The following is a 56,450-nucleotide window of genomic DNA, read 5'->3' as shown; positions in this document are numbered from 1 at the left end:
GGACCACGGCGCCGCCCGACCTGGTGCTGGGCCACGAAATCACCGGTGAAGTGGTGGAAGTGGGACCCGGCGTCGAATTCATCAAGGTGGGCGACCTGTGCTCCGTGCCTTTCAATATCTCGTGTGGCCGTTGCCGGAACTGCAAGGAGCGCAAGACCGGCATCTGCCTCAACGTGAATCCGGACAGGCCGGGCAGCGCCTACGGCTACGTGGACATGGGCGGCTGGGTGGGCGGCCAGGCCAACTATGTGCTCGTGCCGTACGCGGACTGGAACCTGCTCAAGTTCCCGGACAAGGACAAGGCCATGGAGAAGATCCTGGACCTGGCCATGCTCTCGGACATCTTCCCCACTGGCTACCACGGTGCCGTATCGGCGGGGGTCGGCGTCGGCTCTACGGTATACGTGGCGGGGGCCGGTCCCGTTGGACTGGCAGCGGCGACGAGCGCGCACCTGCTGGGTGCCGCCGTCGTAATTGTGGGCGACATGAACAGCGACCGGCTGGCGCAAGCCCGCAGCTTCGGCTGTGAAACAGTGGACCTCACCAAGGGCGGGCCCGCGGAGCAGATCGAACAGATCCTCGGTGTTCCTGAGGTGGACTGCGGCGTAGACGCTGTTGGCTTCGAGGCGAAGGGCCACGGCCAGGGCGCCCAGGAGGCGCCGGCCACGGTGCTGAATTCGCTGATGGACATCACGGCGGCCGGCGGCGCGCTGGGTATTCCCGGGCTGTATGTGACGGGGGACCCGGGCGGCATCGACGAGTCTGCCAAGAAGGGTTCCCTGAGCCTGAGCCTTGGCACGGGCTGGGCGAAGTCGCTGAGCTTCGTCACCGGCCAGTGTCCGGTGATGAAGTACAACCGGCAGCTGATGATGGCCATCCTCAACGACCGCGTCAGCATTGCCAAGAACGTCAACGCCAAGCCGATTCCGCTGGACGAAGCACCGAAGGGTTACGCCGAATTCGACGCCGGCGCCGCCACCAAGTACGTGCTGAACCCGAACGGATACCTCAGCTGACGTAGGTGTGGCGGCGGGGGACACGCGGGCGGCCCGGCCTCAGAGGATGGGCCGCACGCGGTCCCCATTGCCGTCGTCGGCGAGTAGGGCCAGACTCGTGGAAGGACGGGCCCAGCCACAGGAGGAGATCCATGAACAGCCAGCAGGACGAAACACCGCTCGAAGTGCCGGACGTTGACGCCTTTGAGCAGCGCCAGCCGGCGGGCGGGGAGTCCGGGGACGAGGAACAGCGGCCGTTGCCCGAGGGCGTTCCCGAGGCGGATGCCCTGGAGCAGCGGACCCCGCTTAGGTCCAACGGACCGGCCGCCGCCCCCGATCTCTCAGCGGAACAAGCGGCCGAGGCCGACGCCATTGAGCAGGCCACGGGCACGCCCGGCAGCGACGAGGACGACTACCCGTTCGCGCGCGAGGTGCCGGAGGAGGGCTGAGCCGGCCGTTTGGACGGGCTCCCGGCTACGGGCGGCCGGCTCGGTGCCGCCGGCTCGGTGCCGCCGGTTACTTGCCGCCGGCCACGGTGCCACCGCATTGGGCCAGGACCGAGGCCATCGCGGTGCGCTCGGCCTGGGTCACCCACAGCTTGTACTTCGCCTTGACCGAAATCTGCCGGGCGACGTAAGGGCAGCGGTAGGCCTTGCTGCTCGGCAGCCAGGTGGCGGCGTCGCCGTCGGACTTTTGCTGGTTGGCGGGGCCGGACGCGGCCAGCAGGTTGAGGGGATCGTTGGCGAAGGCGGTCCGCTGTGCCTTGCTGAGGCGCTGGGCGCCCTTCTGCCACGCGTCACTGAGGGCAACGACGTGGTCGATCTGGACCGCGCTGCTGGTTTTGTTCCCGCGCGTGAAGGCGATGGTGGTGGCCGTGTAGGGATCGGCGAGGGTGCCCGTCAGCACGATGCAGTTCTTGGTTCCGGGCTTGAACGCTGTGGATTTGAGGTCCCGGGCGAGGATGTCGTTGCGGGTGTCGCAGCCGTTGTGGTCCGTGTCCGACCAGGCCGGGCCGAACTCCTCCCGGTCGTAGCCCGTTTTCGGTGCGCGTCCCTTGACCGGCAGAGTGGCGAGGAGGTCGGCTGCTTTGACGGCGTAGCCGGGCGCGTTGCCGGCTGATACGCGGGGGACAGCGTCCGACGACGGCTGCCGCGTTGCGCTGATCGCCCCGCCGCAGGCGGTGGTGGCAAGGATGACGGCGGCAAGGGCGCCGGCTGCAAACCAGTTCCTTCTGCGGGGCGGTGCGTGGTGCAAGGCGGTGTACTCCCGTGGCGCTGGTTGTCGATTCAACGATCGATCGTACTGGCCGGCCGGGCCGAGCTGGCGGTGCCACGCGGAGGACGTCCTGAAACGCAGAGAGCCCCGCACTGCCTGATGGCGTTGCGGGGCTTCTCCTAGCGGCAGGACCACCTCGGATGGGGGATACGCGGTGGGCCTGCTCCTAGGCTAGAGAAGTTTCCTGAAAATTGGCTAGGAATGTGCGGGATTTACGCTGGGGGCCGTTTGGCTGCCCGCGTGGCCTCCAGCGAAGCTACTCGTCCTTGACTTCGTAGCCCGGCTAAACCAGTGTTGAAACCGCACTGACCAGCAGGTTTTTCCTTCAAAGGAGATGCGTCATGACTCTTCCCGCAGGCCTGACCCCCGGTATTTGGACACTCGACATGTCCCACAGCGAGATCGGCTTCAGCGTACGGCACGCCGGGATCAGCAAGGTCCGCGGGCGGTTCCGGGAAGCAACCGCCGAGGCCCATGTGCACGAGTCCCTGGCCGATTCCTCGGTGCATGCCACCGTGCGCACGGCCAGCTTCGATTCCGGTGACGCCAACCGCGACGCGCACGTGAAGGGGGAGGACTTCTTCGACGTCGGGCGTTTCCCAGAGATGACCTTCAAAGGGACTCACATTGAGGGCGACGGCGAGGACTACACCCTGACCGGGGACCTCACCATCAAGGGCATCACCAAGCCGGTCGAGCTCGAGGTCGAGTTCACCGGCGTCGCCGTCGACCCGTTCGGCGCCACGCGTGCAGGCTTCTCCGCCGAGACCGAGATCAGCCGCAAGGAGTTCGGCCTGACCTGGAACGCAGCCCTGGAAGCCGGCGGACTCCTGGTCAGCGACAAGGTGAAGATCAACCTCGAGGCCGCGCTGGTCAAGCAGGGGTAGCGCCGCCCGCCCGGAATTAGGAAAGCCGGGCGATGCTACGCCTTACGGGGCGGGAGGCTGTGCCGTCGGAGAAGAGTTCGGGTGATGACGCCTGGATGCGCTTGACGTCCTCGAAGACGCCCCGCAGGTGCACGCGCAGTGAGCTGTCCGCTTCGGTGCGGTTGTTGGCCTCGAGCGCGTCCACCACTGCGGTGTGCTGTTCGATCAGCGTGGACACGGGCCGCGTGTCGATCAGGCTGAGCCGGCGGGCACGGTCCAGGTGGGCCTTGGCCGAGTTGACAGCAGTCCAGGCCGACTCGTGCCCCGCCAGGCGAAGGAGCTCGCGGTGGAAGTCCTCGTCGAGCCGGAAGAACTCCTCGATGTCACCGGCCGCCTCTGCGGTTCGCTGTGCGGCCAGAATCTCCCGCAGTCCGGCGAGCCCGGAGGCGTCCACCACCGCTTCCTTCAGGGAGGCGCATTCAATGGCTTCGCGGACGAACTGGGCCTCCGCTACGCGGCCCAGGTCCACCAGCGAGACGAACGAACCGATCTGCGGGAAGACCTGAACCAGCCCCTCTTCCCGCAGCAGGATGAGGCTTTCGCGTACGGGTGTCCGGCTGACACCCAGTTCCTGGGCGAGCTCGTTTTCGGACAACGGCTCGCCGGGAGGGAGCTGCAGGGAGATGATGCGACGCCGGAGCGTATCCAGTGTCTGGTCCCGCACGGAAAGCCGCGGGGACTGCCCTTTTTCGGGTTTGCCGGTTGCCATGCATCCAGTGTAGCCATCGTTGACAAACTAGAATGGTAGTGCTTGTATGGTAGTTAGCAAGCGGCCAAAGGACAGCTTTCCTGCCCGCCGAACCGGCCACAATTCACAGGCATATCTCTCCACCCCTTCTTCATCGCCTGCAAAGGAGCAACAGATGACCGAGAGCATCGCACCGCCCACCGCCAAGACCGAAACAAGGACCACTCGCGACCTTGCGAAGGTTGCGGTCTCCGGCTGGCTCGGAACGGCCATGGAATTCATGGACTTCCAGCTCTACTCGCTGGCTGCGGCCATCGTCTTCAACAAGATCTTTTTTCCCGACGTGAGCCCGGTCATCGGCCTCATCGCCGCGATGGCAACTTACGGGGTGGGCTACGTGGCCCGCCTGGTCGGTGCCGTGTACTTCGGCCGCATGGGCGACAGGATCGGCCGCAAGAAGGTCCTCTTCATCACCATCGCGCTGATGGGTGCATCCACCACGCTCATCGGTGTCCTGCCCACTTACGCCATGGTGGGCATCTGGGCGCCCATTCTCCTCGTGGCCCTGCGCCTGATCCAGGGCTTCGGTGCTGGCGCGGAAATCGCCGGCGCCACCGTGATGCTGGCGGAGTACGCCCCGGCCCGCCGCCGCGGCCTCATTTCCTCCCTCGTCTGCCTCGGCACCAACTCCGGCACCCTCGCTGCGTCCGCGCTTTGGGCCATCCTGGTGGCGGTACTTTCCGAGGACCAGCTGCTGACCTGGGGCTGGCGCCTGCCGTTCCTGGCCAGCTTCCTGCTGATGATCTTCGCCGTCTGGATCCGCCGCTCGCTTAAGGAGAGCCCCGTTTTCGAGCAGCGTGAGGACGTCGTCGACGGCGTCGCACTCGCCAAGCGTGACCTAGTCGCCGAGCCCGGCACCGCAGCAAACGAAGCAGACCAGCCCAAGCACAAGACCCAGTCCACCAGCACCATCGAAGCTGCGCTGCACCAGCGCAAGGGCAAGTCCTTCCTGATCGCCCTCGGCCTCCGCTTCGGGCAGGCCGGCAACTCCGGACTCATCCAGACCTTCCTCATCGGCTACCTCGCCACGGTCCTGCTCATGAACAAGTCCGTCGGCACCACAGCCATCATGATCGGCTCGATCATCGGTTTCGCCACCGTCCCGCTGATCGGCATCCTGGGCGACCGTTTCGGCCGCCGGCCGCTGTACATCGTCCTGAGCGCCGCCACCGCGGTCTTCGCGATTCCCATGATGCTGATGGTCACCAGCGGCAACCCGACCCTCGTCACCATCGCCATCGTCGCCGGCCTGAACCTCGGCGTGCTCAGCCTGTTCTCGATGGAAAGCGTCACCATGGCCGAGTTCTTCGGAGCCCGCACCCGCTTCACGCAGCTGGCACTGGCCAAGGAAATCGGCGGCATCCTCGCCACCGCCATCGGCCCCCTGCTTGCCGCCACGCTCACCGCAGTCACCGGGCACTGGTGGCCTTTGGCCGCCATGCTGATCGGCTACTCGCTGATTACCCTGGTGTCCGCCGTTGTGGGACCCGAGGTCCGCGGCCGTGACATGGTCCGACTGGAAGACGCAGCGTGAAAGCAGTAGTCGTCCACGGCGCCAACGACCTCCGCGTCGACGAACGCCCCGAGCCCGTCGCCGGGCCGGGGGAGGTTGTCCTCGACGTCGAATGGGGCGGGATCTGCGGATCCGACCTTTCCTACTGGCGCCACGGTGCTTCGGGAACCGCGCAGCTGAAGGCCCCGCTTGTCCTGGGCCACGAGGTGGCCGGCCGGATCGCCCAGCTGGGTGATGGCGTCGAACACCTCGACGTCGGCCAGCCGGTCACGGTCCATCCCGCGGAACTCGTGGGGGACGGGATCATGCCGGAGCGGCTCAGCGGCCGGACCAACCTGTACCCAAAGATCAGGTACTTCGGATCCGCAGCCTTCGATCCGCACACCGACGGCGGCTTCAGCGAACGCAAGCTGGTCCGCGCGTCCCAGATCCGTCCGCTTCCCGACGGCGTGGACACCCTCCGCGGGGCACTTGCTGAACCGCTCGCCGTCGCCCTTCACGCGGTAGGCCGGGCGGGTTCGCTCGCCGGCCGGGACGTGCTGGTCAACGGCGCCGGGCCGATCGGATCCCTGGTGATCGCGGCCGCCAAGTACGCCGGCGCACGGACCGTCATCGCCACCGACATCAACGACGCCTCGCTGAAGATCGCAAAGGCCATGGGCGCGGACGAGGTCCGCAACCTCTCCGACGGTGCAACCCTGCCGGAGGACGTGGAGCTCGTCTTCGAGGCTACCGGCATCCCCGCCGTACTGGGCGGTATCCTCCGCGCCACCGCCCGCGGCGGCACCATAGTCCAGGCGGGCAACCTGCCCGGCGCCCTGGCCCCGGCCGCACTCGGGGACCTTGTGACGCGGGAAATCACCTGGATCGGTTCCTACCGGTTCGCGGACGAGATCACCGACGCGCTCAAGGCCATGTCCGACGGCCTGGACGTTTCGCCCGTCATCACCCACAAGTTCGGCATCGACCAGGCCGCGGAAGCCATGCGGGTCTCCGCGGACCCGGCCGCCGGCAGCAGCAAGGTCATGCTCCGCCTCTCCTCACCCAACTGACTCGCAGTAGTTGTCGTTTTGACGGCTCAAAACGACAACTACTGCGAGCTACTTGCAACACCCAACACAAAAGGACCCCACCAGTGAAGATCACCGACGCACGAGTAGTGGTTTCGTCGCCAGGACGGAATTACGTCACGCTCGTTATCGAAACCGAGGACGGGATTACCGGCATCGGCGACGCCACCCTCAACGGACGTGAACTGGCCGTGGCGTCCTACCTGTCCGAGCACCTCTGCCCGCTGCTGATCGGCCGCGACGCCCGCCGCATCGAGGACGCCTGGCAGTACTTCTACAAGGGTGCCTACTGGCGCCGCGGGCCGGTGACCATGACCGCGATCGCCGCGATCGACGTCGCACTCTGGGACATCAAGGGCAAGGCCGCGGGCATGCCGGTGTACGAGCTGCTCGGCGGCGCCGCCCGCGAAGGCGTCATGGTCTACGGCCACGCCAGCGGCTCCTCGCTGGAGGACCTCAGCGCCGACTTCCAGCACCACCTGGACCTCGGCTACAAGGCGATCCGGGCGCAGGCCGCCGTGCCGGGTCTGGAGAAGACCTACGGGATCGCGCCGGTGGACGGCAAGACCTACGAGCCCGCCAGCGGCAACATCCCGCAGGAGGATCTGTGGGAGACGACGGCGTACCTGGACTTCGCGCCGAGGATGATGGCTCACGTACGGGAGCAGTTCGGCTACGGTGTGCACGTCCTGCACGATGTGCACCACCGCTTGACGCCGATCGAGGCCGGTCGGCTGGGCGCCTCGCTGGAGCCGTTCCGCCCGTTCTGGATCGAGGACCCGACGCCGGCGGAGGACCAGTCCGCGTTCCGCCTGATCCGCCAGCACACCACCACCCCCATCGCCGTCGGTGAGGTGTTCAACTCGATCTGGGACTGCCAGCAGCTGATCACGGAACGCCTGATCGACTACATCCGCACGTCGGTCTCGCACGCCGGCGGCATCACGCACCTGCGCCGCATCTTCTCGCTGGCGGACCTGTACGGCGTACGTTCCGGCTCCCACGGCGCGGGAGACCTGTCGCCGGTGTCCTTCGCCGCCGCGCTGCACGTGGACATGAGCATCCCCAACTTCGGCGTTCAGGAGTACATGGGCCACCGCGACCCCGCCAACGAGGTGTTCAAGACCTCGTACACCTTCACCGACGGCTACATGCACCCCGGCGACGCTCCCGGCATCGGCGTGGACTTCGACGAGGAGGCGGCCGCCAAGTTCCCGTTCGACGCGAAGTACCTGCCCATCAACCGCCGCCTCGACGGGTCGGTGCATGACTGGTGAGTAGCCCGACTGAAGCACAGCCGTTCGACGTCGTCGCCATGGGGGAGATCCTCCTCGAGGTGGCCACCGACGTCCCGTTCGGGCATGGCGTTCCGGCGCAGCTCGGCATCTCCGGCGATGCCCTGAACGTCGCGGCCGCTGCCGCTGCGGCCGGGGCACGCACCGCGCTGCTGGCAGTACTGCCCGACGACGACCTCGGCCAGGCGGTCGCCGCCAGGATCGCGGAACTCGGCATTTTCACGGACCTGCTGAAGTTCCGGCCCGGCCAGCAGGGCGTGTACCTGGTGCACTGCGACCCCGACGGGCAGCGCGAGTTCTCCTACGCTCGCAGCGGCAGCGTCGGCTCCACTTTGGGGCCGGACGACGTCGACCCGGACGTGTTTGCCGGGGCCGGCGCCGTCATTGCCGGCGGCATCGCCTGCGCCATCTCGGCCACGTCCCGCGCCGCCGTTTATCGGGCCGCCGAGGTGTCGCGCCGCTTTGTCTTTGACCCCAACTACCGGCCGCGGCTCACCTCGGTGGAGGATGCGACGGCGGCCGTCACTGAGCTTGCGCCTAAGTCCTTCCTGGTGACGCCGTCCTTCCCGGGGGAGACGTCGACCCTGCTGGGCACGTCCTCGCCCGCCGAGGCCGCAGCCAAACTGCGCGGGCTGGGCACGGCCAACGTCGCAGTGACGTGCGGGGCCGAGGGGATTCAGCTGGAGAGCGACACCGATTCGGCCTGGATCGAAGCCGTCCCCGCTCCGGCTGTGGTGGACCAGACCGGCGCAGGCGACGCCTTTGTGGGCACCCTGACCGCGCGGCTGGTGCTCGGCGACAGCCTTCCCCAGGCTGCCCGGTACGGCGCAGCCGCGGCCTCGCTGGTAGTGGGCGGCAGGGGCGGCACGGGCTTCATTCCGAGCTTCGAGCAGACCCGCGCTCACGCCCTCGGAGCGGAGACCCTGGGAGCAGACAGCCTCGGGGCACGGGCCGCGGAAACACCCGAAGGAGAGCTGTCATCGCACGCCTGAGCACGTCGTCGCTCGCTGCCAGCGGCCATCAGCCCCTGCTGCAACGGGAAAAACTGAAGCCCGGCATCGTGCACCTGGGCCTGGGCGCCTTCGCCCGCGCCCACACCGCCGTCTTCACCGAGAACGCCATGCTGGCGTCCGGGGAATCCGGCTGGGGGATCACCGGCGTCACGCAGCGCTCGGACACGGTGGCCCGGCAGCTCGCTCCGCAGGACGGGCTCTTCACCGTGGCCGAACGGGGCGAAGGCGCGGCACCGCTCCGGGTGGTGTCCAGCATCGTTGACGCCATCTCGGGGCGGGACAACCCGGCCGCTGTGGTGGACCTGATCGCAGCGCCGGAGACCCTGGTGGTCACACTGACCATCACCGAGAAGGGCTACCGGATCGACCCGCAGACCGGATCCCTGAATCTGGAGGATGCGGACATCCGCGCGGACCTTGGTGGGCGTGCGCCGCTCACGGCCATCGGGCAGCTTGCCCGCGGCCTGCAGCAGCGTTCCCGCACCGGCGCGGGCCCGCTCACCGTGGTCTCGTGCGACAACCTTCCCGGCAACGGCGAACTTACTGGCAAGCTGGTCCGTGCCTTCGCATCCGCCCTTCCGGCCGCTGAAGCCGCCGAACCGCTCACCGCCTGGCTGGACACGAACGTCACGTTCCCCAGCACCATGGTGGACCGGATGGTGCCGGCCACGACGGCGGGTGACCTGGACGCCGTCGAACGTGAACTTGGGCTGCGGGACGAGGCCGCCGTGATGGCCGAGCCGTTCATGCAGTGGGTCATCGAGGACAACTTCGCCGCGGGCCGCCCCCGGTGGGAGGAGGCCGGAGCGCTGTTCAGCAACGACGTCGCGGCCTGGGAAGCGGCGAAGCTGCGGCTGCTGAATGCGAGCCACTCGCTGCTGGCGTACCTCGGCCTGGCCGCCTGCAAGGAAACCATCAGCGACGCCGTGGCCGAGGAGGCGTTCTTCACCGCTGCGCGGCGCATGATGGCCGAGGACGTCCTGCCCACCATCACCCTTCCGCAGGGGCTCGACGCGGACGGATACTGCGCCCAGGTGCTGACCCGCTTCGCCAACCCTGCCCTCGGCCACACCACGGCCAAGGTGGGCAGCGACGGTTCGCAGAAGATCGGCCTGCGCCTGCTCAGCACCGTGCGGGGAAACCTCGACGCCGGCCGCGAACCGCGGTGGGCGGCGCTCGCCGTCGCTGCGTGGATGCGACACGTGGCCACCACGCCGACGGAGAAGCTGGACGATCCGCTGGCCGCCGAACTCCAAGCCGCGCTGCCGGTTTCGCGGTCCGCGGCCGATGTGGTTCCGGCGCTGCTCGGCTGCCGCAGCGTCTTCGACCCCGAACTCGCGGAGCATGGCGGGTTCGCCGGCCTCCTCATCCACTGGTACAGCATCATCGACACGCACGGGCTGGACGGCCTGAGAAAAGAGATCAACCATGGCTGATGCCACCAGCGTTCTGAACGTCTCCCCGGTCATCCCCGTAGTGACCATCGACGATCCGCAGCATGCGGTTCCCGTTGCCCGGGCGCTGGCCGACGGCGGCGTCCGGATCATCGAGCTCACGCTGCGGACGGACACGGCGCTGACCTCGCTGAAGGCGATCGCCAACGAGGTGCCGGACATCCTGGTGGGAGCCGGAACCATCCTCACACCCGCACAGGCGGACGCTGCTGTGGCGGCGGGCGCTCAGTTCCTGGTCAGCCCCGGCGTGACGCCGTCGCTGCTGGACCACATGCTCTCCCTCGAGGTGCCGGTGCTTCCGGGCGTGGCCACGGTGGGCGAGGTGATGGCAGTGCTGGAGCGCGGGCTGGACACCATGAAGTTCTTCCCGGCCGGCCCTGCCGGCGGCCCATCGTACCTGGCAGCGATCGGGGCGCCCATCCCACAGGTGACGTTCTGCCCGACCGGCGGCATCAGCCTGGCCACTGCGCCGGACTACCTCAAGCTGCCCAACGTCAGCTGCGTTGGAGGCAGCTGGCTGACGCCACGCGCCGCCGTCGAAAGCGGGGACTGGCAGCAGATCACGGAACTGGCACGGGAGGCAGCCGCGCTCCGCGGCTAATACTCCGTCGACCGGGGAAACCAACGCGGGGTCACTTACAGCCCAATAAACCGGCGGCAATGGGCTGTAGGTGACTCTCCCCACCCGCGCCCTAGCCTCGCAAGCTCGGCCAGGGAACCCTGTGGGCGTGGGCCCCGTTGCTTTTGGAGGGCTTCTACTCCGCCGTAGCCATGCTTCCGGGACGCGCGTAAAGTCGGGAAAGACCGGTCCTAAACCGGTCGCAGCCTGAACAGACGCACAACCTAAGGAGTTCATCATGAACTTGGGCAACATGATCAGGAATGCCGCAGGACGTATTTCCGGACGGACCACGCAGGGAACGACCGGTGGATACACGAGGGGCTACACGCGGGGCACCAGGCCCTACACCACGGGACGGACCTCTTCCATGGGCCGCGGCCGCACCGCCGGGGGTATCGGAGACAAGATCCGCCACATGCTCCACAGGCACTGACACTGGGGCACACCAGTCCGGTCCCTGAGGTCCATGGCGACCCGGGACTGGCACAACAATTACAAGAAGCTTTTGGCCGCAGCCATCCAGTGGTGGCTGCGGCCACTGTTTCCGCAGGGGAGGTTGCCGTGGCGGGCCGCGGCGCCTCCCTTGCCGCTGACTTCGAAATCGGCTCGGTCTCCAAGGGGATCACGGGGCTGCTGTATGCCGACGCCCTAAGCCGGGGCGAGCTCAGCCCCGACATCACGCTGGGGGAGCCGCTGCCGCTCGCCGGCTGCCCCGCGGCCGGCGTGACACTGGCTTCGCTAAGCCGGCATTCTTCGGGCCTGCCGCGGCTGCCCCGACAGGCGGGAACCCTGCGACGCACCCTTGCCCTTCTACTGCACGGCACCAACCCCTACGGCGAAACCCTCGCGGAGCTGATGGACCAGGCCCGCGCCGCGCGCCTGCCCGCCGGACAGTCCGTCCCGCGCCCGCGCTACTCCAACTTCGGCTTCGAGCTTTTAGGCCATGCCGTCGCCGCCGGTGCAGGCCTGAGCTTCCAGGACCTGCTCCGCGAGCGGCTCGCCGATCCGCTCGGGCTCGGCTCTGTTTACGCGCCAGCCACTGCCGCTGGGGTGCGTCCGACGGCGGTCACCGGCCGGAGCCGCTCTGGCCGGGTGATGCAGCCGTGGACGGGCGAGGCGGTTGCTCCGGCGGGCGGAATCCGTGCCTCGGTCGGCGACATGGCCCGGCTGGTGCAGGCCATGCTGGATGGGTCAGCCCCGGGCCTGGGCGCGCTGGATCCCGTGGCGAACTTCGCCGGCCCGGCAGCCCGCATCGGTGCCGGCTGGATGACCCTGGACGTGAAGGGCCGCGCAGTTACGTGGCACAACGGCGGCACCGGCGGTTTCCGCTCCTGGGTGGGGCTGGACCGGAAGGCGGGGACCGGCGTCGTACTTCTGACCGCGACAGCGGCGCCCGTGGACCGCCACGGCTTCCGGCTCCTGGCGGGAACAGCAACGCGGGGTCACTTATAGCCCCATGAACCATCCGGATTGGGCTGTACGTGACCCCGCCTTGGTGGTGGATTATTTCTCGCCGGCGCGCTCCAATGCCTGGTCGTGCTCGGCGTGGGCCTGGCGGATCAGGTTCATGAACTCGGTCTCGTTCCGGATGAGGCGCTTGTACTTCTCCGGCTGCTTCTTGAGTTCCTGCTCCTCGTGGACCAGCTTGTCGAAGATCCGCTCGCGCTCGGCGATGTCCGTCTCGTAGTTGAGGTCAACGTAGGTGGTGGCATGCCGCCTGGCGCCGGAGACCATGGTTTTGGCCTTGCCCTTGGGGCTGAGGAGGGAGCCGATAATCGTGACGGCGAGTACACCGAGGATCACGCTGAGCGACAGGCCGGTGCTGATTTCGACGACGTTCACGTGTTCGCCGTCGTTAATGAAGGGCAGGTTGTTCTCGTGCAGGGCATGCAGGATCAGCTTCACGCCGATGAAGCCGAGGATGGCGGCGAGGCCGTAGGAGAGGTAGATGAGCCGGTCGAGGAGCTCGTCGATGAGGAAGAACAGCTGCCGCAGGCCCATGAGCGAGAACGCGGTGGCCGTGAAGACGATGAACACGTTCTGCGTCAGGCCGAAGATGGCCGGGATGGAGTCCAGCGCGAAGAGGATGTCAGTGGCGCCGATGGCCACCATCACCAGGAGCATCGGCGTGAGGACCTTCTTGCCGTCAACCTCGGTGAAGAGCTTGTCGCCGTCGAAATGTTCGGACGCGGGCAGGAACTTCTTGGCGAGCCGGACCACGAGGGTTTCGCTGTCGTCGTCGTGGTTGTCAGGCTTGAGCAGGTTCCCGGCGGTGATTAGCAGGATCAGTCCGAAGATGTAGAACACCCAGGCAAAGCTGTTGATCAGCGCGGCGCCGAGGAAGATGAAGCCGGTCCGCGCGATCAGCGAGAAGACGATGCCGAACAGGAGTACCTTCTGCTGGTCGGCGCGCGGAACCTTGAAGCTGGACATGATGATCAGGAAGACGAAGAGGTTGTCCACGGACAGCGCCTTCTCGGTCACGTAGCCGGCGAAATACTCTGTGCCCATCTTGGAGCCGCCAAAGAGCCAGACGCCGAGACCGAACACGAGGGCCATGCCCACGTAAATGGCGGACCACGTGGCGGATTCCTTCAGGGACGGGGTGTGGGCCTTGCGGACGTGGAAGAAGAAGTCGAAGACCAGGAGCGCAACGATCCCGGCAATCGTGAGCGTCCAGACGATAGGAGGAACTTCCATGCTGCCTCTTTCCTGAGCGTTTCGGGCGGGGCGTGCAAGACAACCCTACCCAGTCCGCTCAGCCCGCCCGCAAGGCGCCGCTGGGTTTACCCGTACATCAGCGAGCCTGGCGTGGTGAGCTTTTCCCCGGTTTCGAGCCAGGTCTTCAGGCCGGAGAGGATCATTGGCCAGCCGCCGTAAAGCTGATCGTTGGCGCCTTCGCGGAGTTGGTCGTGCGTGACCGTGAGGTGGCAGGAGTCATCGCCGACCGGCTCGATTTCCCAGGTGACGCGGGAGGTGCCCTCGGCTTTGACGTCCTCGCCCCACAGCGCGCGCATGGTCTGCACCAGCCGGCGCGGGGGATCGACCTCCAGGTTCTCGCCCTCGCCCAGGATCGATCCGGCATTGGGGTTGCCCATCTCGAAACGGGAGCCCGGCGTCCAGTCCGACTTCAGCGTGTTCCCGAACTGGTACTTGCTGCGGATGTCGCTGTCCGTGATGGCTTCCCAGAGCCGTTCCGGAGTGGTCTTGATGTAGATTTCGAAGATCTTTTCCATGGGACTTTCCAATCGGGATTTGAGGTCGCTGAGCGCAGCGGCCCATGGTTCTGCGTATTTGCTCACCCAGCGGTCGTGGACGAGCCTGATGGGCACCGGATTGAGGAAGTGCAGTTTCTCGCGGCCGCGGCGCCTGGTCACCACGAGGCCCGCCTCTTCCAGGATCTTCAGGTGCTTCATGACGCCGAATCGGGTGATCTCGAACCGCGACTCCAGCGCGCCAAGGGTCTGGCCGTCCTCGCTGAAGAGCGCGTCCAGCAGGTCCCTGCGGATGGGGTCGGCGAGGGCCTTGAACACGGCGTCCACACCGTCAGAATAGGTGACCATTTGGTCACATGTCAACGGTCCGCGGGTTCTCCCAAGAACGACGGCGTCAGTCCGCCAGCGTCAGCAGCTTCCCCTCCGTCACGGCCTGGCGGGAGAGCGTCTTGTAGCCCTCCTGCTCGAAGAGCACGGTGATCACGTCCTCCTCGTGCCGCATTACGATGCCCGCGCCCCACTCCTTGTGCACCACGGATGCCTGGAGGGGGAAGGCTTCGCCGCCCGCGGCGGCCGCGGCGCCGTCGTCGTAATCCTCTTCATAGGCGGAGCCGTCGGCGCAGTTGTCGCAGTTGCCGCAGGGTTCGGGCAGGTCCTCGCCGAAGTAGCCCAGCAGGAATTGGCGGCGGCAGGCGTCCGTCTCCGCGTAGCCGCGCGCCATCTCGATCCGGGACCGGTCCACGCGCTGGCGTGCTTCTGCGAGTTCGACGGCGTGTTCCACCACCTTGGGCAGCTTGGCGTCGGTGTCCAGCCGGATGCCCCGTTTGAGGGCCTTCACGGAGCGGGTCTCCTGCAGTTCGTTGAGCAGGCCGGTCAGGCGCCGCGACGGGATGCCGGTCTGCTCGGCGAGCGCCTTCTGGGTGACCGGGCCGTCGGCGGCGCGCAGGGCGGTGAGGACACCGAGCAGGGCGTCCTCGTCCGGCTTGTGGGTGCCGAAGAACTTGCGCAGGCCCAGGTCCTCGGGCCGGTAGTGCAGGACGGCGGAGGCGGGCTGCCCGTCGCGGCCGGAGCGGCCGATTTCCTGGTAGTAGGCGTCGAGGGACTCGGGGATGTCGGCGTGGATCACGAAGCGGACGTTGGGCTTGTCGATGCCCATGCCGAATGCGGTGGTGGCCACCACGACGTCGAGTTGGTCGTCGAGGAACTGCTCGTGGACCTGGTCACGCTCGCTCTGCTTCCGGCCGGCGTGGTACGCCGCGGCACGCAGCCCGCGTTCGGTGAGTTCCGCCGCGTAGGTTTCAGTGTCCTTGCGTGTGGCGGCATACAGCAGGCCGGGCCCCTTGAGGTCGGCCACCTGCTCGACGACGGCGCGCCGCTTGTCCCGGTCCTCGAGGTGCCGGACGACGTCGAGCCGGATGTTGGGCCGGTCGAACCCGTGGACCAGCACCAGCGGGTCCTTCATGCGCAGGCGCTGCTGGATCTCGTCACGCACCGGGGGAGAGGCGGTGGCGGTGAGCGCGGCGACGGGCGGGTTGCCGAGTTGCGCGCGGACCTCGCCCAGCCGCAGGTAGTCGGGGCGGAAGTCGTGCCCCCAGGAGGAGACGCAGTGGGCCTCGTCCACCACGAACAACGAGACGTTCATGGCGGCCAGCCGCTCCACGGTCTCGGACTTGGCCAGCTGCTCGGGGGCCAGGAAGAGGAATGCCGCCTCGCCGCGCTCGGCAGCCTCCCACGCGTCCTGCACCTCCGAATCCTTCCGGCCGGAGTTGATGGCGACGGCGGACGCCCCGCCCAGGTCCTCCAGCAGGCCGTCCAGCTGGTCCTCCTGGAGGGCGATCAACGGGGAAACGACGACGGCGGGACCGCGCCTTGCGCTGTTGGCCGCGGTGGCGTCGGGGTGCTTGGCTTGGTGCCCGCCGTGGATGAACAGGGCGGCAACCTGGTAGATGGCCGACTTGCCGTAACCGGTGGGCATGACGGCGAGGACGTCGCGGCCCTGGACGAGGGCGCGCATGCCCGCGAGCTGGCCGTCGCGGAGTTGGGGGAGCCCGTAGGCGTCGGCGGCGAGTTGGCGGAGGCCGGCGTCGGGATTGCTGTTGGGATCTGTGCTGTTGCCAGCTGGGTCGGGTGTGGCGGCATCCGCGGCGGCGGTGGGTCTTCCGGCTGTGTCGGCTGTGGCGGCGAGGGCTTCGGTCATGATGGCAGCTCCGTACAGGGCGTTCCAAGGCCGGGTGTCTTCAGCCGTGGAATCCACCCTAGTGCGAGGTCCGCCCCGCGTCATGTCTTCAACAGCACAGCGGCATCAGCGGACCGGCCCGCCACACCGCCGGGCGGCCCGTCTTTCCGTCATCCCTCAGAGCGAGCGGGCCCTTCGGACCCCAGCCCCTCGGCCGGCAGTCCCATGGTCCGCGGCCGGGAACCGCGTATGGGAGTGGATTCTCACGGTCGCGTGGGCGGCCCTGGACTTCGGGATGATGAGTTCCCCATGCCCGCCGCGGCTCATGTCGCGGATGAGGCCGGTCCCGGCGACTTCCCTGGTCCAGGAAATCCCCGCCACGGCAGCCTCTTTGGTGGGGTAGTTCACTGAAACGGCCACCAGGCCGCCGGTCGCGTCCAGAAGCCTGACGCGGAAGCCGCCGTCCGGAGCATCGATGATTTCAAAGTAGCCGGCCATGACAAACCCCTCCGATCGTGCACCTTGCTGGCATGTCCCCTACGCCTATTTTGGACCATTCCTGCCCGGAAGGACCGCCCGGATGAGCGCCGGAATCCGGAAAGCAATTAACCGTTGTTGCGCCGAGCTGCCGGTGGGAAGATCAAGCTGCCGAATACGGCCACAAGCTCAAAGGAGACGGAGATGGCTGGCGGACAAGGATTGATCAAGCGGTTTTACAACGAGGTGCTGACCGGCGGAAACCTGGCGCTCATCGACGAGCTGGTGGCGGACGACGTCGTCGATCACGAGGAGGGCTTTCCGGGGCAGCCGCCGGGGAAGGAGGGCGTGAAGTTCTATGTGAACGCCATCCGGACCGCCTTTCCGGATCTGGCGGTCAAGACGGCAGAACCCGCTCTGGCCGAGGGCAACCTGGAAGCAGTCCACAGCGTCCTCACGGGAACGCACCAGGGCGACTTCGCGGGCGTGCCGGCCACCGGCAATTCGGTGGAATTCTCGGGCATCGACATCATCCGGGTGCAGGACGGCAAGGTGGCCGAGCACTGGGGATCGACGGACACCATGAGCCTGATGCAGCAGATTGGAGCCGTGCCAAAGTAGGGCCTGGTTAGCGACCCGAAACAGACAAGAAGTACGACGACGGCGGGCGACGCGCGCCGTCGTCTTGCGTCTCTCACGGCGCGTCGTCCGGGACGCGCCGCGGCCTCCCCGTGTGCCAACCCGAAGCCCTGTATCATCCCTTCAGGGGGCGGTGACGCCGAAGCGTCAACCTGGGGGACAGCAGCAGATGTGCAAGCCATAAAGCCTTAAGCAAAACGGGCTATCCGAGCCGCCTGCCCGCCGTCCAGCCACGTGTTATCCACCACAGGTCGCGCTCACGCGGCGTTCCTGTTCCAGGTGGATTCCGCTCGACCCACCCTACTGCACCACCCCCTTCAGCACTGCCCACCCTTCTTCCTCACTCCGCCACCTCGGCGACCCCTGCCGTCGCCTGCCCTGAAAGGACCGCAATGAGCCACCCCGGCCCAACCATGCCACCGCCGCCCTCCGACTACACCACCTACGGGGCGCCGCAGTATGCGAACGGGCAGTTGTTGGACGGGCAGAACGCGGGGCAGGCGTATCCGGGGCAGTACGGGTCCTTCCCGGGGCAGCCTGGGGCGGAACCGCAGAAGTCCTTCCTGGTCACCTGGCTTTTCTCGCTGCTCCTGGGCGTACTGGGCGTGGACCGGTTCTATCTCGGCAAGACCGGCACGGGCATCGCCAAGCTGCTGACGCTGGGCGGACTGGGCTGGTGGGCGCTGGTGGACCTGGTCATTACGCTGGCCGGGAAGCAGACGGACAAGAACGGCCGGCCGCTGGCAGGGTATGCGCAGCTCAAGAAGCTGGCTGTTGTGGTCACGATTGTCTTTTTGGTGGTCAACCTGGTGGTTGGCGTGTTCATCGGGATGGCCGCCGCCGCTCTTGTCCGGCAGGCCACCACTCCGCCAATCGTCACCGCCGCTCCTGTCACGACGGAGAGCCCCGCCTCGGATCCCTCGGCGGATCCGGCGGCCAGCGGGGAAGCAGCTGCAGGCGAAGACCGTCCCCGCCTGGGGGCGCAGACGCTGAAGGGCACCGGCAACGCCGTCAAGACCGTGGACCTCAAGGGCGTCCCCGCTGTGGTGACGTTCACGTGCAAGGCCTGCAGCGGCAACACGGTCCTGGAAACGAACGGACATGAGATGCTCCTGGTCAACGCCGTCGGCCCGTACGCAGGGTCGCACCTCGTGGACACCAGCACCGCCGCCACCACCGAGTTGGCTATCAGCGCCAACTCCGCGTGGACACTGAAGATCGAGGACATCGACAGCGTTCCCACCTCAACGGACAAAGTGAGCGGTCACGGCGACATGGTTATCTACTGGGATGCGTTCAGCGACAAGGCTGCGGTGACCAACAAGGGTGAAGGCAGCTTCGTGGTGCAGGGCTTCGGCAGCGAGGTTCCCGAGCTGCCCGTCAACAAGATCGGCGACTACAGCGGCACCGTGAAGCTCACCCCCGGCTTCGTCCAGGTCAACTCCGACGGCGACTGGACCATCGCGGCGAAGTAGCGTTCCGCAACTGAGGGCCCCGCAGGACCCGGCACTCGTGCCTGGTCCGCGGGGCCTTTTGCGTCCGGTGGTTGAGCGCGTCGAGAAGAGGGGCCCGCTGGTTGAGCTTGTCGAAACCACTCAGTGGAAGCCCTACATTGTATTGCCGTCTTTCCCTTTGGCCCTGCTGAGCGCAGAATAACCGTGCGAGCCGCGCAATGAGTGTGTAGGCCGCGAAGGCTGGCGACATACATGGGCAGGGAACTTTCGAAGGCGTCTGTTTCGGCACCCGAGACAAATTCAATATCTAAATCGGAGCGACACCGGTCCTTCAACGCCGGGGCCCCGGTTCCTGGTGTCCTGCTGGCTTTGGTCATGATTTGCCTGACGGTGGCTGGAACCGTGCCGGCCGCGGCAGTGGGCGCAACTGTCGGCGCACAAACCACTCCGAGTCCGGTGCCCACGCCTACACCCGCAGAAGATCTTGGCCCTTTGTGTGCCCAAGCCGCTGGTCTGACTAAGGCAGGCAAATCTGCGGACGCCTTGGCCCTGATCGAAAAAGTCCGCGGCCAGGGGCGGAGCCCCGCTCTGCCTGCGACGACGGCCTGCGAGCAGGAGCGGCTTGCGGCCGTCCGCGCGGCAGCGCAGCCCGCGCCAGCGGCCCCACCGCAGAACCCGGCCGAGAAGGCCGGCGCCAACTGGGACCGATTCAACGCCGAGTGGATATCGCCCCTTTCGAAGGCTGGACTCGCGTTGCTGGGCCTCGTCGCTGGGTTCCTGGTGCTAGGGAGGCTGCTGGTCCTGCTGCCTAAAATAGCCGGGGCGAGGAAAAGTCCGGCGGACCGGGCCCTTTTGGCACTTACCGGGCTGGCGTTCATTCTGTTCGGTTCCTGTTTGATCGTGCTGGCGCCTGAGTGGAATGCAAATGCCATCGAAGGGAAGTCCTTCGGGCAGATGGCGGCGGGTGCGCTGTTGGCCTTTCTCGGCTCTGTTGTCTTGGCCGTTTACTTGAGCAGCCGGCTGCGCCTGACGCTGGATGTGCGCGACACGAAGGGCGAAACCAGCAAGGTCGATGTCTCCCAGATCGGTGCCCTCCTGCATGAGCTTGGCGCCGATGCTCCCCGGGGACTGGAAGTTCCGGAAGGGGCGGACGTGACGGCGCTGGCCGATAACGCCATGCCCGTCTCTTTTACCAACAAGGTACTGGCTGCAGTTCAGAAGCTCGTGGTCTCCATATTCGGCGTCACGCCTTGGCGGGTGGTGGTGTCCTCATCCAATGAAGACTCGATGACCGTATCCATGGCGCGAAACGGAGCGAGTGTTGGCGCGGTCACGATTGACAGAAATGAGCTACAGCTGGCCGACGGGCAGAGTAAAAAGCCCGGCACGGATGCCAAGGCAACGACGCCGACGACGACAAATAGCGCTGCCGAGTTGGAGCTGCACAAGATGGCGGCAGCGTACATCCTCGTGACGCTGGCAAAGAAGCATCACGGGTTTGACGGTCTATGCGGGGCCACAGATTGGCGGAGCCTCGGACTCCATTACGTAGCCACTACCGACACCACCATGGCAGACGAAAGGGCAAAGAGACTGCTGGGTGCCGCTGTCGACCATGACGCGGGAAATATGCTCGCCGAGGTGGCTCTGCAACACGCATTGTTCCGGGAAAGTACCGATAAGGAGACCATCAAGACCTACGCGGACTGGCTGCTAGGAATGGCCAATGAAATCAGGAATGACATCGACCGCCGAGCAAAATCTGCAGCCGGCTACACGCCGCTGCTGTATCGCATTGAACTGACGTTCCTCAGCATGGTGCTGAACCTGCCTCCCGACTCTTCCGCCTTTCTGCAGTTGCAGCGGCCCGGACGGGAAATTGCTGGGAATCTGGTGCGAAAACTTGAGCCATCCCGGCGTCTTAATGTGCCTGGTCCCTGGGCGTACGCGATGCGTCTGGATGCGGCGCTCGCATACCGGGACCTCGATGAGACCTCACCTGAGAAGGCCGTTCAGCACAGTGACCTGCACACTGCAGCGCTCGCCTCCATTGCACCCAGAACCGCCTACAACGCGGCGTGCAGCATAGCGAGGAGAAGGGGCGAAGCAGCTGTGGAGGAGGTGAAAGGTCGCCTCAGGTATGCACTTAGGGATCCAGGGCTAACGGCTTGGGCCAGGAAGGACCCGGAGCTCGCAGTTTTGCGGAAGAACCCTGATTTCCTGCAATTCCTCGGGGTGACTCCGCGGCAGGACTTCTGGAAGCTGGAGGCGTTCGAGCCTTACGAAAAGCAGCTGCGCAAAGCAGGGATAGCAAGACCACGCGACCTGTACGCACATGAGGTGGGACAGAGCGACATCAGCGCCTACCTCCAAGTAAACCCGTTGGTGATCAAGCGCCTGTCTCGGCTGGCAACCTTTGTCCGCCGAGCCGAGGCAGTACCGTCCTGGGAAGCGACAAAGTCGGCGCAGAAGTTCCGGGTGGAAGTGATTGGGGCGCTTCTGCAGTACGGCATTGAACGTCCAGAAGAAATTCCATATGCGGACACGACGAGTGTTGACGAGTCCTTCGTTAAAAGGCTGCGGAACACCATTGAGGAGCGGGTTCTCATAGCCCCGGACGCCGCGCCGCTGAAGGAGTGGTTGCGCCAGCTGAAGAAGACGCCCCCGGAGACGCCCGCCGTTCAGCCTTCCACGGGCTCCGTCGAGTAGACATGAAAGATCGTCTCCTCGGGCTCGGCTGCTAATGAGCCTTCGAAAATCTCGAGCGCCCTGGCCACTTCAGGAAGGGACTCCTGCCGGTCGAGGGCAGCCCGGTCCTCGAACACTTCCGTGGCTATGAAGACGTCGGGATCGGTCACGTCGCGGCCGATGTCGAAGCTGACCACGCCGTCCAGGGCCCGGCTGGGCCGGACAACGTCCCGAAGCACAGCCATGACTTCGTCGGCTTTGCCGGGCTGGCACCTGACCAGGAATCGAACCACGATCATTGGTAGCTCCCATCGATCTCCGTGAGGAAATGCTACGCCTGTCCTGCGTGTGCCGAGGGGTTAGCTCCGCGGGGCCACGCCTTAGATGGTGTCCAGATCGATGCTGTCCAGGGCGAATCCGGCCGGCGGAAATTCGTAGCTGGGCATCTGCTCCCGATGGAGATGGCGGACAACGAGCTTCCATCTGCTGGGGTTTCCGCCGACGGTAGGCATGATGCTTCCCTCCGTGATGTAGTGAACGGCTGCTCCGTCAGTGAGCGGGGCCCACCATCCATTGGCCGGGCAATGGTCGCCGGTCCTGGGGCTGGGGGAATCGCTGGCAGGTGGGCAGCCGCCGAAACCCGCGGAGCCGCCCGCCGCCGTGCCGGCTGTGTGATGGAGCTGGATGCGCTTCTTCATGTGCTTCTTCCTCGAAGTTGACGGGGCAGGGGCGGTTGCCGTCGGCCGCTTGCGGCTAAAAGTGAAATGACGGTAAATCGGATTTTACATTCCTATTGTTGACAATCGTACTGCCCAATCCTAGGTTTGTGTAACACGGGTCACATCGACCTGACACATCTCATTAACCCCGGCGAGCCCGGGTGAATGGAGTACATATGACCGGCAACATTTCACGGCGGAACGTCCTGCGCGGCGCGGGTGTCGCGGTCCTCGGGGCCACAGTGGCAGGGTGGGCCACGGGCTGTTCCAGCGTGGCCGTCGGCGGACCCGCCTCGGGCGCCGCGAGCAACCTCCTGGAGACAGCGAAGTCCCAGGGATTCCTCCGCGTCGGCATCGCCAATGAACCGCCGTACACTCAGGTCAGTGCCGACGGCAACGTCACCGGCTGCGAGCCTGACGTGCTGCGCGCCGTCTGTAAACGCCTGGGTATCGACGACGTGCAGGGAATCGTCACGCCCTATGAATCAATGATTCCCGGCCTCAACGCCAACCGCTGGGACGTCATCGCGGCCGGCCTGTTCATGAAGCAGTCCCGCTGCGGGCAGGTCCTCTATTCGGAGCCGGTCATCGTTTCCACGGAGTCCTTCGCAACCCCCAAGGGCAACCCGAAGGGCATCACCACCGTGGCCAACGTCCTGGCAGACAAGTCCCTGCGGATCGCCGTGCTGCCTGGCGGCTTCGAGGAGGGCGTGCTCCAGTCCGCCAATGTCCCGGCGTCCCAGCAGGTGAAGATCAACGACGGCCGCAGTGGCCTTGAGGCGCTCAAGGCGAACCGGGCCGACGCCTTCATGCTGCCCACCCTGTCGCTGCAGGCCCTGGCGAAGGACGATGCCAGCTTCGACATCAGCAAGCCGGTGGACGACGCCCCGCGCACCGGCTCCGGCGCCGCGTTCCGCAACGCCGACGCCGCGTTCCACGAGGCCTACAACAAGGAGCTTGCCGCCTTCAAGAAAACCCCGGAGTTCGCCACGATCCTCACCAAGTGGGGCTTCGACGCGACCGTGGTGGAAGGCGTCACCGCCGAGGAGCTATGCAAGACCGCGGGGTGATCCGGATGACAGCCCGGAAAAGGAGTCGCGGATGTCCGCCGTAATCGAATACGCCCCGCTGCTGTGGCAGGGGCTGCTGACCACCATCCTGGTGACCGTGCTCAGCGGGGCGCTGTGCCTGGTCGTCGCGTTCGCCGCGGGGCTGGCCCGCCTGTCCGGCCACCGTTTCCTGCGCTGGCCGGCCGGCGTCTTCATTGAGGTGTTTCGCGGCACCTCGCTGCTGGTGCAGATGTTTTGGCTGTTCTTCGCCCTGCCGTTCTTCGGAATCCAGCTCCACCCGCTCACCGCGGCGGTCCTGGCCCTCGGCCTGAATGAGGGCGCGTACGCGGCCGAGGTTGTCCGCGGCGCCATCGCCAGCCGGGCCAAAGGCCAGACTGAAGCCTGCATCGCCCTGGGCATGGAGCCGGCGCTGCGGCTGCGCCGGATCATCATCCCGCAGTCCATTCCCGCGATGCTGCCGCCGTTCGGCAACGTCATGGTGGACCTGCTGAAGAACACCTCGCTGGTCTCCCTGGTCACCGTGGCGGACCTGACGTTCCGCGCCCAGATGATCCGCAGCACCACGGGACAGACGACGGCGATCTTCCTCACCATCCTGGTGATGTACTTCGTCCTGTCCTGCCTGCTGACCCTGCTGACCGGCTGGCTCGAGCGCCGGTTCGCCCTGGACCGGAAGGCGCTCGCGGCCCAGCGCAAGGAAAGCCGTCTTATGAAGGTGGGTGCCGCATGATCTGGGATAACGACTTTGCCATCTCGGTTCTCCCGCTGCTGCTTGAGGGGCTGTGGGTCACCGTGCAGATCACGCTGCTGGGCACTCTGCTCGCGGCTGTCCTGGGCCTGGTTTTCGCGGTGCTCAGGAGGCTCGCCATTCCGGTGCTGTCTCCCGTGGTGTCTTTCTTCGTGGTGTTCGTCCGCGGGACGCCGCTGCTGGTCCAGGCCTACTGCGCATTCTTTGTGCTCCCCGCCTACGGCATCAGCTTCGACGCCCTTGCCACGGGCGTGGTGGTGATCGGAGTCAACTACAGCGCGTATATGGCGGAGGTCTACCGCAGTGGAATCCAGGGCGTTCCAAAGGGGCAGTGGGAGGCAGCAACGGCGCTCAGCCTCCCCGGTGCGCGCACCTGGGGGCGGATCATCCTGCCGCAGGCCGTGCGCACCGTGGTGCCCATGCTCGGCAACTACCTGATCCAGATGTTCAAGGACTCCGCCGTGCTCTCGGCCATCACCGTGGTGGAACTGATGGCCACGGCCCAGGCGATCGGAAGCTCGAACTTCCGCTACCTGGAACCGCTCACCCTGGCCGCCCTGCTTTTCCTGGCCATCAGCTACCCGGCCTCCCGGCTCGTTAACAGATTGGAGCGGCGCTATGCGCCCCAGCACTGAACCCCAACCCCTGTCCGCCGACGCCGGGTCCGCTCCCGGCCCGATCGTCAGGTTCCAGAACGTCAGCAAGAACTGGGGGTCCAACCAGGTCCTGAAGTCGCTCAACTTCGAGGTCGCCCCGGGGGAGAAGGTTTCGATCATCGGTCCCTCCGGGTCCGGCAAGACCACCATCCTGCGCATCCTCATGACGCTGGAAACCCCCAGCGAGGGACTGGTGACTGTGGACGGGGACATGCTGTGGGACGTCGCACCTGGCCAGAAGGCCAGGGAAACGAAGCAGCTGCGCGAAACCCGCCGGAAAATCGGCATGGTGTTCCAGCAATTCAACCTGTTCCCGCACATGACGGCCATGGAGAACGTCATCGAGGCCCCCATCCATGTGCTGGGAATGGGCAAGGCAGAGGCTCGGGAGCGGGCGTCGGAGCTGCTTAACCTCGTGGGGCTGGGCAAGCACATGAACCACACGCCGCCGCAGATGTCCGGCGGCCAGCAGCAGCGGGTGGCCATCGCCCGGGCGCTGGCCATGCGGCCCAAGGTTCTGCTGTTCGACGAGCCGACGTCGGCCCTGGACCCGGAGCTGATCGGCGAAGTGCTGAACGTGATCCGGAACCTGGCCCACACCACGGACATGACCATGCTCATGGTCACCCACGAGATGCGGTTCGCCGAGGAGATTTCGGACCGGGTGGTGATGTTCGACAACGGCGGAGCCGTGGAGAGCGGACCGCCGTCGCAAATCTTTAAGGACCCGCAGCAGGAGCGGACCCGGACTTTCCTCCGGGCCGTCCTGCAGCACTAGCAGGGGTTCAGACTTCCACAATCAGCGATATCTCAACGGGCGCGTGCCCGGGCAGCTCGGCAACACCGACGGCGGCCCGGGCATGGCGCCCCTTGTCGCCGAAGGCCTTTTCCAGGACCAGCGAGGCGCCGTTGATCACGGCCGGCTGGTCGACGAACCCGTCGGCGGAGGCCACATAGCCGGTGAGGCTGACCACGGAGAGAATCCGGTCCAGGGACCCGAGGTGCTGGCGCAGCGCGGACAGGCAGTTCAGCACGGCCGCGGCGCTGGCCTGCTGGCCCTGCTCGATGCTGACCTCGCGACCAAGCTTGCCGCGGACGGCCAGCACGCCGTTTCGGTGGGGCGTCTGTCCCGAGGTGAATACCAGGTTCCCCACCTGCCGCACCGGCACATAGTTCGCCACCGGAACCGGCGGTTCCGGAAGCTGGCGTTCGACGGCGGCAAGGGGGCTTTCGTGGTTGTCATGGCGGTGGTTCTGGGGCTGCATTTGCGCTACTCCTTCGACGGCGGTGGTCACTTCGGACACTAGGCAAGACGCTCATTATTGTCAACAATCTACTAATCTAAGGGAAGAGAATGGAAAGTTTTATGCGGGATGAGGCCGGGCCGGCGCGTCAGGCGGGGATCGGTGTGGTGTGTCCCTTCGACATGGCACTGGACCGTGAGCTTTGGCGCTGGATGCCTGGGGATGTGTCCCTCTATTTCACCCGGACGCCGTTCCTGGATGAGCCTGTCAGCCTGGAGCTCGCCGAGGACGTCAGTGACGACCGTAACGTGCAGGCGGCGGCCCGAAACCTGAGCGCCGTTGGCCCCAAGGTGATGGCGTACGCGTGCACCTCAGGCAGCTTCGTCAACGGCGTGGCTGGCGCCCGCCGTATCTCCAAGGTGATGGAGGCCGCCAGCTCGGCGCAGGGTGTCAGCACGTCGGAGGCGTTGCTGGAGGCCCTGAATTATCTCGGGGTGTCCCGGGTGGTGGTCATCACCCCGTATGTGGCGGAGCTGACGCTCCGGCTGGGTGACTTCCTCGAAGAGGCGGGGCATGCCGTCGTGTCGCAGGCGGGGTTGGGCCTGGGGGGCGGGATCTGGGAAGTGCCGTACCGGACCACCAGCGAACTGATCCGGGCTGCGGATGTGCCGGAGGCCGACGTCGTCTTTATCAGCTGCACCAACCTGCCCACGTACGACATCATTGCCCCGTTGGAGCGGGAACTGGGCAAGCCGGTGCTGTCCGCCAACCAGGTCACTGCGTGGGCGGCCCTTGCGCGGCTTGGAAAGGCTGCCGTGGGTCCGGGCCAGCGGCTGCTGGCGGGGTCCGACGGCGGGGATTAGGACCGCTGCAGGGCGACGCAGGGTGGCCCGCGGGTGTGCAAAAGGCGTCCCGGGCGGAGGAATTTGCTGCTCCGCCTGGGACGCCTTTGGTGGCTTTCGCCCGGCTCTCCGGGGCCTGCTTGTGCGGCGTCAGGCGCCGACGGGAAGGCCGGCAGTGGCCTGGAACAGGTGCCCGAGTGCGTCGCAGGGCTGCAGGGCGCCGGCCAGGCGCAAGCCCTGCCACACGGTGACCTGGTTTGCCGTGAGGACAGGTTTGCCCAGCGCTGCCTCCAGATCGGTGATCCAGCGGGCGCTGTGCAGGGCGGTGTCCGGGATCAGGATGGCCTGGGCGTCGGGGCTGTCGTTGCTGCGCGCGAGATCCAGCACGCCGTCACGGTCAAGCTGGCCGGCGAGTGCCGCCGTGGGAATGTCATGGCTCACGAGCTGGGTCACCTCAATTCCGCAGTGGCCCAGCAGAGCCACGAAATGCCGGGACACATCCTCGGGATAGGTGGCCGCCACGGCCACGCGCTCCAGGCCCAGGGCCCTTGCCGCGTCCACGAACGCAAGCGATGTGGACGACGCGGGAACCTCCAGCGCCTCCTGGACCTCAAGGGCCTGCTGGTGCGCACCGTCCCAGCCGAACACAAAGCTGCCGGACGTACAGGCCCACATCACGGCGTCGGGCTTGGCTGCGCGCAGAGACTGCGCGCCTTCGAGCAGCCGCTCGCTCTTGCCTAGGTCCAGCAGGGCCTGCACCTCGTGAGCGTCGACGCCCACGGAGGTGTGGACCAGCGGCAGGCTGACGCCGCCGCCCAGGAGCTCCGCCATGTAGGGGTAATCGTCTTCGGCGCCGAAGCCCGGGTAGAGCATGCCAACGGTGACTCCCATTAATTCTCCTTTGAAATGCCGCGGGCCATTCCCGTGGATTGTGGACAATCATACGAAAAGCGGCCGGTAAAAGATAGGGACGTAGGATTGTTGACAATAGTGACGCATCGCACATAGCCTGACCGCAGTGTTATCTGCACCACAGGAACAACAAGGGAGATTTGCGCGTGATTGATGCACTGGAATGGGCCACAGCCACCGAACTGCTGGCCGCCTACCGATCCGGCGAAGCCTCGCCCGTGGAGGCGACGCGCGCAGCGCTGGACTCGATTGACCGCCACGACGCCGGCATCAATGCGTTCTGCCTCGTCGAGCCTGAGGCTGCGCTGCAGGAAGCAAGCGAGTCGGAAGCGCGCTGGCGCAGGAACGAACCCCGGGGCCTGGCCGACGGCGTTCCGACCTCAATCAAGGACCTGCTGCTGACCAGGGGCTGGCCCACGCTCCGCGGCTCAATGCTCACCTCGCCCGGTGGCGACTGGGACGAGGACGCGCCCGCCATCGCCCGGCTGCGCGAAAACGGCGCCGTCCTGCTCGGCAAGGTCACCAGCCCCGAATTTGGCTGGAAGGGCGTGACCGACAGCCCGCGCTGCGGGGTCACGCGGAATCCGTGGGACCCGACCCGCACGTCCGGTGGCTCCAGCGGCGGCAGTGCCGCGGCGGTGAGCCAAGGCATGGGTCCATGGTCCGTGGGTACCGACGGCGGAGGTTCCATTCGGATCCCGGCCGGCTTTACCGGCACCGTCGGCTTCAAGCCCACGTACGGAACTGTGCCGCTCTACCCGGCTAGTCCCTTCGGTACGCTGGCCCACGCCGGTCCCATCACACGCAGCGTGGAGGACGCCGCGCTGATGATGGACATTCTGTCGCAGCCCGACGCCCGCGACTGGTCCGCCGGACCCGCCCCCACGCGCTCCTTCCTGGAATCCCTGGGCGACGGGCTGCGCGGCCGGAGTATCGCCTTCAGCCCGGACCTTGGCTACGGCATCAACCATCCCGAAGTTGAAGCGGCCGTCCGCAGCGCCGTGGGGTTGCTGCGCGAGCTCGGCGCAGATGTTGAGGAAATCGACCTCGGCTGGTCGGACCCGGTAGACGCCTACCACGTGCTGTGGTTCAGTGGCGCAGCCAAGGTGGTTGAGGGCTACGGCCCGCGCGCCATCGAACGGATCGACCCGCACCTTGCCGCCGCGCTGGAACGGCATGCCGGCTTCAGTGCCAGCGACTTCCTCGACGCCACGGCGGTCCGCATGAAGCTGGGCCGGGAGATGGGGCTACTGCACGAGCAGTATGACCTGCTGGTGACGCCCACCCTGCCCATCCCCGCGTTCGAGGCCGGCCGGGATGTCCCGGCCGGCTCGGACTCGCAGGACTGGACGTCCTGGACGCCCTACACCTACCCCTTTAACCTCACCCAGCAGCCCGCCATCAGCGTGCCGTGCGGATTCACCAGCGACGCTCTTCCGGTCGGGCTTCAGATCATCGGGCCGCGGCACGGCGACGCGGCCGTGCTGTCCGTGGCCGCCGCCTACCAGGGTGCCACTGACTGGTGCCGCCGCCGGCCCGCCACCACCGCGGAGCTGTCCACCCCCACGCGGAACTGATTCCCGCACCGAACTAATCCCCACCCCGAACCGATCCCCCCCGAACCGGAGGAAGAACATGGCCCGATACATCAACATCACCCTTGAAAAGCGCGGCGTGACCTGCAAGGCACTCCTGCACGATGACGCGGCACCCCGCACGGCCAACGCCGTCTGGGACGCGCTGCCGCTCAGCGGTCAGGTTTTCCACGGCAAGTATGCCCGCAACGAGATCTACAACCTGGTGCCGGCCTTCGCTGTGGCCGAGCCCGGCGCCGAGAACACCACGGTCACACCGATTCCCGGCGACGTTTGCTACTTCACCTTCACCTCGAATGACCTCAAGACTCCCTCCCATGGGTACGAGGCCGATTCGGAGACGGACGCGGTGCAGACCATCGTGGACCTGGCTGTGTTTTACGGCCGCAACAACCTGCTGCTCAACGGAGATACGGGCTGGGTGCCCGGGAATGTCTTTGCCACGATCGTGGAAGGGCTGGACGAAATGGCCTCGGCCTGCCAGGACATCTGGATGGGCGGGGCCAGGGATGAGACCCTGACATATTCACGGGCCGTGGACACCACGCCGTAAACTCCGCACGCCGGGCCGCCCGCAAAGGGCGGCCCGGCGTTACTTCTTTGCTGACCATTCAACTACCTGCGCGTAATCCTGTAGGATTGTAGACAAGAATTTTGGCCCGCCCTCCGGGACGGACTTCCAGTACGGGTCTGGCGCGCGAAGGCAGCAGCCGGACCCCCGAACGAAATGTGGTTCCCGATGCAAAGATTTGAGCCCGTGGTGCGCGAATCCACGCCATCAATCATTGCCGGCAAATTGCGGACTGCGATCGGGCTCGGCCAAATTGCGCCCGGAGCGCAGCTGGGCGAGGCCGAACTGGCAAAGGAACTGGGCGTGAGCCGCGGACCGCTCCGCGAGGCCATGCAGCGCCTGACGCAGGAAGGCCTGCTCATCAGCATCCGGAACCGCGGGCTGTTCGTCATCACCATGACCGACGAGGAGGTGCGGGACATGTATGTGGCCCGCACCGCCGTCGAACGCGCCGCCTCCGAACTCATCCTGCAGAAGAGCGGCAAGGAAGTTGCGGTGCGGCTGCTGCAGGTGGTGAAGGCCATGAAGAGGGCCGCGGACAAGGGCGACCTGGACGCGATGTCCGAGGCGGACATGGAGTACCACGCCGCACTGGTGGCGGCTGCCGACAGCACCCGGCTCACCCGCATGCACAACACGTTGCTCACCGAGACCCGCATGTGCCTGACGGCGCTGGAGAAGAAGTACCCGGACCCGCACACCCGGGTGGCGGAACATCACGCCATCGCCGAGGCGCTGGCGGACGGCGACACGGAACGCGTCGGACGGCTCCTGATCAGCCACATGGAGGACGCCCTGGAGCGGCTCACCGACAATGGCGGGGCGGAAGCCGCGACGGCCTAGAAACGCACACCAAAGAAGCGGCCGGCTGCACGTTATGTGCAGCTGGCCGCTTTCTTGCTAATGGGACCGTCTAAGCGGGACCGGGGCTCAGGCCGGCCGGATGGCGCAGGCACATGAGGGCATACGCCTTGGCGGCCGCCACGATCTCGGCGATGCTGACAGACTCATTGACCTGGTGGGCCTGGTCGTTGAGCCCGCCCGGCCCCATGACGATGGCCGGCATGTCGAGGTCGCGGGCCACGAAGCCGCCGTCGCAGGCTGCGGTCCAGCCGCTGATGGGGCTGGTGACGCCGGCGTCGGCCAGGGCGGCCACGGCGTTGGCCACCAGCGGATGGGACTCTGGCGTACGGAACCCCGGCATCTCCATGGTCACGGTGGCCTCCACGGTGATGCCGTCGGAGTCGATTCCGGCCTCGCTGATCCGGGCGCGGAGCTTGTCCAGAATCAGGTGGGCGTCGTCGTCGGGCATCAGTCGCCGGTCAAGGGACACGGTGCACTCGGCCGCCACCATGGACGTTCCGGTGCCGCCGCTGATGAGGCCGATGTTCCAGGTGCCGGCGCCCAGCAGCGGATCGAGGTCCGCCTGCAGCCGGGTGTGGTCCTCGCGGACCAGATCCAGGATCTTCGCCGCGGCGCCGATGGCGTTGCGGCCGTCCGCCGGCCGGCCCGAGTGGGCCGACTTGCCGGTGACCTTTAGCTCGATGTAGCTGTCCCCGCGGCAGCCGATCACCGTCTCGAGGTCGGTGGGTTCGGCCACCACGCAGGCGGAGTAGGAGAAGGTCGGGTCCGCCAGGGCGGCGGCGGTGTAGGCGCGGATGCCGATGCCCAGGTCCTCCTCGTCCACCGTGCAGGCGAGCGCCGCGTTGCCAGGCAGCTCGGCGCCGGCGTCGCGGAGTGCCTTCAGTGCGATGAGCACGGCGGCGAGGCCGCCCTTCATGTCCGTGGAGCCGCGGCCAAAGAGCCTGCCGTCCCGGACATAGGGCTCAAACGGCGGCCGCTCCCAGCCGGTCCCGGCAGGAACGACGTCGGAGTGCCCCAGGAACAGGATGCCGGGGGAGGTGCCGCCCGGCAGGACGGCCGTGAAGTTCGGCCGCCCCGGGGCCACGGTGTCCGTGGACACCTCCAGGCCGGCACCCAGGCAGAAGTTTCTTAGGACCTCCACGGTGGCCTCCTCGGTGCCGCCGGGGTTTTCGCCCCCGGCGGCCACAAGGGCGGTGGTCAGCGAGACCAGTTCGGCCTCGCTGATCAGGCCGAGGACACTGTCCTCCACTGACTTTCCCTCCGAATCAAGCGGCGTGCTCAAGCGGATTCCCCGCCCTTCAGCACCGCCAGCTCCCGGTCCATCGCCCGGCGCAGCCGGATGACGCCTTCCTCGGCCCGTTCGGGAGTGGTGGATGCAAAGCAGAGCCGCAGGGCGTCGTCGAACTTTCCGCTGGCGGACAAGGCGGGGCCGGGGATGAAGGCAACGCCTTCGGCGAGGGCCGTCTCAAACAGCTTCCGCGTGGAAATCCGGGCGTCCTCGCCCTGAAGCGTGAGCCAGAGGAAGAAGCCGCCCTCGGGGTCGGTGGTGGTGACACGGCCGCCGAGGTGGCGGCGAAGGTGTTCCTGCATGGCGTCCTTGCGGCGCTTGTACTCGGTGCGCAGCCCGGCGAGGTGGTTGTCCAGGCCGCCGCGGCGGACGAACTCGGCCACGATGTGCTGCGCGGGAACGTTGGTGCACGTGTCCATCGCCTGCTTGGCGTTGATGACCAGCTGGCGCAGCGCCGGATCCGTGTCCACCCAGCCCACGCGCAGGCCCGGGGCCAGGATCTTGGAGAAGGTCCGGACCGAGAACAGCAGGGGATCGGCCGGGCTCAGGGCCTGCAGGGAGGGCAGGTCCTCGCCCTGGAAGCGGAGCAGCCCGTAGGGATCGTCGTCGATGATGACCGAGTTCCACTCGTGCGCGAGCTCCAGCAGCTGGTGCCGGCGCGGCAGGGACATTGTGACGCCGGCGGGGTTCTGGAAGTTGGGGATGGTGTAGATCGCCTTGGGCGTGCGGCCGGCGGCAGCAACCAGCTCGGGCAGGGCCTCCACGATGAGGCCGTTTTCGTCGGTCGGGGCCTCGAGCAGTTCGGCGCCGTAGCTCAGGGCGGTGGCGCTGCCGTTGGTGTAGGTGGGGCTTTCCACGATCACCAGGTCGCCGTGATTGACGAAGAGCTTGCAGGCCAGATCCAGGCCCTGCATGCCGCCGGACGTGATGGTGATGCGTTCCACGTCCGTGGGATCCGAGGTCCCGGCGAGGTACTCCACGAGGGCCTCGAGCAGTACGGGCTCGCCCTCGGTGGCGCCGTAGGTCATGGAGCCGTGATCCAGCACCTGGCCGGCAATCTCGCGGAATTCCTCCAGCGGCACGGCCTCGTCCGCGGGGGAGCCCATGGCAAAGCGGACGACGTCATGGGTCTGCGAGGCCAGCAGTGAGGTGCTGGAGTCGATCACGGAACCGACGAGGTCGGCGGTGCGGTCGGCCAACGGCAGCGTGGCGCGCGAGCGGGTGGCAAAGTGGTCAACAGTCACGGACTAGCCGCCTTTCTGCAGAAGTTCTCGGGGGTAGCTGGTGAAGGTTTCCACGCCGTCGGCCGTGACGCGGATGGATTCGGAGAGTTCGTAGCCGTAGTTGTCCATCCACATGCCCCCGATTACGTGGAAGGTCATGTTTTCCGCCAGGACGGATTCCTCCTCGGAGCGGATGGAGATGGTGCGCTCGCCCCAGTCGGGCGGGTAGCCGACGCCGATCGAGTAGCCGATGCGGGACGGCTTTTCCAGGCCGTACTTGGCCAGCGTCCAGTTCCACGCCCGGGCCAGTTCGCGAACGGGAACACCCGGCTGCACCTCGGTCAGGACGGCGTTAAGGCCGTCGGCGACGGCGTCGGCCAGTTTGGTGAGGCGGTCCGGCTTCTTGCCCAGGGTCAGTGTGCGGGCCAGCGGGACATGGTACCGCTGGTGCGCGCCGGCGAGTTCGATCACCACGGCCTGGCCGGCCTCGAAGCGGTCCTCGCTCCAGGTCAAGTGCGGGGTGTCCGCGGCCTCGCCGGTGGGGAGCATGGGCACGATGGCCGGGTAGTCGCCGCCGATGCCGTTGGCGCCCTTGATCTGCGCCTGGCTGATGGCCGCCGCGGCATCACACTGGCGGACGCCGACGTCGATGGTTTCGACGGCGGCCTCCATGGCCGCCATGCAGACCTGCGCCGCGCCCCGCATCAGCTGGATCTCGGCGGGGGACTTGATGGAGCGGACCCAGTTGACCAGCTCGAAGCTGTCCACCAGCGTCCATTCCGGAATGGCGTTAACCAGGGAACGGTATGCCTTGGGGGAGAAAAAGTGCGAGTCCATCTCCAGGCCCACGCAGCCCTTGGCCGCCGGGGCGATGAGGTAGCGCTCGCGGAGGGCGAAGGCCACCCAGTCGAAGGGGTGCACGTGCGGGCGGTGGACATACTGCTCGGGATAGCCCACGATGCAGTCCTGCGGGAGCCAGCTGGTGCGGAAGGCCCCGCCGGCGTCCATGGCGCGGGTGAACAGCAGCATTGGGCCGTCAGCTGGGACGAAGACCAGCTGCGGGGTGTAAAAGGACCACGCGTTGTACCCGGTCAGGTAGTAGATATTGGCCGGGTCGGTCACCAGCAGGGCGGAAAGCCCCTGCTTTGCCATGCGCACTCGGACACCGGCGAGCCGGGCGTCGTACTCCTCTTGGCTGAACAGCAAAAAACACCTCCGATAATGATTAGTAGATTGTCTACAATTTAGTGCATGTGGCACGGATCACACAAATGAGCCACGCCGGAAACGGGCCGCGCGGCAAATCCGCCGAGCCGCGGACGGGCGGGCCGCCGCCCCGCCTCCGGGGCGGCGCGGTGCTGCTGCCCAGGTCAGGCGCGGCTGACGTAGCCGCGTTCCTTGTCCACCACGTTGGACAGCTTTTCGCCCGCGGTCCAGCGCTCCAGGTTGTCCTGGAACTGCCGGGCCAGGGCGTCTCGCCAGCCCACGACGTCGCCGCACATGTGCGCGGACATGTGGACGTTCTCCATGCCCCAGAAGGGGTGGGACGCCGGGACGGGCTCCTCGCTGAACACGTCCAAAGACGCGGCGGCGATCCGCCCGTCGCGGAGCGCCTGGATCAGCGCCGGCTCATCCACCAGGGCGCCGCGGCCCACGTTGACGAGGTGGGCCGAGGGCTTCATGGCTGACAGGACGCGGGCATCCACCATGTTCCGGGTCTGGTCCGTGAGCGGCGCAATCAGCACCACGTGGTCCGCCCATCCGGCGTGTTCGGCCAGTTCGGCGCTGGACAGGACCGTGCCGAAGTCCCGATCGTCCTCCCGCGGTGTCCGGCCGACGCCGCGCACCTCCAACCCCACCGCCCGGAGCAGCCGGGCCGTGGCGCGGCCGATGCCGCCGGTGCCCACCACGAGGGCCCGGGACCCTTCGGTGCGGGTGACCTCGCGGTGCTGCCACACGGAGTCCTGCTGCAGTTTCTTGCTCAGGTGCAGCTGCTTGTCGTGGGCGAGGATCGAGGCCAGGGCGAACTCGGCGATGGGCCGGTCGAACGTGCCGTGGGCGTTGGTGACCACGACGTCGGATCGCCGCAGTTCGTCGAACATCATCGCGTCCACGCCGGCGGCCGCGACATGCACCCACTTCAGTGAGTCCGCGTGCGGCCAGGCATCCTTCAGTGCGGCGGAGAAAAAATCCCAGAGGAACAGGATGTCCGCGCCGGAAGCCGCGCCGGGCAGGCTGGCGGCATCCGTCACGGTGACGTCAGCCAGGGCTTCGATGGCGTCCAGGTTGTAGGGGCGGGGCAGGCCGTCGGCGGCGAGAATCACCACGCGCTGCTTGTTCTCAGTGTTACTCACGCCACAACCGTACCCCGATCGCAGGATTGTTGACAATAAACAGATGTGACCTGCATCATGGAACGCATGACTTCCCTCAGCCCCGCACTCAAGCAAGCTACCCCCGTCGTCGTGGATCACGCCCTTGGCAGTTGGATCCACGGGACTGACGGCAAGGACTACCTCGACTTCACCACCGGCATCGGTGTGACCAGCACCGGCCACTGCCACCCGAAGGTGGTGGCGGCCGCACGCGAGCAGGTGGGCAAGATCATCCACGCGCAGTACACCACCGTGATGCACAAGCCCCTGCTGGAACTGACCGAAAAGCTCGGCGAGGTCCTTCCCGCCGGCCTCGACTCCGTCTTCTACGCCAACTCCGGCTCCGAGGCGGTTGAAGCGGCCATCCGTCTGGCCCGCATGGCCACCGGCCGCCCCAACATCGTGGTCTTCCAGGGCGGCTTCCACGGCCGCACCGTCGCCGCCGCCTCCCTGACGACGGCCGGCACCAAGTTCTCCGCCGGCTTCGCGCCGCTGATGGCCGGCGTCCACATGTCCGCCTTCCCGTACGCCTACCGCTATGGCTGGGACGAGGCCCTGGCCGTCGAGTTCGCGCTGCAGGAACTGGACTACCTGCTGCAGACCCGCACCGCCCCCAACGACACCGCCGCGTTCCTGATTGAACCCGCGCTGGGCGACGGCGGCTACCTGCCCACCCCGCCGGCGTTCATGGAGGGCCTGCGCGAACGGGCAGACAAGTACGGCATCCAGCTGATCTTCGACGAGGTCCAGGCCGGCGTGGGCCGCACCGGTAAGTTCTGGGGCCACCAGTACTCCTCCGCCACCCCGGACATCATCATCACTGCCAAGGGCATCGCCTCCGGCTTCCCGATTTCCGCCATCGCGGCCTCCACGGAGACCATGGCCAAGGCGTGGCCCGGATCCCAGGGCGGCACCTACGGCGGCAACGCTGTGTCCGCCGCCGCCGGCGTGGCCACCCTGCAAGTGGTCAAGGAAGAAGGTCTCGTGGAGAACTCCCGGATCCGCGGCGAGCAGCTGCAGGCCGGCCTCAAGGAGATCCAGGGGCGCTTCCCGGTGATCGGCGACGTCCGCGGCCGCGGGCTCATGCAGGGCATCGAGTTCACCGCCGAGGAGGGCAAGCCGGACGCCGCCACTGCCGCCGCCGTGCAGCAGGCCACCACGGAGCAGGGCCTGCTGACCCTGACCTGCGGCCCTGCCGGCAACGTGGTCCGACTGATCCCGGCCCTGGTTGTCACCCCCGAGGAGATCGCCACCGGACTGGAGCGCTTCGAGGCCGCCGTCGGCGCGGTCGTCGGAGCCGTCCCCGCCACCGCCGGAGCCTGATTTCCGCGATGACTGTATCTTCCCTGCCTGACGCTTCGTCCGCCGTGCCCGGACAGGACGCTGGACAGAACCCGGACCGCAATGCCGCCCAGCAGCAGGTGCTGGACCGGCTGTCCGCGGCCGGGATCAGCGCCGACAGTTCGCCGCGGCGGCTGGCCGAGTATTCCTTCGACGCGTCCAACTACCGGGTGCCTCCGCTGGCCGTGGTGTTCCCGCGGTCCACGGAGGACGTGGTGGCAACGCTCGCTGTGTGCCGGGAAACCGGAACGCCGCTGGTGAGCCGCGGCGGCGGCACGTCCATGGCAGGCAACGCGATCGGACCCGGCGTGGTGCTGGACTTTTCCCGGTACATGAACCGGATCCACGCAATCGACGAGGCAGCAGGCACCGTGGCCGTGGACCCGGGCGTGGTGCTCGCGGTCCTCTCCCGCGAAGTGGAGAAGGCAACCGGCAACCGGTTCACCTTCGCGCCGGACCCGTCGTCGAAGAACCGGGCCACCGTGGGCGGTTCTCTCGGCAACGACGCGTGCGGGAACCACTCTGTGCGCTACGGCCGCACCTCGGACCACGTGGCGGAGATCGACGTCGTCACCTCCGACGGCGCGCGGCTCACCGCCACTGCCGGCGGGCTGCGCGCCACGGACCCGGAGGACACGTTCGCCGGACAGCGCTCCGCCGCCCTGACGGCGGAGCTGAAGGAGCTGGCGCAAAACAACCTGGCCGCCTTCCGGGTGGAGCTGGGCCGCATCCAGCGGCAGGTCTCGGGTTACCACCTGGCCAACCTGCTGCCGGAAAAGGGCTTCAACGTGGCCCGCGCCCTGGTGGGATCCGAGGGCACCTGCGTTGTTGTCACCGGCGCCCGAATGAAGCTCGTGCCCAAGCCGGCGAGCGCCCTGCTGGTGTGCCTGGGCTATGGGGACGTGGTGGATGCGGCGCGGGACATCGAAACCATCCTGGAATTCTCGCCGGCCGCCGTCGAAGGGATCGACGAGGCCATCGTGGACACCATGCGCTTCCGCCGCGGCGACGGCGCGGTGCTGGGCCTGCCGGCCGGCAAGGCATGGCTGTACGTGGACCTCGACGGCGACGACCCCGCCGAAGTCCACGCCGAGGCCGGCAGGCTGCTGGAACGGCTGCAGGAAAACGGCCGGCTCGTCGAGGGCCGTCCCGTCCCGGACAGCGTTGAGCGGGCGTCGCTGTGGCGCGTCCGCGAGGACGGCGCCGGGCTCTCATCCCGGCTGTCCACCGGCGGCGAGTCCTGGCCCGGCTGGGAGGACTCCGCCGTCGCGCCGGAAAACCTGGCCGGCTACCTGGCCGAGTTCCGCGACCTGCTGACCCGGTTCGGGCTGCAGGGCGTCATGTACGGGCACTTCGGCGCAGGTTGCATGCACATCCGCATCACCTACGACCTGCGCACCGAGGAAGGCCGGGCGGTCTTCCGCGCGTTTTCCGGCGAGGCGGCGAAGCTGGTGGTCCGGCATGGCGGCTCGCTCTCCGGCGAGCACGGCGACGGCCGCGCACGGTCCCAACTGTTGCCGCTGATGTACTCCCCGCGGATGCTGGAGGCGTTCGCCGCCTACCGCCGGCTGTGGGACCCGGCAGGCATCCTGAACCCGGGCTCGCTCACGGACCCGGATCCCATAGACGCGAACCTGGCGCTGGACGGCGTGCCGCAGCGCGAGTGGCGCACCAGCTTCGACCTGCGCCCGCTGCACTCCGGCGGCGGATCCTCGGCGGAAACGGACAACCCTGCGCACGCGGCCGGCAGCGGCATTGACCCGTGGGTCCATGCCGTCCAGGGCTGCATCGGCGTTGGCCGCTGCCGCACGGACGCCGGCGGCGTGATGTGCCCCAGCTACCGCGCCACCCGGGACGAGAAGGACTCCACCCGGGGACGCTCGCGCGTGCTGCAGGACATGGTCCGCGGTGCCCGCACCGTGGAGGAGGGCTGGAAGTCCGAGGAGGTCCGCGAGGCCCTGGACCTCTGCCTTTCCTGCAAGGCCTGTTCCAGTGACTGCCCAACCGGCGTGGACATGGCCAGCTACAAGTCCGAGTTCTTCGACCACTACTACCGCGGCCGGATCCGCCCGCTCTCGCATTTCTCCCTGGGCTGGCTGCCGCGCTGGCTGAAGATCACCGGCCGCGTGGCGCCGTTGGTCAACGCCGTGCTCGCCACGCCGCTGGGCAAGTTGGCCGCCGCACTGGGCGGCCTCACCACCGAGCGCACGCTGCCCCGGTTTGCCGGCGCCGGTGAATGGCAGGCCGAGGTGGCGGCCACGGGCGTGGAAATGCCGGGCCGTCGCCCCTCCGGCAAGGGCAAAAAGCACGGCGTCGGCACCCGCCTGGTTGCCGACGCCGTCAATGAGATCAACACCGACGGCGTGGTGCTGTTCGTGGACACCTTCACCAAGGGCTTCCGCCCCGAGGTGGCGGGCGCCGCGGCACGTGTGCTGGCCAGCGCGGGGGAGCGCACCGAATGTTCCGCGGACGCCTGCTGCGGCCTGACCTGGATCTCCACCGGCCAGCTGGACACCGCAAAGAAGCTGCTGGGCAACGCTGCAGACGTGCTGGACGACGGCACCGACCGCCCCATCGTGGTGGTGGAACCCAGCTGCGCCGCGGCCCTCAGGAAGGACCTGCCCGAGCTGGTCCACACCGAGCAGGCGCGCAGGGTGGCGGCCCGGGTCCGAAGCTTCGCGGCGCACGTCGGCGAGCTGGCCAAGGCCGGCTGGACGCCGGCGCCGGCGGAACCGCTGCCGGAGCAGGTGGTGCTGCAGACGCACTGCCACGAGTACGCCGTCTTCGGTGCCGGAACCCAGAAAGCCGCGCTGGCCGCCGTCGGGGTTTCCGGAGTGGTGGACGCCACCGGCTGCTGCGGCGTGGCGGGCAACTTCGGCTTCGAGAAGGAGCACTACGGGGTGAGCATGCAGGTGGCCGAGCAGGCGCTGGCGCCGGCGCTGCGCAGCACCGGCGCGGAGTCCGTGGTCCTCACGGACGGGTTCTCCTGCGCCATGCAGGTCACGCAGCTGGACGCCGAAGCGGAGCGCCCCGGAACCCATCTCGCCCAGCTCCTGGACCCCGGGCGCCAACCCGCCGACCCAAAAACTTTCCAGTTACCAACCGAAAAGGATTCCTGACATGACTACCCAGACCACCAACGCCCGCACCTCGCAGCAGGCACTGGATGCCATCGCCAAGGTCAGCACCGGCCTGTTCATCGACGGCGAGTGGGCGGAAGCGACCTCCGGCAAGCGTTTCGACGTCGTCAACCCCGCCACCGAAGAGGTCATCGCCACGGTGGCCGACGGCGGGCCGGAGGACGCCCAGCGCGCCATCGCAACCGCGGGCCGCGTGCAGAAGGAGTGGGCCAAGACCGCGCCGCGGGAGCGCAGCGAGATCCTGCGCCGCGCCTATGACCTGATCATGGCCCGACAGGACGAGCTGGCCCTCATCATGACCTCGGAGATGGGCAAGCCCTTCGCCGAGGCCAAGGGCGAGGTGGCCTACGCCGCCGAGTTCTTCCGATGGTTCTCCGAGGAGGCCGTGCGAATCGGCGGCGATCTCACCACCACCGGTGACGGCAAGAACCGGATCCTCGTCTCCAAGGAGCCCGTGGGCCCATGCGTGCTGGTCACGCCGTGGAACTTCCCGCTGGCCATGGGCACGCGTAAGATCGGCCCCGCCATCGCCGCAGGCTGCACCATGGTGTTCAAGCCCGCCAACCTGACGCCGCTGTCCTCCCTGGCGCTGGTGGACATCCTCATCGAGGCCGGGCTGCCCAAGGGCGTCCTCAACGTGGTGTGCACCACCAAGGCCTCGGACGTGGTGTCGCCGTGGATGTCCAGCGGCATTGCCCGCAAGGTCAGCTTCACCGGATCGACCGGGGTGGGAGTGCGCCTGCTGGAGCAGGCCGCCGAGCACGTCATGCGCTCCTCGATGGAACTGGGCGGCAACGCGCCGTTCATCGTGTTCGAGGACGCGGACCTGGACCGCGCCGTGGAAGGCGCCGTCGCCGCGAAGATGCGCAACATGGGCGAGGCCTGCACCGCCGCCAACCGGCTCTTCGTGCAGCGCCCCGTCGCCGACGAGTTCGCACGCAAGCTGGCCGCCCGCTTGGGCGCACTGCAGGTGGGCGACGGCGCCGAGTCGGGGACCGACGTCGGACCCCTCGTCGAGGAGAAGGCGCTCACCAAGGTGCAGGAACTGGTGGACGACGCCGTCGCCAAGGGTGCCACCGTGGTGTGCGGCGGCTCCCGTCCGGAGCGGCCCGGCTACTTCTACTCACCCACGGTGCTGTCCGGGGTGAGCCCGGAGTCGGACCTGATGAGCCAGGAAATCTTCGGACCGGTGGCCCCCGTGGTGCCGTTCGACACCGAGGAGGAAGTCACCCGGCTGGCCAACGACACCCCGTGGGGACTGGTGGGCTACCTGTTCACGCAAGATGTGGACCGCGGCTTCCGGATGGGCGATGCCCTGGAGGTGGGCATGGTGGGCCTCAACACCGGGATCGTATCCAACCCAGCGGCACCGTTCGGCGGAGTCAAGGCCTCCGGTCTGGGCCGTGAAGGCGGACGCGTGGGGATCGAGGAATTCCTCGAGACCAAGTACATGGCAGTGCCCCGCGGCTGACCCCGCATACCCAGGCGGCAACCAATGAAAACCACTTTCCTGAAGGACGAACCAATGATGACCAGTCCCCAGCCGGTGCAGGACATGCATCCGGAACCAGACACCGCGCCCGGTGCGGAACCCTGCACCCAGGCGGGCAAGCAGGCGCTGCACCGTTCCATCCTCGGATCGGCGCTGGGCAACGCCGTCGAATGGTTCGACTACGGCGTTTACGGCTACCTGACCATCTACATGGCCACCAACTTTTTCGGTTCGGCGAAGGGCGACGGCGGGCTCGGCGTCACGCTGACGCTCGCCACCCTGGCGCTGTCCTTCCTGGTCCGGCCGCTGGGCGGCCTGATCCTGGGGCCGCTGGGGGACAGGGTGGGCCGGCAGAAGGTTATGGTGCTCACAGTGACCCTGATGACCCTGGCCACCGGGGCAATCGGCCTGCTGCCGACGCTGGACACGGTGGGCCTGCTCGCGCCGGTGCTGCTGCTGGTCTGCCGCCTGGTGCAGGGCTTCTCCGCCGGCGGTGAATACGGCGGCGCGGCGGTGTACATGGCGGAGTCGGCCCCGGACCGGCGCCGCGGATTCCTGGGCTCCTTCCTGGAGTTCGGCACCACGGTCGGGTTCATGCTGGCCGCGATCGTGTGCACCATGCTGATCGCCATCGTGGGCGACGGCGGCATGGAGGCCGGCTGGTGGCGGTTGCCGTTCCTGCTGACCATCCCGCTGGGCCTCACCGCGCTGTGGATCCGCACCCGGCTGGTGGAGGCGCCGGTGTTCTCCGAGGCCTCCCAGCACAAGGAGACCATCAAGTCGCCGCTGCGGCACGTCCTGCGCAACAACTGGCGGCAACTGCTGATCCTGGCGGGCTTCGTGGTGCTGCTGAACGTGGCATTCTACCTGATCTTGGGCTACATGCCCACGTATCTGAGCGGCCAGCTGGGGCACAGCACGGCGCAGGGCAACTGGATGCTGGTGGCCATCATGGCCCTGATGCTGGTGGCCATTCCCCCGGTGGGCGCACTGTCCGACCGCGTGGGGCGCAAGCCGCTGCTGCTCACAGCTGCGGTCGGCTACACGCTCCTGTCCGTGCCGGCGGTGATGCTGCTGGGCATGCAGAACCTGCTCCTGCAGTTCCTGGGCCTGGCCGTGCTGGGCTTCCTGCTGGTGATCCTGGTCGCCTCGGTGTCCTCGACGCTGCCGGCGCTGTTCCCCACGGCCGTGCGGTACACGGGTTTTGCCATTGCCTACAACTTTTCCACGGCGTTCTTCGCGGGACCGTCGCAGACCGTGGCCAACCAGCTGATTGAGACCACGGGCAACCAGTTGGTGCCGGGCTGGTACATGGCGATTGCCGGTGTGATCGGTCTGGTGAGTGTCCTCTGCATGAGGGAGACCGCGCAGGCCACGCTCCGCGGCGAGGAGCTCCCGGGTGCGCCCGGATCCGTTGGCCTGCCCAAGCCGAGCTACGTGGAACGGAACCGCCAGGACGCTGAGGCGAAGCGCGCCAGCTTCTAAATTGACTCCGGTTCTGAACCGAACCGGCTGGCTGAGCCTTGTCCCCCGCGGGCCCAGCTGACTCGCAGCTAATGTCGTTTTAAACGCCCAGGACGATATCAGCTGCGGGTCAGTTGGGGTTAAGGGGCGGCCGCCGGAGGCAGCGTTCAACCCGCGGCGCTGGCCAGCGCGCCGGCCAGGTCCGGCAGGGACGACGCCGTGCAGTCGGGTGCGGTGAAGTACGCCGGGTAGGGCGCGCCCGAGCGGTTTATCCAGGCGGTCTGCAGCCCGGCCCGTGCGGCACCGTGGATGTCCCAGGGATGGACCGCCGCCAGGAGTAGCTGCTCCGGATCGGCACCGCAGGTCCTGGCGGCGTGGTCGTAGGCCGCGCGGGCTGGCTTCCATGCCGGGGCATCCTCGACCGATAGAGGAAGGTCGAAGCTGTCCCGGATTCCGGCGGCGTTGAAAAGCCTCTCCGCGACGCTGGCGGAGCCGTTGGTGAGCGTGACCAGACGGTAGCCGGAAGCCTTCAGAGCGGACACGCCGTCCGGTACATCGGGATGGAGCCCCAGGCCGGCCATGCCCTGCATGATGTGGTCCACGGCGGCGTCGGTCTCCCTGTTCAGGTCCGAGCCGGTGAGCAGTCCGCGCAGTGCCTCCGCCCCGATTTCGGCGAAGGTCTTATTGTCGCCGGCCGCGGCGAGGGCGAAGCCGTCGCGAAGGAGGGTGGCGAACCACAGCTTGGCGAGCGTCCTCGGTGCACCGGTTTCGGCGAACCGGTCGGCCAGCGGCGACAAGTCGGACAGGGTTTCGTTGACGTCAAAGATGATGACCGTCGGTTGTTTAGGCACGGGTGCGGCTCCATCTGCAACGGCTAGTCACGCCCAGTCTCGCGCAGCTTGGGTGCCGGCGGAAGGCCTTGCGGGGAGCGGTTACCGGGTGAGAAGGACTTCAAGTTCGTCGGGAAGCTCCATCGCCAGTGAGCCGTGTGGGAATCGCGGAGGTAAGCGATGCTGTCCTCTCCATCGAACGCCATCACCAACGGCAACCGAGCAGCCCATGGGCTAATTGTAGTGTTCCGCGGCCCGGGTCCGCGCCAGAAGCTGTTCTGTGGAGAGCCCGTCGATTCCGGGCCGTCCCCTTTCCGCAAACCGGCGGGAAAAGTAGTCTGCGATCATGCTGAATCGTATTTGCGGCCCGCCGCAAACGTTCCCCCCAAACGGAGACGCAAGAACGACACTGGGCCATTTCTCGTCTCCCCAACTCATCGGTTGCTCCATAACTGCCCTTCTGGAGCCGCAAAACGGCGGTTATGGAGCAATCGATAGAAGAAATGACGACGGCAGGCCGCCCTCAAAGGGGACGGCCGGCCGTCGTACGTTCTAGCAGTAAAGCGCCTAGCCAGCCGCAGCGTAAGCCTTCGGCAGCTTCAGCCCCCGCTCCTCCATGAGGGTGCGCAGGCGGGTGGGGTAGTCGGTGATGATGCCGTCCACGCCGAGGTCCATCAGGTTCGCCATGTCCGCGGTGGTGTTCACGGTCCACGGGATGACGGGCAGGCCGTACTCGTGGGCTTCCGCGATCATCTGCGGGGTGACGGAACGGAACATGGGGGAGATGACGTCGTAGCCCAGGGCCTTGGCGGCCTTGGCGAGGGAGCCGTCGTAATCGTCGATGTCGATGCCGCCCAGCTCCGGGGCCGCGCCGGGCTTGCCCACCTGCAGCCACCCGTCGCCGCTGGAGAGCGCCACGACCGGCAGCTGCGGGGCGATCTTCCTGGTGTAGTTTAGCGTTGACCAGTCGAACGACTGCACCGTGGTGCGGCCGGACATCCCCGCCATGTAGATCTCGGTGACCACGGCCTTGGTGAGCGTCACGGAACTCTCGCCGCCGGCCTGGCCGTCCTCCACCTTGGTCTCCACGTTGAAGCGGACCTTCTTGGCGCCGAGGTCACGCACCAGCTGGAACACATCCTTGAGTTCGGCGATGCGGTTGCCCTCGATCACCTGCTGCTCCGGGTATCCGGCAAGCTGGGTGTAGCCACAGTTGAGGGTCCTGATCTGGGCCAGCGACAGCTCCGCCACCCGGTCGCCGGCGTAGGGGAACTCGGGGTCGTTCGGCGTGGCCGGCGCGGTGTCCGCGCACTTGTTGGCCTGCATCGTGTCGTCGTGCCAGACGATCACCTTGCCGTCCTCGGTCAGGTGGGTGTCCAGTTCGAGCGTGCTCACGCCCAGCTTCAGCGAGTTCGCGAAGGCGGCCAGCGATTCCTCGGTCCACTCGCCGCGGCCGCCGCGGTGCGACTGCAGGTCGAAGGAGCCGTTGCCTTCGTTCGTCTTGATGGCGGACGTGGCGGTACGGGCAGCGTTCGACGACGGCGTGCCGGCGTCCGCCGACGGGGCAGCGACGGCGGGGCCAGCCGTCGAGCCGATGGCTGCGGTGAAAAGCGCGACGGCGGCCGCTGCGGTCAGGACTTTGCGCATGGTTTTGGTTCCTCCCGGATGACGGTGGCCGGCGCTGAGCCGCCGACCCGTTCACCCTAGGAAGGCCAAGTGGCCTGCGGTCTTCAGGAAGGTGGCGCTGAGGTGAACAGGCTCACGGCAGCCAGGCGGTGACGAAGCCGCCCCGGGACTGGTCCTGGTTTGGCTGGCCAAGCGCTGTTTCGCCTGGTCCGGGCTGCTCTGCATCGGGCCCGCCAACAGAGGCGTCCAGCGACAGCACGCGGCCGTACATCGAACAGAGCTCCTCCACCGTGTGCCCGCTGCACCGCCAGCCTGCTGGTTCGAGCAGCTCCACCGGGTCCGGCGGATCGGCCCGCGCCAGCAGCTCGCTCATGGGCAGGCCCGTCTGTTCACTGAACTCGCGCAGCTTGGCTTCTATGTCATCCGTCTTCGGCAGGGCCACGGCCCGCTCAATTACCGCCCGCGATCCCGGCGCCGACAGCGCCGCAACTTCGCCCAGCAAGGTTTGCTGTGAGCCGGCATCCAGGTACGGCAGTAGGCCCTCGAGGACCCAGGTGGTGGGCTGCCCAGGATCAAAGCCTGTGGCGAGGAGCGCCTCCCGCCACGGCACGGAAAGGTTGGCGGGCAGACTGATCAGGTCGCACGCGGGCTCCGCCGAAAGCCGGCTCATCACATGGGCCTTGAAGTCCAGAACGTTGGCGCTGTCAATCTCAATGACCTTGGCGCCCTCCGGCCAGCGCAGCCGGAACGCCCTGGTGTCGAGGCCCGCACCGAGAACCACCGTCTGCGGGGTGGGCGAGTCGGACTGCAGGAAGTCGTCGATGAACCGGGTCCGCATCCCGATGTAGATGGACGCGAGCAGGAGCGGCTGCTGCAGGGGAGGGGCCTCCGCCGGTTCCGCCGGCCACACCGTCGGCAGGTCCAGGTGGGAGCGGGCGGCAACCACCAGGGCGGAGGCGAACGGATCCGCCACCAACGGGTCGGCCCGTGACGTCTCAACGGCACGGCCCGCGGCCACTGCAAGGGCTGTCAATGGCAGCCCTTGGTCCTCGAGTTCGGTACTGCCTGTAGGTTCAGTCATGCCTCGCCTCCCGCCGTCGTGGATTACTGCTGGCGAGCCTACCCCCGGCGGCAAGGGAACCCCATGCTTGTCATGCCTGCGCGGCGCTGTCCCACCAGCCTTCCCAAGCAGCGGACGTGAGCTGGCCCTGGGGGAAATCGGTGTGCGACCCGGCCTCGCCAATTTGTGAGTTTCCGTCAGTGCGCGAGGTGAAGAACAGGTTCAAGGTATTCCAAAGCATGGCTATTTCCTCTCAATCGACCTGCGGACGGACCGTCTCTCAGGTAGGAATTAGCGTAGCCACGGCATGTTTCACTGGGACGACTCAACGTTTCGTTTTTGTATCCGTCTGCTCACGCTGCAGCACAGGGGGATTGAGCCCCTGGGGGCGCTCATGGAAGAGTTCTACGTCGAAGGCTGGCTCTCGTTCACGCTGCGGGACGGCGGGCACATCAGCGACGGTACGCCGCGGGCGCAGGTGGCAAAGCTCAGCAGGGCGCAGCCGCTCGTTGTGGCCATTGGCGTGAACTGTCAACAGCTCCCGGCCTTGCTGACGGGACCGCGATCTGGCGTGAACTTGGTGCCCGCCTCGTTGGCGGGTGCTGCCGGACAACCCCGAAGGATATTGCTGTCCACTGCGGCCGCAATTCCTGCACACGGATCGCGGCCGCAGGGGAAGCCGAGACTTCCCGACGGCGGTGTTAGCCGAGGATGTACGGCAGCGAGGTCGCAGCCAGATACAGATCCTCCTCGTCGGCCTCCTCGTTTGCCGCCGCTCTGCTGACCGGCGTGGCCACAGTGCTGAGCAGGGGAGTTCCGGCAGCACCGCTCACGCTCAGCGTCACCGGTGACTCCGCGATTGGCAGCGGCACCGCCATGATCCCGTGCCGGCCGGAGAGTTCCAGCACGCCGGCGTCGATGATCAGGCGCAACTCGGACTCCTTATCCGCAGGGAGGAACGATTCGGCGAAGTCGGCGTTCCCGTCGACCGTCACCCGGATGCCCTCGCCGTCGTGACTGACGGTGGCCAGGATCGCGGCCTCGGAACGGGACAAGCCTCCTTCGGCAGCCGACAGGCGGATGACGGTCCCGGCGGTGACGGTGCAGCGCAGGTCCGCGCCGCCGTCGAGCACGGTCTCGAAAACCCCGGGACGCATCTCCTCCAGCCGGCCCGGCTGCGAGTAGTTGGCAAGGTCCGCGTGCGGCGTGGCCACCAGGACGTCGCCGTCGAGGTTCAGGGTGTGCGGGATGCTGAGCGCGCTGGCCCACTTCCCGCCGGGGTCCAGCACGCCGCGGACCCAGAAGATCAAGGACGGTGTACCGTCCTTGTCCCGGAAGAAGGACGGTGCGTAGTAGCTCTTGCCAAAGCTGAGCTGGCCCCACGACCGGGCGGTGAACTGTCCGCCGGCGTAGCTGCCCACGCCGTAGGCCACGTAGTGCAGCACGTCGTCCTCCCAGATGGAGGTGACCAGGACGTGTGAGCCGTCGATCTCGAACAGCTGCGGGCATTCCCACATGGTGCCGGTCCAGACGGGGTCCTTTTTGGTGCCGTTCCGCTGCGCGGCGATCCCGTCCAGGGTCCATTCGGCGAGATCGGGCGAGCTGTAGGAAACCGCGGCGGCCGTCCCGCCCTCCAGCCCGGCGCCTACGAACATGCGCCATTGTTCGCCGTCGCGGAAAACGAACGGGTCCCGGTAAGCCACCACGCCAAGGTCCGGCGCAGTCATTAGTTTCGCGCCCTTGGTCCACGTGTTCCAGGAGGCGTCTTCAGGCGTGGCGGTGCGGACCGTGCCGATGCCAATCTCGGGTTCGGTGACCGACGTGTAGAACATGGTGGCAGCACCATCCGGGCCGGTGACGATGGAACCCGACCAGACGCCGTCGTCCCCTTCCCCGGGTGCCACCGCAACACCCTGCTCGGTCCAGGCGATCAGGTCCAGAGAGGTGGCGTGGCCCCAGTGGCAGTTGGGCGCCCACGTGGTGCGGCCGGGAACATACTGATAGAAGAGGTGGTACTGGCCGTCCTTCCAGGTCACGCCCAGCGGGTCGTTGATCCACCCCTCGGCGGCGGTGAAGTGGAGGGCGGGGCGGGGGTCCTGCGTGTTCATGCTGATCCTTCCGTGCGGTGGGTGGTCAGAGGGCCGGAACGCTGCTGGCGGCGAGGTACCGTTGCCGGATTTCCCGCGCCTGCTCGGCGTTGGCCTTCTCCCATTCGTCAATCTCTGCCCGCCGTTCGTTCCGGACGGCGTCGCGCGCCTCCGTGAACCGCTGCATCCGCTCGGCGGCCGCGTCCCGCGCGGCCTGCTGGGTGGGCGTCAGTTCCGGCAGGGGACGTTCTTCCACCTGGTCGCGCGGCCGCAGCGGCAGGCGTTCCTCGACGGGGTCGATGTCCAGCGTCGGGGAGGGGAGGGTCTGGTACCAGTAGGCGGTGGAGGACCAGTCATCGGAGAGGTGGTTGGCGTGGCCGTGCTCGAAGGTGACCTTGATGCGCTTCTGGAACCTGATGGGGTCAGTCATGTGGAAGCGGTAGCTGTGGTGGAAGCCGGGGACGTTTTCCTCGTGGACCATGGTGCCGTTCATGAGGAAGGCGTTGTGCTGCATGCCCCAGGCGTGGCCGAAGTAGTCCTCCATGCCGGTGCCGTGGAGGCTGGGCGGCCAGGTGTCGTCGTCGATGAAGATCATGTCGTCTCCCTCACCCCACCAGGAGCCTTGGAAGTGACGGACGGCGAGGTTGCAGCCCACGTAGTGGCCCTGGCCCTCCGTCTCCAGGACCACGTAGTTGTCCTCACCGGTGAGGTTGGGGATGGCCACCTCAATGCTGTTGGTCTGCAGGTCCGGCGCCCAGCCGGCGTTGGGCTTCTGCCGGCGCCAGTGGGCGTGGAAGTAGGCGGTGTCCTCGGGAAGGGGGTCGGTGTAGAGCTCGTAGTCGATGTAGAAGTACTGCAGGTACGGGATATCGTTCTGGTTTTCGACGACGATCCGGGCCCGGGAGTTGAACGGCATCTCGAAGTAGCTGTTGAACGCTGCACTGCCGCCGAAGGTGTTCAGTTCCCCTTCCTTGGCCGAGACGGAGAGCGGGAGGGAGTCGTAGGAGCCGGACAGGGAGTTCAGCAGTCCGAAGAAGTCGCCCAGGGGTGCGATGACGCTGGGGGTGTCCTGGCCGTCCCAGTACATTTTGAGGACGATCTTGCGGTAGTAGTCCGGGTCCACCACTTCCCAACTAACGCCGAGGGCGTTGTGGATTTCCAGCATGGGCACGCCCACCAGTTCCGGGGAGATCTGGCCGGGGCCCGGCTGGATCCGGCACGACTGGGTCATCCAGATGTGGGTGATGGCGCCTGGGCCTTCAATGTCGGCCAGGACCCGTTCCTCGCCGGGCATGATAATCCAGTTGTCGCGGTTGCGGCCGGTCTGGTCCCAGCTGGAGGCGCGGGCGGTGCGGGCGGTGGAGAGCTTGGTCAGGCTTGAGAGCAGACCGGAGCGCGGTGATGAAGCCAAGGTGGTGTCCCTTTCGAAGAGTGGTGTTTTAGCCTTTGACGGCTGACTGGGTGAGGCTTGCGATGATCCACCGCTGGGCCACGAGGAAGACGATGAGTGCCGGGGCGATCGCGATGGTGGTTGCCGCCATCACCTGGGCCACGTTCCCTGCGCCGTAGGGGCCGAGCATCAGGACCAGGCCCAGCGGGAGGGTGGCGGTGTCGGTGCTGTTGAGGAAGATTGACGGGGCGAAGTAGGCATTCCAGCTGCCCAGGAACGTGATGACGCCGAGCGTGCTGACTGCGTTCTTGGCCAGGGGCAGCGCGATCAGGCGATAGGTCTGCCACGCGGTGGCACCGTCCATTCGGGCGGCGTCGATGATTTCCTGCGGCAGCCCCAGGAAGAACTGCCGGAGCAGGAATACGCCCAGTGCCCCGGTGATGCCGGGCAGGATCAGGCTGAGCGGGTTGTCCAGGAGGCCGAACGTCCGCATCAGGAGGAACAGCGGAATGATGGTCACCTGAGCCGGCACCATCAGCGAGGACAGCAGTCCCACAAAGATCGAGTTGCGGCCGGGGAATTCCAGCTTGGCGAAGGCATATCCCGCCATGGGTGCCGTGATGATCATGCCGACGCTCACCGCGATGGCGATGACTGCGCTGTTGAACATGTTCCGGAGGATAGGCACGGGTCCCGTGACGGCCCCGGCATAGTTGGACCAGTCCCATTCCGTGGGCAGCCACTGCGGCGGCAGGTCGTACGCGTGGCTGGCGTCCCGGAGCGATGTGGTGAACATCCACAGGAAGGGGGCCACCATGCCGATGGCACCGAGGATCAGGAGAGCCACGGAAACGGACTTCCCGACGCCGGGCCGCCGTCGTACGGCTTTTCCGGCACCTTTGCGGGACGCAAGGATTGGGGCGTTGAGATTACTCATTGTTCACCCATGACTTCCTGAGGCGGAACTGGACCATGGTCACCAGCATGATGATCAGGAACAGTGTCACCGCGATAGCTGAGGCATAGCCCATGTCGAACTTGTTAAAGGCCACCTCGGCGATGTACATGACCACGCTGCGGCTGGCATCGCCCGGGCCGCCCCTGGTCAGCACGATGATGGATTCGTAGATCTGGAACGCGCCGATGATGGTGATGGTGATGTTGAAGAACGTTGCCTGGCTGATCATCGGCAGGACGATCCGGCGGAAGACCTGCCATTCGTTGGCTCCGTCCATGCGGGCGGCCTCTACCATGTCCTTGGGGACTTCCTGCAGGGCTGCCACGTAGATCAGCATGGCGAACCCCACGTTCCGCCAAGTGTCCACGATGATCACGGAGACCTTGGAGAACTCGGAACTGTTGAGCCAGTCGATCCGTTCCCCACCCATAGCGGTGATGTAGTAATTCAGGATGCCCGTATCCTTCTGGAACAGTGCCTGCCAGATGATGGACACGTACACGAGGGCCACGAGGTAGGGAAAGAAATACGCCGAGCGGAACACGTAGGTCAGGGCCCGGGGGAGCCGCTGGTTGATCAGGACGGCGAACAGGAGCGCGAAGCCGTTGATAAGGACGACGGCGGCCCCGACGTAGAGGACCGTGTTGCCGTAGGTGGTGGCCAGCCGTTCGTCCCGGAACATCCGGGCGTAGTTGTCGAGGCCCACGAACTTCGGTGCCGTCAGGATGTTGTACTTGGTGAGGCTGAGGTAGAGGGCGGCGACCAGTGGTCCCAGGACGAAAACCAGGAACCCGATGACGGTGGGTGCCGTGAAGGCGTACCCGGTGAGGGCTTCCCGACGGCGGGCGCCGCTGAGGTGCGCGGGGCGCCTCCCGCGCCCGGAAGGGGGCGCAGGCAGTGGCGCGGTCTTGTGGGCGGTGACAGTCACTGCTGCAACGCCTCCTCAACATCCTTTTCGGCCTTTTCCAGCGAGGAGCCGATGTCCTGGCCGGACATGATCTCGTCCATGGCCCGCATGAACGCGGGGTCCAGCACGTTGTAGGCGCGGGGAGCAGCTACCGGCTTGGCGTAGGACAGGGAGTTATAGAACTCGTCCGCGTGCTTTGGGGAGGCAAGGAACTCCGGTGTTGAAGCGGCAGTCTTGGTGGACGGAACGGCGGCGCCGGCGTCGGCCCATTGCTTCTGCGTCTGCTGGTCGGTGAGCATCTTGATGAACTCCCAGGACAGCGCCGGGTTCTCGGATGTCTTGGAGATGGCGAACGCTCCGGCGCCGAACACCGTGGACTTGGTGGTTCCCTTCGGCCACGGGAGGATGTCGTAGTCGGAGAAGCCTGCCTTCGCGAACCCGCCCGTGACGAAGTGGCCGGCGCCGGTCATGGCTGCCTTGCCCGCGGGGAACAACTGGTAGGGGTCCGCTCCCTTGGGCTGCGGCGACACTCCGTGCTCGGTGACCAGGTCGCGGACCCAGCCAAGTGTCTCCTTGACCTTCGGATCGGTGAGCTGTGCTGTTTGCAGGTCAGCGCTCATCATGGACGTGCCGTTCGAGTACAGCCACGGGGTGATGCCGAAGGAGTAGTACGGCATGGCGAACCCGTACACTTTGTTAGCGCCGGAGCCCGTGGTCAGCTTCTTGGCGATCGCCAGGAAGTCATCCCAGGTCCAGTCATCGCTGGGCCGTTCGATACCGGCCGCCTTGAACATTTTGGTGTTGTAGTAGATGACCATGGTGTTGAACGTGTTGGGCATCAGGTAGGTGGAGCCGTCCTTGCTGAATCCCTCCAGCAGTTTCGGGTCGATGTCTTTCCGCAGGGATGCTGCCTCGGGGTCGTTCTTGAGGAAGCCGTCCAGGGGAGTGAACAGCTCGTTGGACATGCCGAGCTCCACACCTTCGGTGGCGATGTTGATGACGTCCGGCGCCTGCCCTGCTGCGGCCTGGGTGACGAGCTTGTTGACGTATTCGGTCCATGTGGTGATGGGGGTGAAGTTGTTGTTCACCGTTACGTTCGGGTACTTCTCCTTGAAGCGCTTGGCGACGCCGTCGTACACGGCTTTGTCTCCCGGGTCGCCCCAGTTGGAGACGGAGATGGTAGCCGTGATGTCCTTTGCCGGGGCCGTGTATGGTCCGTCTGCTGCCGGCGCCGAGGAATCCGTGCTGCTTCCGCAGGCGGTGAGGGCCAGCAGGGCCGCGGCGGCCGCCGCGGCGATGGACGTGCGGACTGTTTTTCTCATGTGATGCTCCTTTGCATGCGGCGCAGAGGCGCGCTGACGGGATGCGGTGGGGTGTGCGGATGTCATTTGAGGGGGCAGGTACTGGGTGGTGCAGCTATTCGGTCGAGCGGCGGAACTCGATCTCGGATTCGAGCCGGAGGGTCCTGGTGGGAGCAGAAGGGCTCTCGAGACGCCGCAGCAGCAAGCTGACAGCGCTCTCGCCGAGTTGGAACGCCGGCTGGCGGACGGTGGTGATCTGGGGCTGGAACAAGTCCGAATAAGTGAAGCCGTCGAACGTGGCGAAGGCCATGTTCCCGGGCACCCGCAGCCCTTCGTGCTGGACGGCCCGCAGAGCCCCGGCCGCCAGAAGCGTGCTGCAGGCCAGGATCGCGGTCGGGCGCTTTGGCCCGGCCGCCAGCAGTGGCCGGACCCGGTCGAAAGTGGCGGCTGCGGTGACCGTGCCTTCGCACAGCAAGCCTTCCCGCGCTTTCAGGCCCAGCCGCTGCATGGCGGCCCGGAAGCCGTCATGGCGCTCGCGGAGTGAGGAGACGCGCAGATCGCCCGAGACGAGCATGATCCGCTCGTGGCCGCGGTCGGCGAGGTGTTCAACCAGGGCAGCCATGGCGGACCGGTTGTTCACCCCCACCTGGTCCACGTCCAGGTCCGCGAGCCGGTCCAGCAGGACCAGCGGCTTCTTCTCGCCGCGGATCCGCTCAAGCAACCCGGCACTCGAGCCGGCTGCCCGGGCGATGATCAGGCCGTCGACCCTGCGGTCGAGGAGGGCCTCCACCGCAGCGCGTTCCCGGGCGGGATCTTCCGCCGAGTTCGCCAGCAGCAGGGACAGTCCGTGCTGTGCCGCGGCCTCTTCCACGCCGTGCACCATGTCCGCGAAGGCCGGCTCCCCGGCGTCCGACACGACGAGGCCGATCGAGTCGGTCCTGGCGCGGCGCATGGAGCGAGCCAGCGCGTCCCGTCGGTAACCGGTCGCCTGCACGGCGTCCATGACCCGGGCCTTGGTCTCCGGTTCGACGTGCCGGGTTTCGTTAAGGACGTGCGAGACGGTCGACGTCGACACGCCTGCCAGGGATGCGACGTCGACGATGGTTGCCACTGTTCCTCCTAGAAAAACGATTGCGCGAACGTTTCGATGGTAGGCGCAAACGTTTCGCTGTGCAATGGATCACAGGAAGATTTTCTGGAAGTTTTTTAGGAGGCAGACCGCGCGCCCGTGGAGGACCGGTATTCGATCATGGGCGCCAGCCGGACGATAGAGGGCTCGGCTGCCTTGTCGGCGATTCTCTTGGTCAGCAGCTCCGCGGCGGTGGCCCCCACCTCGAATGCGGGCTGCCGGACGGTGGTGAGCTGGGGTTCGAACAGCTCGGCGTAGGCGAAGCCGTCGAATGTGGCGAAGGCGATGTCCTCGGGCATGCGCAGCCCGCGCTGCTGGACGTGCCGAAGCGCGGCCGCGGCCAGGACGGTGCTGCAGGCGATCAGGGCTGTGGGACGGCTGGCGGCCGACAGCGCGGCGGCGATGCTGTCGTCGGTCTTTTCTGGCTCTGCGGTGGTGATGGCCATCTGCTTCTTTGCCGGGATCCCGGCAGCGGTCATGGCTTCGGTGAAGGCTTCGTGCCGTTCCCGGAGCGTGGAGACGCGGGTGTCGCCGGCCACGAGCAGGATCCGCTCATGTCCCTGCGACAGGAGGTGCTTCACGAGCTCCTTGGTGGGCTCGCGGTTTTCCACGCCCACCTGGTCGAACGGGTCCTCGGACAGCCGGTCCATCAGCACCAGCGGAGTGTCCTGGTTGGCGAATTCCGCCAGGGCGTCAGGTCCGGAGCCGGCTGCACGGGCGAGAATGATGCCGTCAACCCTGCGCTCCAGCAGGGTCCGCACAGCACGGGCTTCACGTCGCGGATCTTCGGCGGAATTGGCCAGCAGCAGCGTGATGCCCTGGCTGGTGGCGGTTTCCTCCACGCCACGGATCATTTCGGCGAAAGCCGGTTCACCGCCGTCGGAAACTATGAGCCCGATGCTGTCCGTCCGGGAGCGCCGCATGGCACGAGCGAGCGCGTCCTGGCGGTAGGACGTTTCCTCGATGGCTTTCAGTACGCGCTGCCGCGTCTCTTCGCCCACGTGTCGGGTGCCGTTCAGGACGTGGGAAACAGTGGAGATGGAGACGCCGGCAAGCTTGGCCACTTTTACCATCGTCGTCATCGTCGCCGCCCTCGGGAATCGTTTACGCGAACGTTTCGCGTAGCATCCGCCAGTTTACAGAGGCTGTCCCGTCCGGGCTGTTCCCCCGCCCTGGTACGTTGCGTCCGGCACCGGTCGCGCTCCCCAGGAGCTGAGGAGGGCGAGGCCTCCGGCTACCGCGGCGCTGAGCACCACCGCGCCCAGCCAGAGCGAGACCGGCCAGCGGATCGCGTCCGTCACCGCGAACGCCACGAGCTGGCCCGTCCACAGTAGTGCTGCGATGCCTGCCGTGACCGCCGGCAGCCTCCGAGTCAGCCAGACTTCCGGCACCCGGGTCAGCAGCAGGTCGACGACGACGGCGGCCACCGTCGCCCCCGCGGCCCCGGCGATCGAGTAGGGGCGCAGGCCGATCATCACCACGGGCAGCCAGGCCGCCGCCACCACCAGCAGGGTGACGATTCCGCGGGTAGGGCGCCGGGCGGAGGAGAGCGTGAAGAGGAACGGCGCGACGATCAGCGCCGTGGTCAGCAGGTAGCTCATCAGGGTAATGATCACCGGCATCTCGGCCTGAATGCGGCCGGGCGTGCCCACCGGCAACGGGGTGAACTCGGCCGTCGGCCCCGGCCGGACGAAGATGGAGGCGTAAACGAGGAAGAACGCCCCCAGCCCGGTCATGAGCACGACGGCGAACATCGCCGCCGGGGTCCACGCCAGGTCCGCGGGGTGGCCGGCTGCGCTGTGTTTTGTTGTGCTGTGGCCGGATGCCCGGGCGCTGCGCACGGCGGTGCCCAGGATGAGGAAGAGGCTGAAGCCGAGCAGCAGGTGGGTGGGGCTGACCAGGGCATCCAATGAAACCTCGATGCCGAGGAGCTCGTGCCACAGCAGGTCCAGGCCGCCGGCCAGGCCGAAGAGGACCACGCCCACCGCGGTCCCGCGGTATCCGGGCGGGGCAGCCTGCAGCAGCGGCTGCCCGGGTGTCCGGTTCCGCCAGATCACG

Annotated in this window: 52 protein-coding genes and 1 pseudogene (2 of these 53 cut by a window edge); 27 read left to right on the top strand and 26 right to left on the bottom strand. The window is 66.9% G+C overall.

Annotated elements, in window-relative coordinates:
* Positions 1 to 1,016, top strand: the 3' portion of a protein-coding gene (gene fdhA / locus DBZ45_RS05305) for a formaldehyde dehydrogenase, glutathione-independent (RefSeq protein ID WP_111902883.1). It extends 196 nt beyond the left edge of the window; the window shows 1,016 of its 1,212 coding nt (coding positions 197-1,212); its start codon lies off the left edge, out of view; its stop codon occupies positions 1,014 to 1,016.
* 131 nt (positions 1,017 to 1,147) lie between these two features.
* Entirely contained in the window at positions 1,148 to 1,444 is a 297-nt protein-coding gene (locus DBZ45_RS05300) for a hypothetical protein (RefSeq protein WP_111902882.1), read from the top strand.
* Positions 1,445 to 1,511: 67 nt separating this feature from the next.
* On the opposite strand, the gene DBZ45_RS05295 is transcribed toward DBZ45_RS05300, so the two are convergent.
* A complete protein-coding gene (locus tag DBZ45_RS05295) occupies positions 1,512 to 2,285 on the bottom strand; it encodes an HNH endonuclease family protein (protein ID WP_223256939.1) in 774 nt (257 codons plus the stop codon).
* Between the two features lie 326 nt (positions 2,286 to 2,611).
* Between DBZ45_RS05295 and DBZ45_RS05290 the strand changes: the two genes are divergently transcribed.
* A complete protein-coding gene (locus tag DBZ45_RS05290) occupies positions 2,612 to 3,157 on the top strand; it encodes a YceI family protein (protein ID WP_111902880.1) in 546 nt (181 codons plus the stop codon).
* Between the two features lie 16 nt (positions 3,158 to 3,173).
* Here the strand turns inward: DBZ45_RS05290 and DBZ45_RS05285 are convergent, their stop codons facing one another.
* On the bottom strand, positions 3,174 to 3,905 hold the full coding sequence (locus DBZ45_RS05285) for a GntR family transcriptional regulator (protein WP_111902879.1): 732 nt from the start codon (positions 3,903 to 3,905) through the stop codon (positions 3,174 to 3,176).
* 154 nt (positions 3,906 to 4,059) lie between these two features.
* Between DBZ45_RS05285 and DBZ45_RS05280 the strand changes: the two genes are divergently transcribed.
* The 8 genes from DBZ45_RS05280 (at position 4,060) to DBZ45_RS05245 (ending at position 12,363) form a co-directional block, all read left to right on the top strand.
* The gene (locus DBZ45_RS05280) at positions 4,060 to 5,478 is read left to right on the top strand and encodes an MFS transporter (protein WP_111902878.1); all 1,419 of its coding nucleotides are present in this window, start codon (positions 4,060 to 4,062) and stop codon (positions 5,476 to 5,478) included.
* The gene (locus tag DBZ45_RS05275; RefSeq protein WP_111902877.1) at positions 5,475 to 6,509 is read left to right on the top strand and encodes an L-idonate 5-dehydrogenase; all 1,035 of its coding nucleotides are present in this window, start codon (positions 5,475 to 5,477) and stop codon (positions 6,507 to 6,509) included. The genes DBZ45_RS05280 and DBZ45_RS05275 overlap by 4 nt, the downstream gene beginning before the upstream one ends.
* Positions 6,510 to 6,592: 83 nt before the next feature.
* Complete coding sequence (manD, locus tag DBZ45_RS05270) at positions 6,593 to 7,804, top strand: D-mannonate dehydratase ManD (protein WP_111902876.1); 1,212 nt, start codon at positions 6,593 to 6,595, stop codon at positions 7,802 to 7,804.
* 38 nt (positions 7,805 to 7,842) lie between these two features.
* A complete protein-coding gene (locus tag DBZ45_RS05265) occupies positions 7,843 to 8,814 on the top strand; it encodes a PfkB family carbohydrate kinase (RefSeq protein WP_111903004.1) in 972 nt (323 codons plus the stop codon).
* 68 nt (positions 8,815 to 8,882) lie between these two features.
* On the top strand, positions 8,883 to 10,271 hold the full coding sequence (locus tag DBZ45_RS05260; protein WP_190243022.1) for a mannitol dehydrogenase family protein: 1,389 nt from the start codon (positions 8,883 to 8,885) through the stop codon (positions 10,269 to 10,271).
* Positions 10,264 to 10,890, top strand: coding sequence for a bifunctional 4-hydroxy-2-oxoglutarate aldolase/2-dehydro-3-deoxy-phosphogluconate aldolase (eda, locus tag DBZ45_RS05255; RefSeq protein ID WP_111902875.1), 627 nt, complete (start codon positions 10,264 to 10,266; stop codon positions 10,888 to 10,890). Before DBZ45_RS05260 ends, eda begins: the two co-directional genes overlap by 8 nt.
* Before the next feature lie 256 nt (positions 10,891 to 11,146).
* Positions 11,147 to 11,344 carry a hypothetical protein gene (locus tag DBZ45_RS05250; protein WP_111902874.1) on the top strand — a complete coding sequence of 66 codons (198 nt, stop codon included), beginning with the start codon at positions 11,147 to 11,149 and terminating at the stop codon, positions 11,342 to 11,344.
* A gap of 92 nt (positions 11,345 to 11,436) precedes the next feature.
* Positions 11,437 to 12,363 carry a serine hydrolase domain-containing protein gene (locus tag DBZ45_RS05245; protein WP_369073516.1) on the top strand — a complete coding sequence of 309 codons (927 nt, stop codon included), beginning with the start codon at positions 11,437 to 11,439 and terminating at the stop codon, positions 12,361 to 12,363.
* Between the two features lie 51 nt (positions 12,364 to 12,414).
* Here DBZ45_RS05245 and DBZ45_RS05240 read toward each other — a convergent pair whose 3' ends face one another.
* From DBZ45_RS05240 to DBZ45_RS22900, 4 genes are all read right to left on the bottom strand, one after another.
* Positions 12,415 to 13,611 carry a TerC family protein gene (locus DBZ45_RS05240; RefSeq protein WP_111902872.1) on the bottom strand — a complete coding sequence of 399 codons (1,197 nt, stop codon included), beginning with the start codon at positions 13,609 to 13,611 and terminating at the stop codon, positions 12,415 to 12,417.
* Between the two features lie 86 nt (positions 13,612 to 13,697).
* The gene (locus tag DBZ45_RS05235; RefSeq protein WP_111903003.1) at positions 13,698 to 14,453 is read right to left on the bottom strand and encodes an ArsR/SmtB family transcription factor; all 756 of its coding nucleotides are present in this window, start codon (positions 14,451 to 14,453) and stop codon (positions 13,698 to 13,700) included.
* Positions 14,454 to 14,520: 67 nt separating this feature from the next.
* Positions 14,521 to 16,323, bottom strand: coding sequence for a RecQ family ATP-dependent DNA helicase (locus tag DBZ45_RS05230; protein ID WP_223256937.1), 1,803 nt, complete (start codon positions 16,321 to 16,323; stop codon positions 14,521 to 14,523).
* A gap of 156 nt (positions 16,324 to 16,479) precedes the next feature.
* Entirely contained in the window at positions 16,480 to 16,800 is a 321-nt protein-coding gene (locus DBZ45_RS22900; RefSeq protein ID WP_190243021.1) for a YegP family protein, read from the bottom strand.
* Between the two features lie 183 nt (positions 16,801 to 16,983).
* On the opposite strand from DBZ45_RS22900, the gene DBZ45_RS05220 reads away from it, so the two are divergent.
* From DBZ45_RS05220 to DBZ45_RS05210, 3 genes are all read left to right on the top strand, one after another.
* A complete protein-coding gene (locus DBZ45_RS05220; protein WP_190243020.1) occupies positions 16,984 to 17,400 on the top strand; it encodes an ester cyclase in 417 nt (138 codons plus the stop codon).
* Between the two features lie 410 nt (positions 17,401 to 17,810).
* Positions 17,811 to 18,893, top strand: a complete 1,083-nt coding sequence (locus DBZ45_RS05215; RefSeq protein WP_223256936.1) for a TM2 domain-containing protein — start codon at positions 17,811 to 17,813, stop codon at positions 18,891 to 18,893.
* A 522-nt stretch (positions 18,894 to 19,415) separates the two neighbouring features.
* Positions 19,416 to 21,581, top strand: coding sequence for a hypothetical protein (locus tag DBZ45_RS05210; RefSeq protein WP_146617457.1), 2,166 nt, complete (start codon positions 19,416 to 19,418; stop codon positions 21,579 to 21,581).
* On the opposite strand, the gene DBZ45_RS05205 is transcribed toward DBZ45_RS05210, so the two are convergent.
* Positions 21,554 to 21,859: a putative quinol monooxygenase gene (locus DBZ45_RS05205; protein WP_111902869.1), complete on the bottom strand. Its 306-nt coding sequence runs from the start codon at positions 21,857 to 21,859 to the stop codon at positions 21,554 to 21,556. The genes DBZ45_RS05210 and DBZ45_RS05205 overlap by 28 nt on opposite strands.
* An 81-nt stretch (positions 21,860 to 21,940) precedes the next feature.
* Positions 21,941 to 22,258, bottom strand: coding sequence for a hypothetical protein (locus DBZ45_RS05200; RefSeq protein ID WP_111902868.1), 318 nt, complete (start codon positions 22,256 to 22,258; stop codon positions 21,941 to 21,943).
* A gap of 197 nt (positions 22,259 to 22,455) precedes the next feature.
* Here DBZ45_RS05200 and ehuB point away from each other — a divergent pair, with 197 nt between their 5' ends.
* Genes ehuB through ehuA form a run of 4 tightly spaced genes read left to right on the top strand, consistent with a single transcriptional unit; the run spans position 22,456 to position 25,531 of the window.
* Positions 22,456 to 23,349, top strand: coding sequence for an ectoine/hydroxyectoine ABC transporter substrate-binding protein EhuB (gene ehuB, locus DBZ45_RS05195; protein ID WP_111902867.1), 894 nt, complete (start codon positions 22,456 to 22,458; stop codon positions 23,347 to 23,349).
* 31 nt (positions 23,350 to 23,380) lie between these two features.
* Positions 23,381 to 24,079: an ectoine/hydroxyectoine ABC transporter permease subunit EhuC gene (gene ehuC / locus DBZ45_RS05190; protein WP_111902866.1), complete on the top strand. Its 699-nt coding sequence runs from the start codon at positions 23,381 to 23,383 to the stop codon at positions 24,077 to 24,079.
* On the top strand, positions 24,076 to 24,732 hold the full coding sequence (gene ehuD, locus DBZ45_RS05185) for an ectoine/hydroxyectoine ABC transporter permease subunit EhuD (protein WP_111902865.1): 657 nt from the start codon (positions 24,076 to 24,078) through the stop codon (positions 24,730 to 24,732). Before ehuC ends, ehuD begins: the two co-directional genes overlap by 4 nt.
* A complete protein-coding gene (gene ehuA / locus DBZ45_RS05180; RefSeq protein WP_111902864.1) occupies positions 24,716 to 25,531 on the top strand; it encodes an ectoine/hydroxyectoine ABC transporter ATP-binding protein EhuA in 816 nt (271 codons plus the stop codon). The genes ehuD and ehuA overlap by 17 nt, the downstream gene beginning before the upstream one ends.
* Before the next feature lie 7 nt (positions 25,532 to 25,538).
* Here the strand turns inward: ehuA and DBZ45_RS05175 are convergent, their stop codons facing one another.
* Positions 25,539 to 26,018 (bottom strand): RidA family protein, encoded by a 480-nt coding sequence (locus DBZ45_RS05175; RefSeq protein WP_111902863.1) that lies wholly within the window; start codon positions 26,016 to 26,018, stop codon positions 25,539 to 25,541.
* An 89-nt stretch (positions 26,019 to 26,107) separates the two neighbouring features.
* On the opposite strand from DBZ45_RS05175, the gene DBZ45_RS05170 reads away from it, so the two are divergent.
* A complete protein-coding gene (locus DBZ45_RS05170; RefSeq protein WP_223256935.1) occupies positions 26,108 to 26,860 on the top strand; it encodes a maleate cis-trans isomerase family protein in 753 nt (250 codons plus the stop codon).
* 129 nt (positions 26,861 to 26,989) lie between these two features.
* Here the strand turns inward: DBZ45_RS05170 and DBZ45_RS05165 are convergent, their stop codons facing one another.
* Positions 26,990 to 27,730, bottom strand: a complete 741-nt coding sequence (locus tag DBZ45_RS05165; protein ID WP_111902861.1) for a maleate cis-trans isomerase family protein — start codon at positions 27,728 to 27,730, stop codon at positions 26,990 to 26,992.
* A gap of 167 nt (positions 27,731 to 27,897) precedes the next feature.
* Between DBZ45_RS05165 and DBZ45_RS05160 the strand changes: the two genes are divergently transcribed.
* From DBZ45_RS05160 to DBZ45_RS05150, 3 genes are all read left to right on the top strand, one after another.
* Positions 27,898 to 29,328, top strand: a complete 1,431-nt coding sequence (locus DBZ45_RS05160; RefSeq protein ID WP_111903001.1) for an amidase — start codon at positions 27,898 to 27,900, stop codon at positions 29,326 to 29,328.
* A 58-nt stretch (positions 29,329 to 29,386) separates the two neighbouring features.
* On the top strand, positions 29,387 to 29,899 hold the full coding sequence (locus tag DBZ45_RS05155; RefSeq protein WP_111902860.1) for a DUF3830 family protein: 513 nt from the start codon (positions 29,387 to 29,389) through the stop codon (positions 29,897 to 29,899).
* A gap of 186 nt (positions 29,900 to 30,085) precedes the next feature.
* Positions 30,086 to 30,760: a GntR family transcriptional regulator gene (locus DBZ45_RS05150; RefSeq protein ID WP_111903000.1), complete on the top strand. Its 675-nt coding sequence runs from the start codon at positions 30,086 to 30,088 to the stop codon at positions 30,758 to 30,760.
* 70 nt (positions 30,761 to 30,830) lie between these two features.
* On the opposite strand, the gene DBZ45_RS05145 is transcribed toward DBZ45_RS05150, so the two are convergent.
* From DBZ45_RS05145 to DBZ45_RS05130, 4 genes are all read right to left on the bottom strand, one after another.
* Positions 30,831 to 32,063, bottom strand: a complete 1,233-nt coding sequence (locus DBZ45_RS05145; protein WP_111902859.1) for a M20 family metallopeptidase — start codon at positions 32,061 to 32,063, stop codon at positions 30,831 to 30,833.
* Entirely contained in the window at positions 32,060 to 33,313 is a 1,254-nt protein-coding gene (locus DBZ45_RS05140) for an aminotransferase-like domain-containing protein (protein WP_111902858.1), read from the bottom strand. Before DBZ45_RS05140 ends, DBZ45_RS05145 begins: the two co-directional genes overlap by 4 nt.
* A 3-nt stretch (positions 33,314 to 33,316) precedes the next feature.
* On the bottom strand, positions 33,317 to 34,498 hold the full coding sequence (locus DBZ45_RS05135; RefSeq protein ID WP_111902857.1) for a M24 family metallopeptidase: 1,182 nt from the start codon (positions 34,496 to 34,498) through the stop codon (positions 33,317 to 33,319).
* Positions 34,499 to 34,662: 164 nt separating this feature from the next.
* The gene (locus DBZ45_RS05130) at positions 34,663 to 35,646 is read right to left on the bottom strand and encodes a D-2-hydroxyacid dehydrogenase (RefSeq protein ID WP_190243019.1); all 984 of its coding nucleotides are present in this window, start codon (positions 35,644 to 35,646) and stop codon (positions 34,663 to 34,665) included.
* A 66-nt stretch (positions 35,647 to 35,712) separates the two neighbouring features.
* Here DBZ45_RS05130 and DBZ45_RS05125 point away from each other — a divergent pair, with 66 nt between their 5' ends.
* From DBZ45_RS05125 to DBZ45_RS05110, 4 genes are read left to right on the top strand one after another with little or no spacing between them, the layout of a single operon-like run.
* Entirely contained in the window at positions 35,713 to 36,990 is a 1,278-nt protein-coding gene (locus DBZ45_RS05125; RefSeq protein WP_111902856.1) for an aspartate aminotransferase family protein, read from the top strand.
* Positions 36,991 to 36,998: 8 nt separating this feature from the next.
* The gene (locus DBZ45_RS05120; RefSeq protein WP_111902855.1) at positions 36,999 to 40,127 is read left to right on the top strand and encodes an FAD-binding and (Fe-S)-binding domain-containing protein; all 3,129 of its coding nucleotides are present in this window, start codon (positions 36,999 to 37,001) and stop codon (positions 40,125 to 40,127) included.
* A gap of 1 nt (position 40,128) precedes the next feature.
* On the top strand, positions 40,129 to 41,619 hold the full coding sequence (locus DBZ45_RS05115) for an NAD-dependent succinate-semialdehyde dehydrogenase (protein WP_111902854.1): 1,491 nt from the start codon (positions 40,129 to 40,131) through the stop codon (positions 41,617 to 41,619).
* A 24-nt stretch (positions 41,620 to 41,643) separates the two neighbouring features.
* Complete coding sequence (locus DBZ45_RS05110; protein WP_223256934.1) at positions 41,644 to 43,125, top strand: MFS transporter; 1,482 nt, start codon at positions 41,644 to 41,646, stop codon at positions 43,123 to 43,125.
* A 146-nt stretch (positions 43,126 to 43,271) separates the two neighbouring features.
* On the opposite strand, the gene DBZ45_RS05105 is transcribed toward DBZ45_RS05110, so the two are convergent.
* The 4 genes from DBZ45_RS05105 to DBZ45_RS22895 all read right to left on the bottom strand — a co-directional run bounded on the left by DBZ45_RS05105 (position 43,272) and on the right by DBZ45_RS22895 (position 46,861).
* Entirely contained in the window at positions 43,272 to 43,955 is a 684-nt protein-coding gene (locus tag DBZ45_RS05105; protein WP_111902853.1) for a haloacid dehalogenase type II, read from the bottom strand.
* A 546-nt stretch (positions 43,956 to 44,501) separates the two neighbouring features.
* On the bottom strand, positions 44,502 to 45,581 hold the full coding sequence (locus DBZ45_RS05100; protein WP_111902852.1) for a glycerophosphodiester phosphodiesterase family protein: 1,080 nt from the start codon (positions 45,579 to 45,581) through the stop codon (positions 44,502 to 44,504).
* Positions 45,582 to 45,693: 112 nt separating this feature from the next.
* A complete protein-coding gene (locus tag DBZ45_RS05095) occupies positions 45,694 to 46,641 on the bottom strand; it encodes an SAM-dependent methyltransferase (protein WP_111902851.1) in 948 nt (315 codons plus the stop codon).
* Positions 46,642 to 46,711: 70 nt separating this feature from the next.
* Complete coding sequence (locus DBZ45_RS22895; RefSeq protein WP_190243018.1) at positions 46,712 to 46,861, bottom strand: hypothetical protein; 150 nt, start codon at positions 46,859 to 46,861, stop codon at positions 46,712 to 46,714.
* A gap of 66 nt (positions 46,862 to 46,927) precedes the next feature.
* On the opposite strand from DBZ45_RS22895, the pseudogene DBZ45_RS05090 reads away from it, so the two are divergent.
* Positions 46,928 to 47,325, top strand: a pseudogene (locus tag DBZ45_RS05090) (homocysteine S-methyltransferase family protein).
* On the opposite strand, the gene DBZ45_RS05085 reads toward DBZ45_RS05090, so the two are convergent.
* The 8 genes from DBZ45_RS05085 to DBZ45_RS05050 all read right to left on the bottom strand — a co-directional run.
* Positions 47,322 to 48,728 (bottom strand): glycoside hydrolase family 32 protein, encoded by a 1,407-nt coding sequence (locus tag DBZ45_RS05085; protein ID WP_111902850.1) that lies wholly within the window; start codon positions 48,726 to 48,728, stop codon positions 47,322 to 47,324. The pseudogene DBZ45_RS05090 and the gene DBZ45_RS05085 overlap by 4 nt on opposite strands.
* A gap of 25 nt (positions 48,729 to 48,753) precedes the next feature.
* A complete protein-coding gene (locus tag DBZ45_RS05080) occupies positions 48,754 to 50,118 on the bottom strand; it encodes a glycoside hydrolase family 172 protein (protein WP_111902849.1) in 1,365 nt (454 codons plus the stop codon).
* Between the two features lie 28 nt (positions 50,119 to 50,146).
* Positions 50,147 to 51,034 (bottom strand): carbohydrate ABC transporter permease, encoded by an 888-nt coding sequence (locus DBZ45_RS05075; RefSeq protein ID WP_111902848.1) that lies wholly within the window; start codon positions 51,032 to 51,034, stop codon positions 50,147 to 50,149.
* Entirely contained in the window at positions 51,027 to 51,983 is a 957-nt protein-coding gene (locus DBZ45_RS05070; RefSeq protein WP_111902847.1) for a carbohydrate ABC transporter permease, read from the bottom strand. Before DBZ45_RS05070 ends, DBZ45_RS05075 begins: the two co-directional genes overlap by 8 nt.
* Positions 51,980 to 53,284, bottom strand: coding sequence for an ABC transporter substrate-binding protein (locus tag DBZ45_RS05065; protein WP_190243017.1), 1,305 nt, complete (start codon positions 53,282 to 53,284; stop codon positions 51,980 to 51,982). Before DBZ45_RS05065 ends, DBZ45_RS05070 begins: the two co-directional genes overlap by 4 nt.
* A 94-nt stretch (positions 53,285 to 53,378) precedes the next feature.
* Positions 53,379 to 54,374, bottom strand: a complete 996-nt coding sequence (locus DBZ45_RS05060) for a LacI family DNA-binding transcriptional regulator (protein ID WP_111902845.1) — start codon at positions 54,372 to 54,374, stop codon at positions 53,379 to 53,381.
* A gap of 95 nt (positions 54,375 to 54,469) precedes the next feature.
* Entirely contained in the window at positions 54,470 to 55,474 is a 1,005-nt protein-coding gene (locus DBZ45_RS05055; protein WP_111902844.1) for a LacI family DNA-binding transcriptional regulator, read from the bottom strand.
* 54 nt (positions 55,475 to 55,528) lie between these two features.
* Positions 55,529 to 56,450, bottom strand: partial view of a hypothetical protein gene (locus tag DBZ45_RS05050; protein WP_111902843.1) — the 3' portion only. Its footprint extends 197 nt past the window's final position; the window shows 922 of its 1,119 coding nt (coding positions 198-1,119); its start codon lies off the right edge, out of view; it ends in the stop codon at positions 55,529 to 55,531.

The sequence above is a fragment of the Arthrobacter globiformis genome, assembly GCF_003261175.1.
Lineage (GTDB): Bacteria > Actinomycetota > Actinomycetes > Actinomycetales > Micrococcaceae > Arthrobacter > Arthrobacter globiformis_A.
This window is presented reverse-complemented; position numbering and strand designations above follow the sequence as displayed.

Excerpts from the sequence above, each read along its gene's own strand:
- ehuD (WP_111902865.1), top strand. The coding sequence starts at position 24,076 with ATGATCTGGGATAACGACTTTGCCATCTCGGTTCTCCCGCTGCTGCTT.
- DBZ45_RS05100 (WP_111902852.1), bottom strand. The coding sequence starts at position 45,581 with ATGCGCAAAGTCCTGACCGCAGCGGCCGCCGTCGCGCTTTTCACCGCA.
- DBZ45_RS05065 (WP_190243017.1), bottom strand. The coding sequence starts at position 53,284 with ATGAGAAAAACAGTCCGCACGTCCATCGCCGCGGCGGCCGCCGCGGCC.
- DBZ45_RS05155 (WP_111902860.1), top strand. The coding sequence starts at position 29,387 with ATGGCCCGATACATCAACATCACCCTTGAAAAGCGCGGCGTGACCTGC.
- DBZ45_RS05095 (WP_111902851.1), bottom strand. The coding sequence starts at position 46,641 with ATGACTGAACCTACAGGCAGTACCGAACTCGAGGACCAAGGGCTGCCA.
- DBZ45_RS05220 (WP_190243020.1), top strand. The coding sequence starts at position 16,984 with ATGGCTGGCGGACAAGGATTGATCAAGCGGTTTTACAACGAGGTGCTG.
- DBZ45_RS05085 (WP_111902850.1), bottom strand. The coding sequence starts at position 48,728 with ATGAACACGCAGGACCCCCGCCCCGCCCTCCACTTCACCGCCGCCGAG.
- DBZ45_RS05170 (WP_223256935.1), top strand. The coding sequence starts at position 26,108 with ATGGAAAGTTTTATGCGGGATGAGGCCGGGCCGGCGCGTCAGGCGGGG.
- DBZ45_RS05290 (WP_111902880.1), top strand. The coding sequence starts at position 2,612 with ATGACTCTTCCCGCAGGCCTGACCCCCGGTATTTGGACACTCGACATG.
- DBZ45_RS05300 (WP_111902882.1), top strand. The coding sequence starts at position 1,148 with ATGAACAGCCAGCAGGACGAAACACCGCTCGAAGTGCCGGACGTTGAC.
- DBZ45_RS05240 (WP_111902872.1), bottom strand. The coding sequence starts at position 13,611 with ATGGAAGTTCCTCCTATCGTCTGGACGCTCACGATTGCCGGGATCGTT.
- DBZ45_RS05150 (WP_111903000.1), top strand. The coding sequence starts at position 30,086 with ATGCAAAGATTTGAGCCCGTGGTGCGCGAATCCACGCCATCAATCATT.
- DBZ45_RS05120 (WP_111902855.1), top strand. The coding sequence starts at position 36,999 with ATGACTGTATCTTCCCTGCCTGACGCTTCGTCCGCCGTGCCCGGACAG.
- DBZ45_RS05055 (WP_111902844.1), bottom strand. The coding sequence starts at position 55,474 with ATGACGACGATGGTAAAAGTGGCCAAGCTTGCCGGCGTCTCCATCTCC.
- DBZ45_RS05250 (WP_111902874.1), top strand. The coding sequence starts at position 11,147 with ATGAACTTGGGCAACATGATCAGGAATGCCGCAGGACGTATTTCCGGA.
- DBZ45_RS05280 (WP_111902878.1), top strand. The coding sequence starts at position 4,060 with ATGACCGAGAGCATCGCACCGCCCACCGCCAAGACCGAAACAAGGACC.
- DBZ45_RS05200 (WP_111902868.1), bottom strand. The coding sequence starts at position 22,258 with ATGAAGAAGCGCATCCAGCTCCATCACACAGCCGGCACGGCGGCGGGC.
- DBZ45_RS05115 (WP_111902854.1), top strand. The coding sequence starts at position 40,129 with ATGACTACCCAGACCACCAACGCCCGCACCTCGCAGCAGGCACTGGAT.
- ehuB (WP_111902867.1), top strand. The coding sequence starts at position 22,456 with ATGACCGGCAACATTTCACGGCGGAACGTCCTGCGCGGCGCGGGTGTC.
- ehuA (WP_111902864.1), top strand. The coding sequence starts at position 24,716 with ATGCGCCCCAGCACTGAACCCCAACCCCTGTCCGCCGACGCCGGGTCC.
- DBZ45_RS05165 (WP_111902861.1), bottom strand. The coding sequence starts at position 27,730 with ATGGGAGTCACCGTTGGCATGCTCTACCCGGGCTTCGGCGCCGAAGAC.
- DBZ45_RS05230 (WP_223256937.1), bottom strand. The coding sequence starts at position 16,323 with ATGACCGAAGCCCTCGCCGCCACAGCCGACACAGCCGGAAGACCCACC.
- DBZ45_RS05125 (WP_111902856.1), top strand. The coding sequence starts at position 35,713 with ATGACTTCCCTCAGCCCCGCACTCAAGCAAGCTACCCCCGTCGTCGTG.
- DBZ45_RS05175 (WP_111902863.1), bottom strand. The coding sequence starts at position 26,018 with ATGCAGCCCCAGAACCACCGCCATGACAACCACGAAAGCCCCCTTGCC.
- DBZ45_RS05075 (WP_111902848.1), bottom strand. The coding sequence starts at position 51,034 with ATGAGTAATCTCAACGCCCCAATCCTTGCGTCCCGCAAAGGTGCCGGA.
- ehuC (WP_111902866.1), top strand. The coding sequence starts at position 23,381 with ATGTCCGCCGTAATCGAATACGCCCCGCTGCTGTGGCAGGGGCTGCTG.
- DBZ45_RS05285 (WP_111902879.1), bottom strand. The coding sequence starts at position 3,905 with ATGGCAACCGGCAAACCCGAAAAAGGGCAGTCCCCGCGGCTTTCCGTG.
- DBZ45_RS05215 (WP_223256936.1), top strand. The coding sequence starts at position 17,811 with ATGAGCCACCCCGGCCCAACCATGCCACCGCCGCCCTCCGACTACACC.
- DBZ45_RS22900 (WP_190243021.1), bottom strand. The coding sequence starts at position 16,800 with ATGGCCGGCTACTTTGAAATCATCGATGCTCCGGACGGCGGCTTCCGC.
- DBZ45_RS05205 (WP_111902869.1), bottom strand. The coding sequence starts at position 21,859 with ATGATCGTGGTTCGATTCCTGGTCAGGTGCCAGCCCGGCAAAGCCGAC.
- DBZ45_RS22895 (WP_190243018.1), bottom strand. The coding sequence starts at position 46,861 with ATGCTTTGGAATACCTTGAACCTGTTCTTCACCTCGCGCACTGACGGA.
- DBZ45_RS05110 (WP_223256934.1), top strand. The coding sequence starts at position 41,644 with ATGAAAACCACTTTCCTGAAGGACGAACCAATGATGACCAGTCCCCAG.
- DBZ45_RS05265 (WP_111903004.1), top strand. The coding sequence starts at position 7,843 with ATGGGGGAGATCCTCCTCGAGGTGGCCACCGACGTCCCGTTCGGGCAT.
- eda (WP_111902875.1), top strand. The coding sequence starts at position 10,264 with ATGGCTGATGCCACCAGCGTTCTGAACGTCTCCCCGGTCATCCCCGTA.